This window comes from Intrasporangium oryzae NRRL B-24470 (assembly GCF_000576595.1).
In the GTDB taxonomy this organism is placed as follows: Bacteria; Actinomycetota; Actinomycetes; order Actinomycetales; family Dermatophilaceae; genus Intrasporangium_C; species Intrasporangium_C oryzae.
This window is the reverse complement of record NZ_AWSA01000007.1, coordinates 1-57,247: the sequence shown is the minus strand read 5'-3', so window position 1 is coordinate 57,247 and position 57,247 is coordinate 1. Positions and strand designations below refer to the sequence as shown.

The window sequence follows — 57,247 nt, the reverse complement described above, 5'->3', positions numbered from 1 at the left end:
CCCAGAAGGCCCAGAGCTGCCCCGGAGCGCCGTTGCCGTTGAAGAACGCGACAGCCGTGGAGCGGGCCGGGTTGATCGAGGCGTTGCTGAAGGGGATGGCGACGAGGTGGGCGAGGAGCAGGCCGAAACCGATGGCGAGCGGGGCGAAGCCCTTCGGGGCGTCGTCCTTCGTCGCCCCGAGGATGATGTAGACGAAGAAGGCGGTGACGAGCGCCTCCAGGGTGAGCACCGCGCCGAGGCCGAAGCCGCCGGGGGAGTGCGCGCCGTATCCGTTGGCCGCGAGGTTGCCGGTCGTCGACAGTCCCCGCGACGCGACGAGCCCGGCGAGGGCGCCACCAGCGAGGAGACCACCGACGACCTGCGCGCCGACGTAGGCCGGGACGTCCTTCCAGTCGAACCGGCGCGCCACGGCGATCCCGATGGTCACGGCGGGGTTGAAGTGCGCCCCGGACACGTGGCCCATGGCGTAGGCCATCGTCGTGACGGCGAGGCCGAACGCGATGGCGACCCCAAGGTGGCCGATGCCGAGCTGCACCGGCGAGCCGTCCGCAAGGGCCTGGACGATGAACTTGCCGTCGAAGATCGCCGATCCGCAGCCGATGAAGACCAGCCAGAAGGTGCCGAGCGCCTCCACGGCCAGCCGGGAGCTCATCTTGGGGATGTACATCCGTGTCCTCCAGCGCGGTGTCGAGAACGTGCACGCCGGGTGGACCCCGGCCCCTTCGCAGCGTAGTGGAAAGGCGCAGGCGAGCACGGGTGCGCGGGAACGACCCTGCCCGGCGTCCGGCCCCGAAGCCGACCCGCCGACGCGGGCCCCACCCGGGGAACCCAGCCGGGGACTCAGCCGCGGATGCCGCCCGAGAGGTATGCCGTGAGCGACGGGCGCCAGTCGCCGATCGGCTCGATTCCTGCCGCCACGAGCGAGTCGTGCGACAGGACGCTCGACGCCGGACGCGGAGCCGGGCGGGGGAACGCGTCCGTCGTCGTCGGCTGCACCCGCTCGGGGTCCAGCCCGGCCTCCTCGAAGACCGCCCGCGCGAAGCCGAACCACGTCGTGCTCCCCGCCGACGTCCCGTGGTAGGTCCCGGCGGGAGCCCCGGCCTCGACGATCCGCACGATGAGGTCGGACAGGTCCCGGGTCCAGGTCGGGGCGCCGACCTGGTCGTCCACGACGGAGAGCGTCTCCCGCTCGCCCGCGAGGCGCAGCATCGTCGCGACGAAGTTCGGTCCGCCCGCGCCGTAGAGCCACGACGTGCGCACGACCCACGAGTCGGGGCAGAGCGCTCGTGCGGCCCACTCGCCGGCCGCCTTGGTCCGGCCGTAGGCCGAGCGGGGCGCGACCGGGTGGTCAGCGGCATACGGCACCTCGTCGGTCCCGTCGAAGACGTAGTCCGTCGAGATCTGGACGAGACGTGCACCGGTGCGCGCGGCCGCATGGGCGACGTTGGCGGCGCCGACGGCGTTGACCGCGAAGGCTGCGGCCTCGTGCGTCTCGGCGTCGTCGACGGCGGTCCAGGCGGCGCCGTTGACGACGAGGTCGTGCCCGGAGACGCCGGCGACGCACTCCGCGGCATCGGTCACGTCGAGGTCGCCGCGGTCCATCGCCGTGACGGCGTGCCCCGCGGCCCGCAGCGCGGGGACGAGGTCGTGAGCGAGCATCCCGCCCGCTCCCGTGACGAGGACGCGCAGCGTGCTCACCGGCCGAGGCGGGCGTACGTCCGCTCGGCGGCCACCTTCGCCTCGCGCCACCACGCCTCATTGGCGCGGTACCAGTCGACCGTCGCGGCGAGGCCGGCCCGGATGTCGTCGTAGCGCGGGCGCCAGTCGGTCTCGGCCCGCAGCTTCGAGGAGTCGATCGCGTAGCGGAGGTCGTGGCCGGGACGATCGTCGACGTGGTCGAACCAGTCGGCCGGCCTGCCCGTCAGCTCGAGGAGCATCGCGACGATCTCGAGGTTGTTGCGCTCGCCGTCGGCGCCGATGAGGTAGGTCTCGCCGAGGCGGCCCTGCTCGAGGATCGCGATGACGGCGTCGTTGTGGTCGTCGACGTGGATCCAGTCGCGGACGTTGAGGCCCGAGCCGTAGACCTTCGGCCTGATGCCCTCGAGGATGTTCGTGATCTGGCGCGGGATGAACTTCTCGACGTGCTGGCGCGGACCGTAGTTGTTGGAGCAGTTGGACACCGTGGCCCGGATCCCGAACGAACGGATCCACGCGCGGACGAGCATGTCGGCACCGGCCTTCGTCGCCGAGTAGGGGCTCGACGGGTTGACGGGCGTCTGCTCGGTGAAACGCTCCGCGTCGTCGAGCTCGAGGTCGCCGTAGACCTCGTCGGTCGAGATGTGGTGGAGCCGCGTGCCGTGCCTGCGGACCGCCTCGAGGATGGTGAACGTGCCGACGACGTTGCTCTCGACGAAGGGCCACGGGCTGTCGAGGCTGTTGTCGTTGTGCGACTCGGCCGCGAAGTGCACGACGACGTCCGCCTCAGCGACGAGCGGGTCGACGACCGCAGCGTCGGCGATGGACCCCACGACGAGGCGGACGTCACCCGGCCCGTCGCCGACGACCGGAGCGAGCGACGCCGGGTTGGCGGCATACGACATCGAGTCGAGGACCGTCACGGTCCAGTCGGGGCGCACCTCGCGGACGCGCAGCACGAAGTTGGACCCGATGAACCCGGCTCCGCCGGTGACGAGAAGGTGCATGGACAGAGAGTATGGCGCCCGGCCGGCTCCCCGACCGCATCGGCCGCCGGGTGACGGCACCCGTTGCAGGGGTATGCCGCCCGGCCCCCTGCCGCGTGCATCCGCCTTCGCCGGCGGTAGCCTCACCCCACGACCGAGGAAGGGACCCGCCACCGATGCCGCTCATCACGGTCCTCATGCCGGTGCGCAACGGGACATCGACCCTGGGCGCCGCGCTCCGCTCCACCCTGGCCGCGCTGCCCCGCGACGCGGAGATCGCCCTCATGGACGACGGCTCGACCGAGGACGTGCCGGGTGTTCTCGACGCCCTCGGCTCCGCCCGGGTCCACTACCACCGCACGGAGCAGAGTCACGGTCCCGGTGCCGCGACCCGCGCGCTGATGGACCGCACCGACAGCGAGTACGTCTTCCGGATGGACCAGGACGACATCTCGTTCCCCGGCAGGTTCACTCTCCAGCTGCGCCAGCTGCGGGGGACCGACCTCATCGTGGGGCCCGCCGTCACCTTCACGACGCGGCCCGTGCGGCTGCGCCCCGAGCTCCCGCTGCCCATCACGGCGGAGGCCATGCCCCTGCACCTGCTCGTCCACAACCCGCTCTGCCACCCGACGATGGGGGCCCGGCGGAGCACGCTGGAGCGGATCGGGGGGTGGCGGGCCGTCCGCGCAGAGGACTACGACCTGTGGCTGCGGGCGCTCACTGCCGGCCTGCGGCTCACGCGGGGCGGTGTCCCGGTCCTCGGCTACCGCCGCCACGGGGGGCAGGTTTCCGCCGAGCCCACCTACGCTCGCACCGCGTTGTCGGAGCCGGCGCTCCGCCAGGCGTACACCGACTTCGTGCGGGCCCGCTTCGACGTCGAACCCGTGTGGCTCGACCGTCTCTGGGGCACCAGCGCGGACGCCGACGGGGACGCCTGCCCGGGCGATGGTCCGGCCGGCGGGGGCCTCGACGTGCTCCGGGCGCTCGTGGACGCCCGGGCCGCCCGGCTCGGCCCGGTCCAGCGGCTCGTCCTCTCGCGCACGACCCGGTTGCTCGCGGGGCGTTGAGGCCCGAGCGCACCCGGATCCTCGGCGGGCGGCCGCGTCAGGGGTCCTCCCAGGGCGCCGACCTGCGGCATCGAGGACGGGAGCCCTCCGGACCGTCGCTAGGCTGTGCCACCATGAAGGGAATCATCCTGGCGGGTGGCACGGGCAGCCGGCTCCATCCGATCACGCGGGGCATCAGCAAGCAGCTCATCCCCGTGTACGACAAGCCGATGGTCTACTACCCGCTGTCGACGCTCATGATGGCCGGAGTTCGCGACGTGCTCGTCATCACGACGCCTCACGACGCGGACCAGTTCGAGCGCCTCCTCGGCGACGGGAGCCAGTGGGGCATCTCGATCACCTACGCCGTCCAGGAGCGACCTGAGGGACTGGCCCAGGCCTTCATCATCGGCGCCGACTTCATCGGGACCGACACGGTCGCGCTCGTCCTCGGCGACAACATCTTCTTCGGACCCGGCCTCGGCATCTCCCTGAGGGAGAACGCCGACGTCGTCGGGGGACACGTCTTCGCCCACCGCGTCGCCGACCCGTCGGCCTACGGCGTCGTCGAGTTCGACCGGGAGGGCAACGTCCTCTCGATCGAGGAGAAGCCGGACGAGCCCAAGTCCAACTACGCCGTCCCCGGCCTCTACTTCTACGACAACGACGTCATCGAGATCGCTCGGGGCCTCACCCCAAGCCCGCGCGGGGAGCTCGAGATCACCGCGGTCAACGACGCCTACCTGCGCCGGGGGACCTTGACGGTCAGCCTCCTGCCGCGCGGCACGGCCTGGTTCGACACTGGGACCTTCGACGGGCTGATGGCCGCCAGCCAGTACGTCTACGTCGTCGAGGCCCGCCAGGGTCAGAAGATCGGGTGTGTCGAGGAGGTGGCCTGGCGCCAGGGCTGGCTCGACGACGAGGGCCTGCAGCGGCACGCCGTGGAGCAGGAGAAGAGCGGCTACGGCAGCTACCTCACCACGCTGCTCACCGAGCGGCGGGGCCGGGCCTGATGGAGATCCGGCCCCTGTCCGTCCCGGGCGCCTTCGAGATCACGCCACGGCAGTTCCCCGACGACCGTGGCGTCTTCCTCGAGATGTTCCGAGGCGACCGCCTAGCCGAGGTCATCGGCCACCGCCTCGAGGTGGTCCAGGCCAACGTCTCCGTCTCGTCCCGGGGCACGCTTCGCGGCATCCACTTCGCGGACGTCCCGGTCGGCCAGGCGAAGTACGTCACGGCCTTCAGCGGTTCCTTCGTCGACTACGTCATCGACCTGCGGGTCGGGTCCCCGACCTTCGGCCAGTGGGACTCCGTGGTCCTCGACGCGGTCGACCGCCGCGCGGTCTACCTCTCCGAAGGGCTCGGGCACGCCGTCTACTCCCTCGAGGAGGGGACGACGGCCCAGTACCTCTGCTCAGCGGCATACAACCCCCAGGCCGAGCACGGCGTCCACCCGCTCGACCCCGAGGTCGGACTGGTTTTCCCCGACGGGACCGAGCCGCTCCTCTCGCCGAAGGACTTGACGGCTCCCAGCCTTCGGGAGGCGGCTGAGCGCGGGCTGCTTCCCTCGTACGATGTGTGCGTCGACTGGTACCAGGGGCTGCGGGGCTCCAGAGGAGGACTCACGCACCAATGACTAAGCGCGTTGCCACGATCGGCCTGCTCGCCTTCCTCGCCCTCGACATCGTCCTCGTCGTGCTTGCCCTCCGGCCGCCTCGCACGACGGACGCCGCGCCGACGGTCCCGACGCCCGTGACGACCTCGTCGACGAGCGTCGGCGCGACGCCCACGACGGGAGATACGACCTCGACGGGGTCCACCTCGACGACCGGAACGGGCAGCGCCGGGTCCCGGCCGGCACCCCTCACCGTCATCGTCAACGGCCTCGACGCGACCGTCGCGTGGAAGGCGACGACGGGCACGTGCGGGTCCGGCGGCGCCACCCTCGCCGTGACGAAGAACGGTGGGGCCCGTTGGAGCGTGGTCAAGGCCCCGACCGAGGCCATCTCACGGGTCCAGCCTCTCGACACCCAACGTGCGTTCGTCGTGGGAGCGAGCACGGCCTGCCGACTGCGGCAGTACTCCACGACCGACCTCGGCAGCTCGTGGACCGGCCCGAGCGCGGTCAGCGGCGGATGGGCACGCCGCCTCGACCAGCCCAGCACCGTCGTCACGCCGGCCCAGGACGCCGCGCAGCCGTGCGGCGGCAAGGCCGTGGTCGACCTCTCGCGGACGTCGGCCCAACAGGCCCAGGCCCTCTGCGTCAACGGCGACATCGTCGAGACCGGAGACGGCGGCCAGACGTGGGTGAGCGCCGGGAAGGCGTCCGAGGCCGTTGCCCTCGCCAACCGCTCCGCCTCGGGCCGGGTCACCACCTACGTCGCCCGGGTCGTGCCGTCGTGCGACGGGGTCCAGATCGCCCGCGTCGCCGACGGCAAGGACCCGGTCCAGCTCGCCTGCGTCGCCACGACGGTTCCCGCGACGCCCGGGCGCATCGCGATCTCGACGCCGGACGAAGGCGGCTGGCTCGTGGTCGGTGACGAGACGTTCACGGGGACGCGCGACCTCAAGGCGTGGACGAAGGCCTGAAGACAGGCGCCGTCCGTCCGCCCCCTGGCCGGGTCCTACTTGTAGGACGCGAGGGTGTCGTCGCGGATCGCCTCGCCGAGGGCGGCCATCCTGGCATTGTCGACGATGTCGATCGACTGCCCGTCCGCGCTCGTGCCGAAGCCGGCGAACGGCGCCGTGATGAAGCGGATGTCGTCACCGCGCAGGCCACGCATGGCGAAGGCCTCCGAGCGCATCGTGCCGACGTCGAGCTTCTGGTCGACCGTGAGGTTGCCCGTCGCGGCGTCGACGAAGTCCCTGAGGCGGAGCGGGTCCGTCAGGGTGTCCTTGCTCAGGGTCTTGAGCATGAGCGCCTTGATGAAGGCGAGCTGGCGCCGTCCGCGGGAGATGTCGCCCTCGCTCAGCATCTTGCGCTGGCGGACGAACACCAGGGCGGTCTCGCCGTCCATGTGCTGGATGCCCTGGGTGAAGACCTTGCCGTCGCCCTGCGAGGCCTCCTCGACCTCCACGTCGACGCCGCCGACGGCATCGGTCATGCGCTTGAAGCCCTCGAAGCCGAGCATCGCCACGTGGTCGATCTGGATGCCGAGCATGTTCTGCATCGTCTGGACGAGCAGCGGTGCGCCGCCCCAGGCGTACGAGGCGTTGAGTTTGGCCGTGCCGTGGCCGGGGATCGGGACCCAGAGGTCGCGCGGGAAGTGGATGAGGGTCACCTGGCTGTGGTCGTCCGGGATGTGGACGATGACCATCACGTCCGAGCGGGCGCCCTCGCGGCCGGGGCCTGCGTCGTTGCCGATGATGAGGTAGTTCGTCCCGTTGCCGGCCGGCTGGGGGACCGCCTGCCCGGAGGCGTCCACCGGACCCTTCGCGTCGGGTAGGAGCAGCTCCTGCTTGACGTTGTTGGTGACGATGTGGTTGAGCCACGCCAGGTAGCCGCCCACGGCGAGGACCGGGACGAGGAGGAGCACGAGGGCCGCGACGAGAACCTTGCGGTTGCGCTTCTTCTCCTTGCGATCGGAGCGGCGCGTCGTCGTGGGCTCGTCGTCGGCCGGATCCGGTGAGAGGGGATCGACGTCGTTCGGCTCGGGCTCGAAGAGGTCGGTCGGGCTCTGTCGGGTCTTGTCCACGGCGACAGTGTAGGTGTCCGAGGCCTGCCGCACGCGCGCTTACACTTTCCGCCATGGATCGAGCACAAGGCATGCGTCAGGGCGCTGAGATCCCCCTCGCCATCGGTGCGACCATCCTGCTGGCGGCCTACGTATGGGTCCTCATGCGCGCGACGACCCCCGTCGTGACGGTGCTCGCCTTCCTCGCCGACGGCCATCCCAAGGTGTATGCCGGGTTCCTCGCGGTCCTCGTCGGCCTCCCCGGCCTCTTCCTCGCCGTCCCCCGGGCCCTGACCCCGCCGCCTCCCCGGGTCACGCCGTCCACGGCCGTCGGACGACCGCTTCCCACGCGGCCGCGTTCGTTCGTGCGAACCGACGTCCTCGCCGCCGTCGCGGTGCTCTTCGCGCAGGTTCCCCTCCCGCCGCCGTGGCAGCCCGTGGGCAAGGCGGCCACCATCGCCAACATCACGAGGTCCGCCGAGCTCGTCGAGCTCAGTGCGCGTTTCGGCACCTACTCTCTCGTCGTCCTCGTCGTCGGAGTCTTCGCCGCGGTGATGGCCAAGGTCTACAACCACGCGGCCGGATACCGCGTCATCGCGATCATCCTCGCCGTCGGCGCGCCGGTCGTGGCGTGGTTCCTCGCGATCCGCGTCCTCGGATAGCCCCGCCCGGGAGGCCGCCCCGGAGGCCTTCCGGTGGAGGGCCTCTTCACGATGCAGCCACCCCGCGTGTGTCCCATCGGGTGATCGCTACCCTGTGCCCGTGATCCTTCGGACGGACGACCGGCTCGCGGTGACGTCCGCGGCTCTCGGGACGGCTCTGGCCACGTGCTACGCGCTCGCCGGCCCGCCGGGTCAGCCCTACGACGAGCCGGCCCACTGGTCGACCGTCCTCTTCTATGCACTGCGGCACCGGATGCCCGAGCTCGGCGAGCCGGGATCGACGTACGAGTCGCAGATGGGCCCGGCCTACTACAGCCCGGCCGGCCTGCTCGTCGAGGTGCTCGGCGTGCCGGGCGACCGGCTCGGTCTCTACGGTCTGCGCCTCGTGGGGGTGCTGCTCGTGCCGCTCCTCGCCTGGCTGACACACCGTCTCGCCCTCGCGGTGCATCCCGACCGGGGCGTCGCTGGCTTCGCCGTCGCGGCCGTCTCGCTGAGCCCGCTCCTGCTGGCCATCGGCGGCTCGATCCAGAACGACTACCTCGCGATCGTCCTCGCGACGGTCGCCCTCCTGCAGGGTGCCCGGGTGCTGCGACGGCCGGAGTCCCCCGCGTGGCGCCACCTCGTCGTCGGGGTCCTCATCGGTCTCGCCGTCCTCGCCAAGGTCGTCGCCGTCTCGCTGCTCGCGGCCCTGCTCCTCACCTATGCCGTCCAACGCGGGGTCTCGCTCCGCCGTCGAGCGGGGTGGGCCGCCGCAGCCGTGGCGGGGACGGCCCTCTCGTGCGGCTGGTGGTTCGTGCGCAACCTCGCCGTCTACGGAGACCTCACGGGGGCGGCGCGGATGGCCGAGAGTGGCTACCACTTCCCGCCGATGCGGTTCTCCAGCCTCGGCGAGGTGCAGTCGTGGGTCTCCTCGCTCATCTCCTACGTCTTCGTGCCGGTCGAGTACTACCGCAACGTCTTCAGCACTCCGGCGCCGCTGCGGCTCGTGGCCGGGGTCGTCACCCTGGCCGCGCTGGGCGTCCTCGCCGCCTACGTCGTCCGCACGGTCGGCGCGGGACGGCTCGGGCCGGCGCTGCTCGACCGGCCGGACCGGGTCCTGCTCGTCAGCGCCGTGGTCATGGCGATCGCGTTCTACCTGGCCTACAGCGTCCTCGTCTGGTTCATCGCCGCCCGGCTGGCCTTCCTCACCGCGTCGGCCGCCGCCATCCTCTTCGGGGTCGCCTCCAGGGACCGGGCCGGCGACGTCGTGCGGGTGGGGGTCCTCGGCCTCTACGTCGCGGCCTCGGTCTGGCTCGTGCTCCGTGCGTCGTCGGTGCCCGCCCAGCCGTACTGGATCTTCCCGGGCTAGCGGCCGCCGGGCGCCTTGAGGTCCGCCGCGAGGAGCTGCTCCACCTCGTCGTGGAGCCTGGCGTGGAACCGAGGCTCGGAGAAGCGGTCCGCGTGGGCGCGGATCGCGTCGGCGTCCCACTGTCGCCCGGTGTTGCGCTCGACGGCAGCGCGGATGTCGGCCGCGACCGGCCGCTCGAAGAACGTGCCGGTGACGTCCTCGGCGATCGTGTCGAGGTAGCCCCCGGCCCGGAGCGCGAGCGTCGGCCGGCCGAACGCCGCCCCCTCGAGCGGGGTGAGACCGAAGTCCTCGATGCTCGGGGCGACGAGGGCCCGCGCGTGCGCGTAGACCCAGCGCAGGCGCGCGTCGGACAGGCCGGTGAGCAGCCGCGCGTTGTCGGGCAGGCCGGCTCGCAGCTCCTCCTCCAGGGGGCCGCGCCCGACGACGACGAGCCGCTCGGGCAGGCCGCGGAAGGCCTCGACGACCTGGTCGACGTTCTTGTAGGGCAGCAGGCGCGAGACGACGAGGTGGTAGCCGCCCTCGCCCCACTCGGCGAGCTCCTCCACCGGCTCCTGGTGGCCCGAGGGGTCGATCCCGAACGGGGGCGCGACGACGTCCGCCTCGATGCCGTAGGCGTCGCGGACGTGCCCCCGCACGACGGTCGAGTTGACGAGGTAGCGGTCGGCCGTCGCGGCCGCCCTGCGGTCCCAGCGGCGCAGCCACGGCTGGAGCGCGAGCAGGGCCCGCCCTCGCGCCGACGCCGTCGCCGGACCTCCGAGGTAGGTCTCCGTCTGGTAGAGCCAGCGGGCGGGTGCGTGGCAGTAGACGAGCTTGCGTCCGGTCGTCGGTATGCCGTGCGCCCACCCGCTGCTCGAGGCGACGACGACGTCGGCGTCGGCACGCAGGCGCGACACGGCATACGGCAGGAAGGGCAGCGCCGCGCGGTGGTCTCGGCGAAGGAGCGGGACCCGGTTGAGCGGCGAGGTAACGATCCGCGCGTCGCGGAACTCGGGGAAGGTCCCGTCCGGCTCGTACAGCGTCGTGTGGATCGTCGCGTCGGGGAAGGCGCGGAGCAGGGCGAGGACGACGCGCTCGGCGCCGCCACGCTGGGTGAGGTAGTCGTGGGCGATCGCGACCCGGGGTCGGCTCACGGCGTCGCCACCTCCTCCCACACGGCCATGACCGTGCCGGCCGTGCGTTCGATGTCGAAGCGTTCGGTGGCGGAGTGCCAGGCCGCTGCGGCCCGGGCCCGGGCCTCCTCGGGGTTGCTCAGCGCCTGCGTGACCGCCTCGGCGAGGGCGGCCGGGTCGCCCGGTGGCACGAGCCAGCCGAGCGGCGGGCCGCCGTCGTCGAGGATCTCCGTCACGCCCCCGCCACGGGTGGCGACGACGGGGACGCCCCGCGCCATGGCCTCGGTGACGACCTGGCCGAACGGCTCGGGCACCGCCGCCGCGTGAACGCAGACGGCCAGAGCGTCGAGCTCGTCGGCGACCTCGGAGACGAACCCCGTGAACGTGAGCCGGTCGTCGAGGCCGAGCCGGCGGACCTCGTCGGCGACCTCAGCGGCATACGCCTCGGCGCCGAAGGACGGCTCCCCGACGACGCGGAACCGCGCGGCAGGGACCGACGCGGCCACGGCCGCCGCGGCCCGGACGAAGGTGAGCTGGTCCTTCGTCGGGCTGATCCGCCCCACGATGCCGACGACGGGCGGCCCCTCGGGCTGCGCCTGTCGCGGAGCCGGCGCGACCTGCTCGGGCGTGAGACCGGGATGGGCCACCGAGAGCCGCCTGACGCCCGGGAGGGTGGCCGCCGTGGCCGCCGAGTTGGCGATGACGTGCCGGGGGAGCCGGCGGGCAGCGCGACGGACGAGGCCGACGAGGGGCGCGGGCAGGTAGTCGGGCGCGATCCGGTCGTGGACGTGCCAGACGAGCGGCCGCCGGGCGAGCCCGGCGGCGGGCACGCCGAGGAGGTCCGCCTTGAGCGACGTCGTGTGGACGAGGTCGACGTCGAGCGCGCGCAGCCGACGGGCCAGGCGGGCCACGAAGGGCAGCGACCGGGCGGCCGAGACGATCCCCTGGAGCCCGCCGGCCGTATGCCGGTCGACCCCCGTCACGTCGCGGCCGAGCGGGAGCACCTCGACCGCGTGGCCCGCGTCGCGCAGGCGGCCGGCCAGGGGGCCGTCGGAGAAGAGGACGACGACGACCTCGAAGCGCCTCCGGTCGACGTGGTCGAGCAGCCGAATGAGCGCGAGCTCGGCCCCACCGAGCTCCGCCGTGTGGTCGAGGACCGCGACACGCACGGGGCGGCCGTCGGCAGCCGACGGAGGCGTCACGAGAACCGTCCGCTCGGCTGCGGGCACGGATCGGCCACCCAGTCGATGAGCGGCCGGCTGACGCCGTGCCACGAGAGATCGACGAGCGCCGACCGCCTCACCGCCGCGGCGGCTGCGCGGGCCGGCTCGGGTCGTGCGACGACCTCGGCGATGCAGCGAGTCCACTCGGCGGGATCGTCGCTGACGAGCGTGGCCAAGTCCGACCGCAAGGGCGCCCCATCGCCCGTCGCGACGACGGGGACGCCCGTCACGAGCGCCTCGGCATACTTGACCGGGGCACCCACGCCCTCACGGACCGGCACCCCGACGACCCACGCATCGGACAGGAAGCGGGAGAGGTCCTCGACTCGGCCGACGAACGAGAGTCGAGGGTCGACCGACGTGGCCTGGGTGCCGGCTCCCGCCACGTCGCATCGCAGGCCCGGGATGGCGGAGAGCCGCGGCCAGACTTCTCTGAGGAACCACTCGAGTCCGGCTCGGTTGGGGCCCCATCCCCAGTTGCCGAAGAGCTTGATCGTGGGCTGGGCGCTCGGCGCGGGTCCTGCGATCCACTCGCGCGGGTCGACGCCGTGGGGGAGCACGACGAGCGCCGCCCTCCGCTCATGCTGAGCCCGCGACCCCGACGCCAGCTCGTCGAGCTCGCGCGCGGAGCAGACCGCGACGGCGGCGGATCGCCGCATGATCTCGTCCTCGACCTTCGCCCAGCCGTGGGCCTCCCGGCCGCGGGACTGGCGACCGTGCCACGAGCTGAGCACGTTGTGCATGTCCACGAGAACCGGGGCGTCCTGCCTGAGCAGCTCACGTCGCCACGTTCTCCAGGACTCGGTATGAGCGATGACGACCCGGTCGAACGACCGGCGGAAGAGGGCTCTGGTCATGCCGTCGGGCCGGCGGTCCGGGAGGTACCGGCGCCCCGGAGAGGTGAGCCGGACGACCTCGGCCAGCCGCCTGACGCTCTCGTCACTCTGCGGTCCGTCGAGGGTGGCAACGGTGACGTCATGACCGGTTTCGACCAGTTCGCGGATCTGGAAGTACTGGCGCCGCTGGCCACCTTGACCACGGAGATCGGGAGTCTCGTTGCTCAACCAGAGAATCCTCTGCACGCCGCCCCCAAACCTTCGTGATCCCGAGCGCTGTCACTCTAGCCCGAGCGTGACCGGCCCGAGACACGGCGTGCGGTAGTGTCCGGTCCGCTGAATGACGATCTGGGAGAGCGCATGCGTTACGACTCGCCGACTCGCCGCCGGCTGCGCGCGGTGTCACGGCTGGCCCGCTCGATGGCGCATCGCAGCTCGTTTCCGACCGCGCGGATCGTCCGGGCCTACTGGTGGGACGGGCACGCGAACTTCGGCGACGCCCTCACGCCGTGGCTGCTCCGTCCGCGGGGGGTCGTCCCCGTTCTCGTCCCGCCCGAGCGGGCCCAGGTCGTGGGCGTCGGCAGCATCCTCGAGCACCTGCCCCGGGACTTCTCCGGGCTCGTCTGGGGCACGGGACTCATCGCCGACCATCGCCTCGAGCTGCCCAACGCCCGGTTCCTCGCCGTCCGCGGGCACTGGACCAGGGAGCGGCTCGGCCTCACCGGGGGCATGGCCGTCGGCGACCCGGCGCTGCTCGCGGCCACCGTCCTCCCACGCCCGGTCGTCTGCTGGCCGCTCGGGATCATCCCGCACGCCGACCACCACGGCGACCCGGTGCTGCGCAGCTTCCTGGCCCGACACCCCGGGACGGTCCGGTTCATCGACGTCCGTCGCGGTCCCGACCACGTCGTGCGGGAGATCGCGTCCTGCGCGGCCGTTCTCAGCACCTCCCTCCACGGCCTCGTCATCGCCGACTCGTACGACATCCCGGCGGCGTGGGCGACGCTGACCCCTCCGCTCATCGGCGACACCTTCAAGTTCCATGACCACGAGTCGGTCGTGACGCCGGGCCGCTCGCGGCGCGTCGAGCTGCGAGCGGATGCCACGGTCGGCGACATCGTCGCCCTCACCGCCCGGGCCGACCGCGACCGGGTGTCGGAGAGCGTCGAGCGTCTCGCCGCCGCCGTGGATGCCTTCCCCGCATCACGCGACCTGCCCCTGCTCGCCGGGAGACGTCGATGACCGATCCCGGCGAGCAGGAGGCGACGGCTCCGGTCGACCGAGCGGGGCTGCAGGACGGTGCCGTCCGGGGTGCGGCCTGGACCGTCATCCACACGCTCATCTCGCTTCCCCTGGCCTTCGTCGTCAACCTCGTCGTGGCGCGGACGCTCGGCATCAGCGACTACGGCCGGCTCGCGTTCCTCAGCTCCGTCATGGACGTGGCCGGTGGGATCATCACCCTGGGCTTCGGCACCGCCCTGATCCAGTTCGGCTCGAGATACCACGCGTCCGGCCGCGGCGACGAGCTGCGCCACCTCCTGTCCGCCGCCCAGGGCTTCAGACTCCTCGTGGCGGCTCCGCTGCTCTCGCTGGTGGTCTTCCTCGTCGCCGACGTCGATCCTCAGATGCTCGTCCTGGCGATCGTCTTCGGAATCCTCGTGCCGTCGGCGTTCGACGGCGCCTCCGCGTGCCTCTGGATCGAGAACAAGTCCGCCGCAGGCGCCAAGATCGCGCTCATCTCGTCGCTCGCGTCCTCGGCCGCCGTCCTGGCGGTCGTGTTCACGATCGGGACGCCCGACGCGGTGTGGGCCACCCGCCTCGTCGTGGGTGGCGCGTCCGTCGCTCTCGGACTGATCCCGATCTCGCCCAGCTACCGGCGTGCCGTCCTGCAGCCTCGTCTGCCGCGCGGGCTCCCGCCCGGGTTCTGGCGCTTCACCATCCCGACCGCCATCGCCGGGGTCATCGGCGGGCTCGTCGTGTCGCGGAGCGAGATCTTCTTCATGACCTGGCTCGCGACACCGGCCGCAGTCGGGGCCTTCGCCCTCGCCTATGGCCTGGCATCGCACATCTTCGCGCCCGCCCAGGCGTTCATCGGCCCGCTCGTGCCCGCGATCTCGAGCCTGCGCGAGATCGACGCCGGGTCGTTGGCATCGGCCTTCCGCCGGACGCTGCGGGCCGGCTCCACCTTCGTGGGCGTGATCACTGCGGGCGCCGTGGCGGCGCTGGCACTGCTCGTCCCCGTGCTCTACGGGCATCAGTACGTCAGCGCGGCCCCCTTGGTCGTGGCGCTCGGCATCTCGAGCGGCCTGCTCGTCGTCGCGACTCCGGTCACCGCGTTCGTGACCTCGCGGCTGTCGGCCGGTGAGCTCCTCCGGGCGAACATCATCGCCCTCGTCGTCGACGTGGTGCTCGCGGTCACGCTCATCCCCTTCATCGATGTGTGGGGCGCGGTGATCGCCAACGTCGGCTCGGCCGCCACCCGACTCCTCATCCTCATGCGGCGTGAGATCGAGCTGCTCGACCTGACCTGGCGCGATGTCGCCGGGCAGTCCCTGCCGGCAGTGCTGGGCGCCCTCGTCTGCGTCGCCTCGTGGTTCATTGCACGCACGCTCGGCTTCGGGCTCCTGCCCGCCGTCGTCGCGGCCCTCGTGGGTGCGGTCGGGATGCTCGCCCTCCTGCGCCTCACGCGGTCCGGTCTCACACCCGGGGACTCGGCATCGATCACGCGAACCTTCGGGGCGCGCATCCAGCGGTTCGGTCGCCCGCTTCTCTCCCTCGTCACGCAGCGGCGCGAAGAGGGCTGATCAGGCCCGATCGACGGACGCGCCGAGGACCGTGTCGTAGATGCCTTCGTAGTCGCGTGCGACGCGGTCCCAGGTGTATGCCGTCACCGACCGTCGTCCTGCCTCGCTGAGCCCCTGGCCGCGACCCGGGTCGGAGAGGACCTCGCGGATCGCGCGCGTGAGCGCAGGAACATCGGTCGGGTCGACGAGGAGCCCGTCGACGCCGTCATGGACGAAGTCCCGCGCGCCCCCCCTCGACGTCATGACGAGCGGGGTCCCACCGCGCCACGCCTCGAGGGCGACGATCCCGAAGGCCTCCCGGCGGCTCGGCACGGCGAGGACGTCGGCCTGCGCCATCGCACCGGCGACCTCGGCCCGCGACAGCCGCCCGGGAAAGTGGACCCGCTCGGAGAGACCGAGATCCGCCGCGAGCGTCTGGAGCGCCTGACGCTGGCTGCCCTCGCCGCCGACGACGACGTGGGTCGTCGCCGGCAGGTCGGCCGCCGCGCGCAGGAGCAGGTCGAAACCCTTGTTGTGCTCGACGCGCCCGACGCCGAGGACGACGTGGGGCGCGCCGTCACGGGCGGTGCTGCCCGTCCCGACCGGCGTCCCAACGGCGGCCCCCCTCGGCCACCAGTCGGGACGCACCGGCCGGACGACCTCGTCGAGCTCGATCCCGTTGGGCACGACCAGCCCGTCTGCGAGGCCGAACCGGTCACGCAGGTCGTCGAGCACGTAGCTCGAGCACCCCGTCACCGCCGCCGCGCGCGTCAGCGCATGCCGCAGGCCGGCCCGGAGGAGGTCGCTCTCGGCGAAGACGTCGTGGTCGTCGCCGAAGGTCTCCCCGTGCGAGCTGACCACGAGCGGCGTGCGGGTCAGGTGGTGGAGGGCGAGCGCGTAGAGCCCGTTGGGACCGAAGCACTGCACGTGGAGCACGTCGGGCCGGAACTCGCGGTAGGCGCGGAACCAGGCCGCCCACGCCCGAGGGGAGCGGGCGGCATACGACACGAGCGCCCGAGGCGTCCGCGCGGGCAGGGGCGTCGGCAGGTAGCGGACCTCGATCCCGTCGACGGACCGCGTGCCGAGGTGCTCGCCGCGGTCGACGGTCCAGACGACGACCTCGTGCCCGGCTCGCTGCAGCTCCCGGGCGACGTGACGCACGTGCTCCTCCACCCCGCCAGGGTGGGGGCGGTAGGACGACGAGACGAGGGCGATGCGTCGTGCGGCTGCCACGGTGGCCCTCCTCCTCTCGATGTCCTGCCGGTGTCCTGCCGGTGTCCTCTCGTGCGCCCCCTAGGATGCCAGCAGCCCCCCGAGCCCACGACGGAAGGTGCCATGCCGCGCTTGACGATCACCGGTGCCGCGACCGCTGTGCCCATGGGCGCCCAGGTGTACGAGGAGCAGGTCGCCTCGCGCGCCGCCGCGGCGCTCGCGGCCCACGGCTCGTGGTCCGTGGACCGGCTCGTCGTCCGGTCCCTGCGCTCGCCCCTTCCCGGCAACCGACGCCTGCCGATGGGCTGGCTGGCGGGAGCGTCGACCCGCAGCCGTCGTGCCGTGGGACGAGCCCTCTACCCGCGCGGGGGAGTCGTCCACCGGATGGGCCTCGAGCTGCCGCCCTCTCCGCACCTCGACGTCATCACGCTCCACGACGTCGTCGCGTGGAAGTTCCCCGACGAGTCCGCACCCGTCCCCGCGGCTGCGCAGGAGGCGAGGCGGGCCGCGGCGGTCATCTGCGTCTCGGCGTTCAGCGCCGGGGAGGCTGTCGACCTGCTCGGCATCGACCCGCCGCACGTCGTCCACAACGGCGTCGACCCCCGCTACCTCGACGCCGTCCCGCTGGGCTCCGAGGAGCTCGAGGCGCTCGGGATCACCGGCCCCTATGTCCTCACCGCGGGAGGTGTGTCGCGTCGCAAGAACCTCGAGGGCCTCGCCGAGGCGTGGCCGCGGATCCGCTCCGCCCGCCCCGATGTCACCCTCGTCCTCGCGGGGCCCGAGCATCCGAAGCGGACCGCGCTCTTCGGCGGGCTCCCCGGGGTGCGCCTGGTCGGACGGGTGCCCGACGCGACCATCGCCGGCCTGTATGCCGCTGCCTCGGCGGTGCTCGTCCCCTCCCTCTACGAGGGGTTCGGCCTCCCCGCCCTCGAGGCCATGGCGGCCGGCGTGCCCGTGGTGGCCGCCCGCACCAGCTCGCTGCCCGAGGTCGTCGGCGACGGCGGGATGCTCGTCGAGCCGACGGTGGAGCAGATCGTCGAGGGCACGCTGTGGGCCCTCTCGGACGACTTTGCGGTGCGGGAGATGGCCGCACGCGGACGCACCCGGGCCGCCGAGTTCACGTGGGAGCGCGCCGCGGCTGGGCACGCCGCAGTCTGGGCGTCGCTCGTCTGAGCCCGCGGTCGCGGTAGGAGGGCGCGGTCTGAGGCCGCGGACGTGGTGTGGCCCGAAGGGGCCGGCGGTCATCCGTCGGGAACGCGCTGGCGCTCCCGGTCGCGCCGGGAGACCGTGGGGCGGTGGGGCCGGGGGTCGAGCAGCGCCCAGCCGCAGAGGGCCGCCCCGGCGACCAGGAGGAACGACCCGGTGACGTCGGCCGGCCGGTGGGCGTACCACGCGACGTTCCCGAGACCCGCCAGCGCCGCCACGCCCGCAAGCAGCGCGATGTGCCACCGCTCGAGGCGGACGGGCCAGACCGCCAGCAGGCCGACGAGGAGCGAGAAGACCGCGGCCGCGTGGACGGACGGGAACGTGTTGTGGGCATAGCCGCCCACGCCCAACGACGGGCGGACGACTCCCGCGTCCCGCATCCACAGCGTCACCGGGGCGACGACGACAGGCAGGGCGAGCGCGAGCACCGCGCCCCGCCGGCGACGCCGGAGCAGGGCCGTGACGGCGAGGGCCGCGGTCAGCGGGGCGAGCACGACGATGGCCCACCGGCGGGCGAACTCGTCGAGCGCGAGGCGCAGGCCCGGCGGGAGCGTGTTGAGCACGACCCCGAAGAGCAGCTCGTCGAGGCGCTGGCCCGGTCGCGTCCGCACTGCCACGACGAGGACGACGAGGAAGGCCACCAGGCAGGCGAGGCCGAGGACGGCCAGGGCGGGTCGGCTCGGCCTGGGGAGTCGCTCGACCGGTCTCACGTCACCCGGCGCAGGACCCCGGCGACCGTGTCGACGCTCTCGCGGATCGCCTCGAAGGCCTCCTCGTAGACATCGGCCTCGTGGCCGTACGGGTCGCGGATGTCGTCAGCAGCCGGGTCGGTGAGGGGTCCTCGGTGCTGGACCGCGGCCGAGACGAGCGCAGCCAGGGGCTCCTGGCCGTCGGCGTCGGGGAGGTCGTGCTCGGAGGCCGCGGCGAGGCGGGCGAACTCGCGCAGCGTGAAGGTACGGCGGGTCGCCGCCGGGAACACCTCGAGGACGGCCCGGCGGTGCCGGCGGGTCATCCCGAGGACGAGGTCGGCGTCCCGGAGCAGCGCGGGGCTGACCTGCCGGGCCGCGAACTCGCCGGAGTAGGCCCCGTGACTCTCGAGCAGGTGGGCCATGGGCAGGCTGATCGGCTCACCGACCATCGCGCGCACGCCAACGCTCGAGACGACGAGCGTGCTCGGGTCACCCCAGCTGAGCGCGGCGAGACGCTCCGCGGCGGGTGACCGGCAGATGTTGCCCGTGCACACCATGACCACCGAGAAGCGGCCGAGATCATCGGGCATGCCCCACCCCCGTTCGTTCCTGTCCCAGCGTCAGCATCACCGCCGAGCCGCGTGGTGTCAAAGGCCGCTCATGGCGGTGGACCCGTCACCGCGGCGTCGCGGCACCCTGCGCGGGCGTGGCGGGCCGGCATACGTCTCAGGCGCTCTTGCGCCCCAGCCGGATGGAGGACTTTCGGGTGCCCCGGCGGGAGACCGGCTGGGTGTGGAGCGCCGCGGTCTGGCCGTAGCCGTAGGTGCCGTACTTGTAGGAGCTGTCGGCCCCGCCCGTCGCGAGGTTGAGGGCGAAGCCGGAGACGGCGACGTCGACCGTGTCGAGGGCGTGCAGGGCGTTCTCGAGGTCCTTGCGGCGCGTGCGGTCCGCGGCGACCACCATGACGAGGCCGCGGGTGAGCCGGTTGAGTAGGACCGCGTCGATGACCGGGTTGATCGGCGGGCTGTCGACGAGGATGAAGTCGAAGTCCTGGGAGAGCTTCTGGAAGAGCTGCGACATCGCCTCCGAGCCGAGCAGCTCACTCGGGTTGGGCGGGATCTGCCCGGCGGCGAGGACGTAGAGGCTCGTGTCGCGCCACTGCTGGATGACGTCACCCGGCTCGGCCCGCCCGAGCAGGATCGTCGTCAGCCCGACGCTCCCCTCGAGCCCCATCGACTTGGCGACGGAGGGGTTGCGCAGGTCGCCGTCGAGCAGGAGCACCCGCGAGCCGGCATCGGCCATCGCGAGGGCGAGGTTGACCGTCGTCGTCGTCTTGCCCTCGCCCGGGTTGGAGGAGGTCACGACGAACGAGTGGCCCTGGGTCGTGACGTCGACGAAGAGCAGGTTGGTGCGCAGCCGCCGGATCGCCTCGGCGTGGTGGCTGTGCGGCGCGGTCTCGAGAGAGAGGACCGACCCGGGGGTGTTGCGCACGAGGGGGAGCGTCCCGAGGATCGGCCGGTCGGAGAGCTTCTTGACGTCGTCCTCGCCCCGGATCTTCGTATCGGACACGTGGCGCAGCAGGGCGAGACCGATGCCGGCCGCGAGTCCGGCCAGGAGGCCGAGGGCAAGGTTGCGCTTGGCGTTGGGGCTCTTCGGGGAGCCGGGCACCACGGCGGCCGAGATGGCCTTCGACTCGACGGCCTGGCCGGAGTTGGCCAGCAGGGGGGAGAACTGCTGGGCGGCCTCGGCGAGGACGGGGCCGGCAGTGTTGGCGATCAGCGCCGCCTGCTCGGGGTTGGAGCTCGTGGCTCGGATCTCGAGGACGTTGGTCAGCTCGGAGATGGTGGCGCTGACGTCGACCCCGGCACCGGGCGGCAGCCCGAGCCGCTGGCGGAGCGGCACGAGCACCGTCTCCGAGGTGAGGACCTCGACAAAGGTGTTGAGGTCCTGGCGCGTGATGGACACGGCGTAGTCGCTCTGGTCGCCCTTGGCCGTCGCGGGCTTCTGGGTCGACAGGTAGACCTTGGCCACGGCCTCGTAGACGGGCGTGGTCGCCATCGTCGACAGGGCGGTGCCGGCGAGCACGACGAGAAGACTCGCGGCAACGAGTCTCCAGCGCGCACGTAGCACACTCAGGAACTCACGGAACGTCACTTGCCCCCCTCGGGCGACCAGACAATACAGTGGCCCATCCTCGCATATGATCGCTCCGGCGCCCGTGCCGATGAGTGCGACTGGTGGGTGCCCCGAGATCCGGGTGGGGATGCCAGTGCGTGTGCTGAGGGTGTCGCACAGCGCTGTCGTCGACGCGTGGCGCGAGCGGGAGCGCGGTCTGAGGGGGCTCGGCCACACGGTGAGCCTGCTTTCGGCGCGACGCTGGAACGAGGGCGGCGCCCCCGTTGCGCTCGAGCCTCGCGCGGGCGAGGACGTCGTCGGCGTCCGCACCTGGGGCAGCCACCCCGCGCTGTTCGTCTACGACCCGAGGCCCCTGTGGCGCGCGCTGCGCGACGAGTGGGACGTCCTCGACATCCACGAGGAGCCGTTCGCGCTGAGCACGGCGGAGATCCTCGTGCTCCGGGCCCTCGCCGGCTGCCGCGCCCCCTACGTCCTCTACTCCGCCCAGAACATCGACAAGCGCTACCCGGTCCCGTTCCGGTGGATCGAGTCCTGGGCCCTTCGCCGGGCCGCCGGAGCGAGCGTGTGCAACGCGGAGGCGGGCCGGATCGTCGAGGCCAAGGGCCTGCCCACGACCGCCTCCGTCATCCCCCTCGGCACCGACCTGGGCGTCTTCCACCCCGGGGCGGCGTCTGCACCGCCCCCCTCGGTCGCCGCCCCCGGCGCCGTGCACGTCGCGTATGCCGGCCGGCTCGAGCCGCACAAGGGCGTGGCGGTCCTGCTCGACGCCGTCGCGGGGGATCCCCGTCTGCACCTGTCGATCGCAGGTGCGGGTCCGCTCGAGCCCGAGCTGCGCCGGCAGGCGCAGACCGGTGATGTTACGGAGCGCGTCCGCTTCCTCGGTTCGCTCGCAGGGGAGGACCTCGCCGACCTCTACCGCTCGGCCGACGTCCTCGCGGTGCCGTCGCTGACGACCCCCTCATGGGTCGAGCAGTTCGGCCGGGTGGCCGTCGAGGCCATGGCCTGTGGAACTCCGGTCGTGGCCAGCGACTCGGGCGCGCTGCCCGACGTCGTCGGCGACGCCGGCCTCCTCGTCCCGCCGGGGGACCCGGTGGCGCTGCGCGACGCGCTGCTCCGCGTCGGCCTTCGACCCGAGCTCGCTGCGAGTCTGCGCGCCGCAGGGCTGCGCCGGGCCGCCGCAACGGGCTGGCCGTCCATCGCCCGCGCCTACGAGGAGCTCTACCGACGTGCGGCCGGGCCCCGAACGGCGGGTCAGACCGACGCCTCGTCGCAGGCGGGCTCGGCCCGACCGGTCGAGATCATCGTCGTGGCCTACCACGCGCCCGACCTGCTCCGCCGCTGTCTCGAGCCGCTCACGGGCGAGGCCGTCACCGTCGTCGACAACTCGTCGTCGCAGCAGGTCCGTCAGGTCTGCGCCGAGCTCGGGGTCGACTACGTCGACCCCGGACGCAACGGCGGCTTCGCCGCAGGCGTCAACGAGGGTCTGCGGCATCGCCGCCACGCACACTCCGACGTGCTCCTGCTCAACCCCGACGCCGTCATCGAGCCGAGCGGCATACGCGAGCTGCAGCGGGCGCTCCGCGCCCAGCCCGACCTCGCGAGCGTCGGTCCGGCCCAGGTCGACGGCGAGGGCGAGACGAGCCGGGTGGGCTGGCCCTTCCCCTCACCCGCTGGGGTCTGGGCCGACGCCGTCGGTCTCGGACGGCTGCGGACGCACACCGACTACGTCATCGGCTCGATCCTCCTGCTGAGGGCCGAGGCGCTCGACCAGGTCGGGGGTCTCGACGAGAGGTTCTTCCTCTACGCGGAGGAGACCGACTGGGCTCGGCGTGCGGCAACGCTCGGCTGGCGCCACGAGGTCGTCCGCACCGTCGTCGCCCGGCACCTCGGCAGCGCGACGAGCACGAGCGCGGGCCTCAGAGAGGCGCAGTTCCACGCCTCTCAGGAGCGCTACCTGCGCAAGCACCACGGCGCGTTCGGGTGGGCAGTGGCCCGCGCGGGCCACGTCGCGGGGTCGGCGGTGCGCTCCACCCTGCCGGGTGACCGGGGTCGCGGAGCGCGCGAACGCCTGCGCATCTTCGTCGCCGGCCCGACCCGCGTCGAGGCCGAGCGACGGCGCTCGGTGCTCGTCCCCACCGCGGGAGGGCCGTCGTGACCAGGACCGAGACGTTCCGTCGCGTGGTGTGGGTGGCCGCGGCCGTCGTGGCGGCCGTGTTCCTCTACGCCGTCGGGCAACAGGCCGCCGAGCGTCCCCTCATCGCCGTGGTCGCGGCCGTCGCGATCCTCGCCCTCGGCATCATCGCGGCCGAGCCGACGGCACTGGCCGTCCTCGCGCTGCCGATCATCCTCGTCACGGCACGCGTCGGGGGCGGCGGCGTCGACCTGACGGTCTCCGACGCGATGCTCGCCGCCGCTCTCTTCCCCGCGATCCTCGTGGCCATCGGGGGGATCAGTCGCGAGATGCGGACCGTCCTCTGGCTCGCGAGCCTGTACCAGCTCGCCTCCCTGTTCACCGTCGTCCAGAACCCCTATGTCGCCAACGTCGTCGAGTGGTTCCACGCGGGCGTCCTGGTGATCGGGGCGCTGCTCGTGGGGTGGGCGGTCGGCCGGCGCGGCGTCGCCCCCATCGGTCTGACGCTCCTGCTGCTCGCGGGCCTGCTCATCTCGGTCTCGACGATCGTGCAGGCCGCCTTCCAGTACGCCCACGGCGAGTTCGGCCCGGTCTACACGAGCTTCCCCTGGGGCATGCACAAGAACGCGGTCGGGTCGCTCACCGCGATCCTCGCCGTCGTCGCCTACGTCCACCCGCCGTGGATGAGGTGGCGGCGTGGCTGGGCCCTGCTCGCCTTCTGGGTACTCGTCGTCGCCCTCCTGACCACCCAGTCCCGACAGGGCTGGCTGGGCCTCGGCGCCGCGATCTTCGTCATCGTGATGCGGCGTTCCCACGGCGTCCGGCGACGGTCGAGGGCGATCCTGCTCGCCGTCATCCCGATCTTCCTGGGCGTGACCGTCATGGTGCGAGACCAGGTGCGCTCGGGCAACGAGTTCAACTCCCTCTTCACGCGGGTGACCTGGCTCCAGGACGCCTTGAACGTCTGGTCGACCGAGCCGTGGGTCGGGGTCGGGCTGCGCTGGTGGTACACCGACCGCTTCCCGGTCGCCTTCCAGCCCCCGAACGCCGAGATCGAGACGATGACCTCGACGGGCATCATCGGGTTGGCCGCCTTCCTCGTGCTCATGATCGGCAGCTGGGTCGTCGCCCGGCGTCTCGACCCGGTCTACGGGCTGGTCGCCGAGGCCGTGCTCGTCGCCCGGATGGTGCAGAGCCAGTTCGACCTCTTCTGGGTCAGCATGGCCGTCTCCCTGCCGTTCGCCATTCTCGGGATCTGCCTCGGGGCGGCGGCTCGTCACGACGCCACGGTGGCCGAGGAGTCCCGTGCCGCCCGCCTGACCGAAGGCGCCGCACCGCACTCGTCCGACGACTCGGTGAGCACCGCCGGTCCGGATCCGGGAGCGGCCCAGTCCGCCCCCCGGGTGCGGAGCCTTCGCGTCCTTCCGCCGCCGTACCCCTCGCCGCACCCCTCGCACTACCCGGCGCCGTCCCGGGCCGGGGGGCCGACGGCATGAGGATCGTGCACGCGGTGTGCACCGATGCCTTCGCCGGAGTCGAGCGCCTCACCGCCCGGCTCGCCGCGGCCCAGCAGGATGCCGGTCACGAGGTCGTCGTCGTCGGAGGCCACCCGGCCTCGATGCGGCGCGAGCTCGGGGAGGGCGGGGCCCGGCACGTGGCAGCGGACTCGGTCGCCGCGGTGGCGAGAGCCCTCGACAGGCTTGTCGGCGCCGACGTCATCAACGTCCACATGACCGCCGCCGAGGTGGCGGCTGCCTTCGCGGTCCGGGTCCGGTCCGTGCCGGTCGTGAGCACCCGCCACTTCGCGGGTACCAGGGGCAGCTCCTCCAGGCCCGCCCGGTGGCTCACCGCGGCCACGGCGCGGCACATCCGGGCCCAGATCGCGGTGAGCTCGTACGTCGCGGGCCACGTCGAGGGCTCCAGCACCGTCGTCCACACCGGCGTGCCGCGGCAGGCCGAAGGACGCGGCGCCGGCGCCCGCGAGCCGCGGGTGCTCGTCGCCCAGCGGCTCGAGGCCGAGAAGGCGACGGACGTCGCGATCCGGGCCTTCGCGGCATCCGGGCTCGCGCGTCACGGCTGGAGACTCCAGGTGGCCGGGTCGGGCGCCCTGCGGCCATCGCTCGAGCGGCTCGCCGCCGACTGCGAAGTAGGCGAGGCCGTCGACTTCCTCGGCCACCGGTCCGACGTCGACGCCCTCATGGAGCAGGCCGCCGTCGTCGTCGCCCCGTGCGACCGGGAGGCGCTCGGGCTCACCGTCGTCGAGGCGATGGCCCACGGGCTCCCCGTCGTCGCCTCGGCCGCCGGCGGTCACCTCGAGACCGTGGGTGCCACTCCCGGCGCGGCACTCTTCCCCGCCGGCGACCACGTGGCTGCGGGAAGCATCCTGCGCGACCTCGCGCTGGACGAAGGGCGCAGGGAGGCCTACGGCCGGGCGCTGCGCGAGGTCCAGCGGGCCCTTTTCACCATCGACACCCAGGTCGTTGGCACCGACGCGGTCTACCGGAGCGTGATGTGACCGATCTGGTCGTGATCTCCCTCGAGCCGTGGGACGAGGTGTGGCGCCGCAACCAGCACCTGCTCGCCGGGCTGTTGCGCACCGACCCCGCTCTCCGCGTCCTCTTCGTCGAGCCCGCCACCGACCCGCTCCACGCCCTCACCCGGCGCGCGCGGCCGACTCCGGGCCGGGGACTGCGCCGGGGGCCGCGCCTCGCCGGGGTCGAGGACGAGCGCCTGTGGCTCTTCCAGGGGACAAAGCTCCTCCCTCGACGGCTCGACGCGCGCAGCGACGAACGCCTCGCTGCGAGCGTCGTCCGCGCCGCGACGAGCCTCGGGTTCGACGATCCGGTCCTCTGGGTCAACGACCCGATCGGGGCGTCCGTGCTTCGCCTGACGGGCTGGCGGGCCCTCTACGACATCACCGACGACTGGACCCTCGCCGACCGGGCCGAGGCGGAGACGCAACGCCTTGTCCGTGACGAGGCGACGCTGCTCGAGGAGTGCGCCGAGGTCGTCGTCTGCTCGGAGGAGCTCCGGCGCACCAAGGGCGCACACCGTCCGGTCACCCTGATCCACAACGCGGTCGACGTCGAGGCCTACCGACGGCCGCGGCCGAGGCCCGCAGACCTGCCCGAGGGCGCGGTCGCCGTCTACGTCGGCACGGTCCACCGTGACCGGATCGACGTGCCCCTCTGCATCGACACGGCCACGGCGCTCGGCGAGGCGGGACGGCTCGTTCTCGTCGGCCCCGCCCCGCTGGACCCCGGCGACCGGGCCCGGCTCGGCGAGGCCGGCGTGGTCCTGCTCGGCCCCCGCCCCCGCGACTCGGTGCCGGCCTACCTCCAGCACGCCGACGTCCTCGTCGTGCCCCACCTCGTCACGCCGTTCACCGACAGCCTCGACCCGATCAAGCTCTACGAGTACGCGGCGGTCGGCCGCCCCGTCGTCAGCACCGCCGTGGCCGGGTTCCGCGACAGTGGCGACCCGTTCGTGGTCGTCGCCGCCCGGGAGGAGTTCCCCGCAGCCGTCCGCGCGAAGATCCCGTCGACCACTCCCTTCCCGGAGGGCGCCGACCGGCCGGTGCCGACGTGGGCCGACCGGGTGGAGCAGATGGCCGAGGTGCTCGGGCGGCTCAGCCGCCCATGACCACGCCCTGGGGTGCACGGATGCCCGTGTGACGCCCGGGTCCTGAGCGCCGCCTGGCGCCCGGCACAATGTCGGCCATGCGTGTCATCACGGCCAACGTCAACGGCATCCGGGCCGCCGTCCGCAGGGGAGCGCTGCCCTGGCTCGTCGCGCAGGACCCCGACGTGCTCTGCCTCCAGGAGGTCCGGGCGACCGACACCGACCTGCTCAAGGCGCTCGCCGAGGCGGGGTTCGGAGACTGGTCCGTCGCGCACACCGAGGGGTCGGCCAAGGGGCGCGCCGGGGTCGCCGTCGCGACCCGGCTGCCGCGCACGGCACATCGCGTCGGGATCGACGGCCGCTTCGACGACCAGGGCCGTTGGGTCGAGGTCGACGTCGACACGGAGCTCGGCCCGCTGACGATCGTCTCGACGTACGTCCACACCGGGGAGGCCGACACTGAGCGCCAGGTCGAGAAGTACGCCTTCCTCGACGCGATGACGACTCGCATGGAGCGCGCCTCTGCAGCCGGTGGTCTCATGCTCGTCACTGGCGACCTCAACGTCGCCCACCGGGAGGCCGACCTCAAGAACTGGAAGGGCAACCTCAGGAAGGCCGGCTTCCTCGAGGCCGAGCGCGCCTACTTCGACCGCTGGTTCGCGGCCGACGCCTGGGTGGACGTCCACCGCCGGCTCGCCGGTGAGGGCCCCGGCCCCTACACGTGGTGGTCGTGGCGCGGCAAGGCCTTCGACAACGACGCCGGCTGGCGGATCGACTACCAGCTCGCCACCGGGGGTCTCGCAGCCCGCGCGACCGCCGCGACGGTCGGCCGGCCCGCCACGTATGCCGAGCGGTGGAGCGACCACGCGCCCGTCGTCGTCGACTTCGACCTCTGAGCGAGGGTCGCCACGCGCCGGCGGGACGGTCGCGTCCGGACACGCACCGACCGGCCTCGACGGGTCCTGGACCCGCCCCGGACGCGCCCTGACACGGGACGGGTTGGGGCGGCATACGGCTCATGGGACAGAATGCATCCCATGTCTTCGACGCACGCCCCTCGCAGCCTGTCCGGAATGCAGCCGACGAGCGACTCGCTCCACCTCGGCAACTACATCGGGGCGCTCGTCGAGTGGGTGCGGCTGCAGGAGACGCACGACGCCTTCTACTTCGTGGCCGACCTCCACGCGCTGACGACCGGACCGGAGCCCGAGGTCCTGCGTGAGCGGACCCGCCTCACGGCGGCGCAGTTCATCGCCGGTGGCGTCGACCCCGCGCGGTCCGTCCTCTTCGTGCAGAGCCACATCGCACAGCACACCGAGCTCAACTGGATCCTCAGCTGCCTGACCGGTTTCGGCGAGGCGAGCCGGATGACGCAGTTCAAGGACAAGTCGGCCAAGGGGACCAACACCAACGTCGGCCTCTTCACCTACCCCGTCCTCCAGGCCGCCGACATCCTCATCTACGACGCCAACGTCGTCCCGGTCGGTGAGGACCAGCGCCAGCACCTCGAGCTCTCCCGCGACCTCGCGGGGCGGTTCAACGCGCGGTTCGGCGACACGCTCGTCGTCCCGGAGCCGCACATCATGAAGGCGACGGCGAAGATCCAGGACCTGCAGGACCCGACCTCCAAGATGAGCAAGTCGGCAGCGACCGATGCCGGGCTCGTCAGCCTCCTCGACGAGCCGAGCCGCATCGTCAAGAAGATCAAGTCGGCTGTCACCGACACCGAGCGCGACATCCGCTTCGACGAGGAGGACAAGCCGGGCGTCTCCAACCTCCTGTCGATCCACTCGGCCCTCTCCGGCAGCTCGATCGCCGAGCTCGAGATCGCGTACGCGGGCAAGGGCTACGGCGACCTCAAGAAGGACGTCGCCGAGGTCGTGGTCGAGACGATCACGCCGTTCCGCGACCGCACCCTCGCGCTGATGAAGGACCGGGGCGAGCTCGACCGGATCCTTGCCGACGGCGCCGAGCGGGCCCGCGAGGTCGCCGAGGCGACGGTGCGCCGGGTCTACGACAAGGTCGGTCTGCTGCCTGCACCGACGCGCCGCTGACGAGCTCTCCCGGCGATTCGATACGGTCGGCTACGTGAAGACCGTTCGGCCAACGACGATCGGCGTCTCGATCCCGATCCCGTCTCCGCACGGCGAGTTCCTCCAGGAGCGCCGCGCGCAGTTCGGTGACCCCTCCGCGTGGCAGATCCCGGCGCACATCACGTTGCTCCCGCCGACCGTGGTCGACGATGAGGCGTATGCCGCATTCCGCCTTCACTGCCGGAGCGTGGCCGACGTCCACGCGGGGTTCGAGGTCCTCCTGCGCGGCACGGGGACCTTCCGGCCGCTGTCCGACGTCGTCTTCATCCAGGTGGCCCAGGGCGTCTCGGCGTGCGAGAGCCTCGAGCGCTCCCTCCGGTCGGGGCCCGTCAAGCGCGACCTGGACTTCTACTACCACCCTCACGTGACGGTCGCCCACAACGTGTCGCAGAGTGCTCTCGACCGGGCCTTCGACGAGCTCGCCGACTACGCCGTCAGCTTCCCGGTCGACGCCTTCCACCTCTACGAGCTCGGCGACGACCTCGTCTGGCGCCCGATCCACGAGTTCCCGCTCGGGGCCGGCTGACCCATGGCCTCGCTCGCAGGCGCCGTCGCGTGGGCGAGGGAGACCCGCGCGTGGAGCGCCTGGCAGCGATACACCGGGGCCAACGGCAACCTCCTCAGCGCCGGGGTCGCCTACTACAGCTTCTTCTCGATCTTCCCCGCCGCCACCCTCGCGTTCACGATCTTCGGCTTCGTCCTGCGCGGGCGCCCCGAGCTGCTCGCATCGGTCGTCAGCTGGTTCGAGACGATGTTCCCGGGGATGGTCAAGACCCCCGAGCACCCTGACGGAATCATCAGCGTCACCACCCCTGCGGCCCTGACCCTGACCCTGACCGGAGTCGTCGCGCTCCTCGTCCTGCTGTGGGCCGGCCTGGGGTGGGTCGGAGCCCTGCGCACCGGGATCCGCGGCATCTTCGGGCTTGGCGCATGGCCCGGCACCTTCGTCGCCGGCAAGGCACGTGACTTGGCCGTGCTCTTCGTGCTGGGCTTCGCGATCCTCGTCTCGGCAGTACTGAGCACGTTGCTCGGTGCGGTCACCGGGTCCGTCGCGTCCTGGGTCGGCCTGGCGGGCGAGGGGCCGCTCGTCGCGGTGCTCGGCCTGTTCGTCGCGGTCCTCGTGGACACGGCCATCATGGTCGTGCTCCTTCGGATCCTGTCCGGCGTCCCGCTCCCGTGGGCCAATGTGCGCGACGGCGCGATCGTCGGCGCGGTCCTGCTCACGGTCCTCAAGTACTTCGGCGCTCAGCTCATCGCACGCTCGACCAGCAACCCCCTCCTCGGCGCGGTCGCCGTCTCGGTCGGTCTCCTCGTGTGGCTCAACCTCATCGCGCGGGTGGTGCTGCTCTCGGCAGCCTGGTCGGCCGACAAGGTCGCCCTGGCCCGCACCGAAGTTCGGCCCGGCCCCGACGCGCTCGAGCCGGCCGGGGAGTCGGCAGGGGAGTCGGCCGGGGAGCGACTGACCCGGGTCGGGGACCGTGCCGCGTCGCCGGGAGGCGTGGCCGACGTGGGCCGGGTGTCGCCAGCGGCGGGCACGACGGACGGTGCGCCGCTGGACCGGGTCGCGCTGTCCAGCGGGCGCAGGACCTTCGCCGCCGGGGCGATGGTCGGCGCCGCCGCGGCCGCCCTGCTCGCGTCCCGCAGGAAGGGTCGCCGTCGGGCCGGCGGCCAGCCGCCGGAGCCACCCGCTCCGGCTCGCTAGGCTGTCCGCGTGATCGTCCACCTGCCCACCCCGCACGATCACTTCTCACCCCGCACCGGGTCCGCCACGATGACCGTCATCGACGGTCTCGCCCGCGGGGCCCACCGGGGCCGGCACACCGTGCTCGTCGCCCGTGGGACGTTCACCGAGCGGTACGACTCGGCCGACGTGGTCGAGTACGACGCAGGCCCCTACGTCGACGGCCGCCGCGCGAAGGTCGACGCGATCGCGGCGCGCACCGGGCTCGGACGACCCTTCCAGAACCGCTCCTACGGGCGTGCGATGGACGCCCTGCCCGAGGGGGATCACACGCTTCTGCTGCACAACGCGCCCTACACGGGTGCGCTCGCTCCGCGCAGGTCCTACCCCGTGCTCTACGCCCACAACGAGGTCCTTCCGGGCCCGCGGCCGGCCGTCGCCCGGGCTCTGTCCGGCTTCGCCGGCGTCGTCGCGGTGAGCACGTGGCTCGCCGACCGGCTGGAGCAGCGGGCGCCACGCGCCCTCCGTGAGCGGATCGTCCCGGTCGTCAACGGCGTCGACACCTCAGCCTTCCGCCCGGGCCCGTGGGAGCGGGGCGAGCGCCTCCGTGTCCTCTTCCTCGGTCGCATCGTCCCGGCGAAGGGCGCAGACCTGCTCCTGTCCGCGTGCGCGCGGCTCGCCTCTCCCGACGTCGAGGTCCGCATCGTCGGCAGCTCCGGGTTCTCGTCGGCCGACGCACTCACGCCCTACGAGGCAAGCCTCCGCACACAGGCCGAGTCGCTCCCGCACCCGGTCGAGTTCGTCCCCTTCGTCGACCGGTATGCCGTTGCCGCCCACTACGCGTGGGCCGATGTGGTCGTCCTTCCTGCTCGCTGGCACGACCCGTGCCCGCTCACGCTCCTCGAGTCGATGGCGAGCGGGGCCGCGACGGTCATCAGTGACTCGGGCGGGATGCCGGAGGCGGCCGGCGGCTCGGCGCTCGTCGTGCCGCGCGAGGACCCTGAACGTCTCGCGGAGGCCCTCAGCGCCCTTCTGGGGAGCGAGAGCCTGCTGGCCCAGCTGCGGCAGCGGGCCCGGGAGCGCGCCGTCGAGCTCGACTGGTCGAACCGATCCGCCGAGCTCGAGGAGGTCCTCACCCGGCTGGGTGCTCCGGTCGGCTGAGCCCCGGCTCGGGACGTCCGCGCGCCGAGCCCCGCCGCCGGCGCCCTGCCCGGATCGCGACGAGCCCGAGCAGCGCTCCGAGCACGGCGACGAGGACCACCCAGCCAGCGGTCGTGGACGGCACTCCGACCGCCGAACCCACCGCGGCGGCGAGCGGTGCCTGCGCCCCGGCCGCCTGCCTCGCGGGCGTCGGGGTTCCGGTCGGGCTCTGGACCACCGCAGGCACGGGGGCGGCGGCCTCTCCGGGATCGACGAGGCGCCCCACCGGTGTCACCTGGTCGGCATGGGCGAAACCCCAGTCGAGCAGGGCGGCGGTCGGCTTCCACGAACCGGTGATGCTGCCCATCTCGGCGACGATGAGGGTGCGGCCGCCTCGCGTGGCGGCGCCGATGAAGGTGTGCTGCGCCCGGTCGGTGCGACCCGGCTTGATCCCGATCGCACCCGGGTAGTGAAGCAGCAGCTCGTTGATCGTGGAGACGTGGAAGGCGGGCCACGTCTTGCCCCGTCGGTCCTCGCCCCCCGGGAAGACGGCGTCCCGTTTCGCGATCGTGGCTCGGAACGCCGGCAGTCGCATGGCGTCGCGCCCGATGAGCGCGAGGTCGTAGGCGCTCGAGCGCTGGTCGCCCTCGTCGAGCCCGCTCGGGTCGACCGTGAGGGTGTCGTGCGCGCCGATCTCGGCCGCCTTCTCGTTCATGAGTGCCACGGTCCGGTCATAGCCGCCCGCGGCATCGGCGAGGGCGTAGACGGCGTCGTTGGCCGAGAACATGAGCATCGCGTCGAAGAGGCTCGAGACCGGATATGGGTTGCCGGCGAGCATGCCGACGCGCGAGCCTGCGGCGTTCTGGGCCGCCTCGCTCGCCGTCACGACGCGGCGTGGGTCGAGCAGGGGCATCAGGGTCAGCGCGGTGAGCGTCTTGAGGGTGCTGGCGGGTCGCAGCCACGCGTGCGGAGACTTGGCTGCGAGGACCTCACCCGTGTCGAGGTCGGCCACGACGTACGAGACGTCGTAGACCTCGGGCGGAGGCGGGACGGACGGGGGGCGGTCGACGACGACCCCGACCCCGGCGAGGCGGGCGCCGCCGACGACCGTCTGCGGGTCCCACGCCGGGTGGGGGAACGGCACGGGCGGCACGGCGCGGCAGATCACGCGGGGCCGAGCGGTGCTCGTGCTCGCCGCCGGTGTCGAGCCGGACGGGCCGGGCGAGGCCGGGCTCGGCGAAGCCTCGTCGGTGGGGAAGACGCGCGGCTTCAGCGTCACGCCCGGCGGGATGGTCGCCGGGGCCTGCCACGGCGCGCAGGCTGGTGCAGTCCCCAGGAGGGCAGGCGGCAGGGCGCTCGACCCGGCGGCCACCGCACGGGGCGGGACGGCATACGCCGTCGTCATCGTCGTCGTGAGGGAGACGGCTGCGAGCAGCGCCCCGGCGGCGAGGAGCGTCCCGGGACGGCGGCGAAAGGGCTCGACATGCGGCATCGCCGCACAGACTAACCCGCCCCCTCACGAGGAGGAGGCGGGTTGGTCCGGGGCCGGCGTGGCCGGAGGTCACTCGCCGTGCATCAGCGCGCGGCGCAGGTCCTTGTTGAGCTGGTTGATCACGTCGAGCGGGATCTCCTTGGGGCACGCGTCGGCGCAGGCGCCGACGTTGGTGCAGCCGCCGAAGCCCTCGTGGTCGTGCGTGCTCACCATCGACACGACGCGGGCGTCGCGCTCGGGCTGGCCCTGGGGGAGCTCACCGAGGTGGGTGATCTTCGCACCCATGAAGAGCATTCCCGACGCGTTGGGGCACGCCGCGACGCAGGCGCCGCAGCCGATGCACGCAGCCGCCATGAAGGACCGGTCGGCCTTGGGCTTGGGCACCGGCACCGAGTGGGCTTCGGGCGCCGAACCGGTGTTGGCGCTGATGAAGCCCCCCGCCTGGATGATGCGGTCGAAGGACGAGCGGTCGACGACGAGGTCCTTGATGACCGGGAACGCGTCGGCGCGCCACGGCTCGACGGTGATCTCGTCGCCGTCCTTGAACGAGCGCATGTGCAGCTGGCAGGTCGTCGTGACCTCGGGGCCGTGGGCCTGGCCCGAGATCATGAGCCCGCACATGCCGCAGATGCCCTCCCGGCAGTCGGAGTCGAAGGCGATCGGCTCCTCGCCCCGGGCGTTGAGCTGCTCGTTGAGGACGTCGAGCATCTCGAGGAAGGACATGTCCTCGGAGATGTCGGTGACCGGGTAGGTGACCATCTCGCCCTGGGCCCGGGGGCCCGCCTGGCGCCAGATCTTGAGGGTGAGGTTCACTTGTAGCTCCGCTGCTTCATCTCGACGAATTCGTAGACCAGGTCTTCCTTGTGCAGGACGGGCGCGCCGCTGTCGCCGCCCCACTCCCACGCCGCGACGTAGGCGTACTCGTCGTCGTGACGCAGCGCCTCGCCGTCCTCCGTCTGGGACTCGGCCCGGAAGTGGCCGCCGCAGGACTCGCGGCGGTGCAGCGCGTCGATGCACATGAGCTCACCGAGCTCGAGGAAGTCGGCGACGCGGCCTGCCTTCTCGAGGCTCTGGTTGAGCGTGTCGGCGGCGCCGAGCACCTTGACGTTGCGCCAGAACTCGTCGCGCAGCCCACGGATGAGGTCGATCGCCTTGAGCAGCCCCTCCTCGGAGCGCTCCATGCCGCAGTACTCCCACATGATGTTGCCGAGCTCCTTGTGGAAGGAGTCGACCGAGCGGTCGCCGTTGATCGAGAGGAACTTGGCGACGCGGGCGTCGACGGCTGCCTTGGCCTCGACGACCGACGGGTGCGACTCCTCGAGCGCCTCGAACGGGCCCTTGGCGAGGTAGTCGCGGATCGTGTTCGGCAGGACGAAGTAGCCGTCGGCGAGTCCCTGCATCAGGGCCGACGCGCCGAGTCGGTTGGCACCGTGGTCGGAGAAGTTCGCCTCGCCGGCGACGAAGAGGCCCGGGATGCTCGACTGGAGGTCGTAGTCGACCCAGAGGCCACCCATCGTGTAGTGGACCGCCGGGTAGATGCGCATCGGCACCTCGTACGGGTTCTCGCCCGTGATGCGCTGGTACATGTCGAGGAGGTTGCCGTACTTCTCCGCGACGGCCTCGGCGCTCATGCGCTTGAGGGCGTCGGTGAAGTCGAGGTAGACACCCCGGCGGAAGTCTCCGACCTTCGGACCGACGCCGCGGCCTTCGTCGCAGACGTTCTTGGCCTGGCGGGAGGCGATGTCGCGGGGGACGAGGTTGCCGAAGCTCGGGTAGATCCGCTCCAGGTAGTAGTCGCGGTCCTCCTCGGGGATCTCCCGCGGGTCCTTCTCGCAGTCCTCGGCCTTCTTCGGAACCCAGATGCGTCCGTCGTTGCGCAGCGACTCGGACATGAGCGTGAGCTTGCTCTGGTGCTCGCCGGAGACGGGGATGCAGGTCGGGTGGATCTGGGTGTAGCAGGGGTTGCCGAAGTAGGCGCCCTTGCGGTGCGCCCGCCACGTCGCGGTGACGTTGCTGCCCATCGCGTTGGTCGAGAGGTAGAAGACGTTGCCGTAGCCGCCGCTCGCGAGGACGACCGCGTCGGCGAGGTGCGTCTCGACCTCACCGGTCACGAGGTCGCGGGCGATGATGCCGCGCGCCTTGCCGTCGACGACGACGAGCTCGAGCATCTCGTGGCGGGCGAACATCTCGACCGTCCCGGCGGCGACCTGGCGCTCGAGGGCCTGGTAGGCGCCGATGAGCAGCTGCTGGCCCGTCTGGCCACGCGCGTAGAAGGTGCGCGAGACCTGGACGCCGCCGAAGGAGCGGTTGTCGAGCAGGCCGCCGTACTCACGGGCGAACGGGACGCCCTGGGCGACGCACTGGTCGATGATGTTGGCGCTCACCTCGGCGAGGCGGTAGACGTTCGACTCGCGCGAGCGGTAGTCGCCGCCCTTGACGGTGTCGTAGAAGAGGCGGAAGACGGAGTCGCCGTCCTCCTTGTAGTTCTTCGCGGCGTTGATGCCGCCCTGCGCGGCGATCGAGTGGGCCCGGCGCGGGGAGTCCTGGTAGCAGAACGACTTCACGTGGTAGCCGGCCTCGCCGAGCGTGGCTGCGGCGGCGCCACCGGCGAGGCCGGTGCCGACGATGATGACCGACAGCTTGCGCCGGTTGGCCGGGTTGACGAGGGCCGCCTCGAACTTGCGCTTGGACCAGCGCTGCTCGATGGGGCCCGCGGGCGCCTTGGTGTCGACGATCGGCTCGCCCTCGGTGTAGAGGCCGTGGATGAGTTCGGTGCGTTCGGTGGTCGGTGCGGTCATGGCTCAGTTCCCCTTGACGAATCCGAACAGGATGGCGAGTGGCGGCAGCGCGAAGCCGATGCTGGTGACGAGCGCGATGACCGTCGCGGTCGCCTTGGCATTGCGGCGCGACCGGACACCGCCGGCCCAGCCGAGCGTCTGCGTGGCGCTCCACACGCCGTGGTAGAGGTGCAGGCCGAGGGCGACGAGCGCGAGCAGGTAGATGAGGACGACCCACCACACCTGGAAGCTCGAGATGACGAGCTTGCCGGGGCTGTCACCGACGGCGTCGGGGCCGACGTTGAACTTGAGGATCGTGAACTGGAGCAGGTGCCACACCAGGAAGAGCAGGAGGGCGACACCGCCCCACCGCATCCACTTCGTCTTCAGCGTGCGCTTCGCGGCCTGCTTGGCCACGTAGCGCGTCTTCCGGGCTCCCTGGGCCTTGCTCCACAGGTAGAACGCGGACCACGCGTGGGCGACGAGCGCGACCACGAGCAGCGCACGGAAGAGCCAGAGGAAGCCGCCGAACGGCAGGATCGGCGTGAGGATCGTGCGCAGGTGGTACGCGTACTCGTCGAACGCCTCCACTCCCGCGAAGATCTTGAGGTTGCCGTACATGTGCAGGAGGACGTAGAAGACGAAGAGCGCGCCGGACAGTGCCATGAGCAGCTTCATGAACACGGTGGTGCGGCGTGCCGAGATCTGTCCCGTCCTTGGGAGAGTATTCGTGGCCACCTTGGCACCTTATCTGTGCACGGGGAGTGACCTCGTTCCTACTCCCCGGTACGCGCACGACTGTGACTTTTTCCACGAGCACGTATGCCGCCGGGACCCTCGGCGGCGCACCGTGCCCTCGACCTAGGGTTGCGTCATGACGCCCTCCGCCTCCTCGCCCCTCGCCTCGGCGCTCGACTGGGCGATGGACAAGTCCCTCGTCCTCGGCTTCACCCGGGTGGGCCCGGCGGTGCGCCGCCGGTGGTGGCCGTCGGACCCGGCGCCCGACGCCCTGGCGGGTCGGCACGTGCTCGTGACGGGGGCGAGCGGCGGCCTGGGTCTCGCGACGGCGCGGGGACTGGCCCGGCTCGGGGCGACGGTCCACATCACGGGTCGCGACCCGTCCCGGCTCGAGACCGCCCGTACCCGGCTGCTCGAGGCCGTGCCCGGTGCGAGCGTCGAGGAGGAGGTCTCCGACGTCAGCGACCTCGACGGCGTGCGCGCCTTCGCTGCCGACTTCTCCCGTCGGGTCCCGCACCTGCACGCCCTGGTCCACAACGCGGGGGTGATGCCGGCGAGCCGGACGACCACCCGCGAGGGCCACGAGCTGGCTCTCGCGACGCACGTCCTCGGCCCGCACGTGCTGACCTACGGCCTCGCCGATGCCTTGTCGGGTGGAGGGCGCGTCGTCCTCGTCACGTCGGGAGGCGCCTACGGGCAGCGCCTCGACGTCGAGGACCCGGAGTACTCCCGTTCCGACTACTCCGGGGTGACGGCATACGCCCGGACGAAGCGGATGCAGATCGTCCTCGCCGAGTGCTGGGCGCGTGACCTCGGGCGGCGCGACATCCGCGTCAGCTCGATGCACCCGGGCTGGGCCGACACCCCTGGTGTGACCGAGTCGCTCCCTCGCTTCGCGTCGGTCATGGGTCCGCTCCTTCGCGACGCCGACTCCGGCGCCGACACGGCCGTCTGGCTCGCGGCCACCGCCGAGCCGACCGGGTCAGGTGGACTGTGGCACGACCGGCGCCGGCGCCCGACGCACTACGCGCCGGTGGGCGTCGAGACCCCCGAGGAGGTCGCGCGCTTCTGGGCGTTCGTCCGCGAGGCGACCGGCGTCCCCGCTGCGGGGTGACCCGAGGCCGGTGTCGGCCGCGGCTGGGGGAGCCGCATCCCGACCTCGGGCGGCGCGGTCACCGCAGCAGCCGGCACGTCGGCAGCATCGAGGACAGGCATCCCTGTGCTGCCGCCGCAGGCGTCCTGGGGCGCCCTCCCAGGCTGCGCGATCCCCTGACTCGGCGGCTAGGCTCCTCGGCGTGAAGATCACCGTCGTCGGCCTCGGCTATGTGGGCCTGTCCAATGCCGTCATCCTCGCCCAGCGGAGCGAGGTGGTCGCGCTCGACATCGACGCCCACCGGGTCGAGCTCGTCAACGACGGCCGCTCGCCGATCGTCGACCCCGAGCTCGAGGAGTGGCTCGACCGGGGCGGCCTCGACCTCCGCGCGACGACCGACCCCGCCGACGCGTATGCCGGGGCGGACTTCGTCGTCATCGCGACGCCGACCGACTACGACCCCGACACGAACTTCTTCGACACCTCGTCGGTCGAGTCGGTGATCCACGACGCGCTCGAGCACGCTCCCGACGCGACGATCGTCGTCAAGTCGACCGTGCCGGTCGGGTTCACGGCGCGGATGCGCGCGGCCCACCCCGGCGGGCACGTCGTCTTCTCGCCCGAGTTCCTCCGCGAGGGTCGGGCGCTCTGGGACAACCTGCACCCGAGCCGCATCGTCATCGGCGACACGAGTGCCGAGGCGAAGCAGTTCGCCGAGCTCCTCGTCGACGGCTCCGATGACGACGACACCCCCGTCCTCTTCACCGAGCCGGCCGAGGCCGAGGCCATCAAGCTCTTCGCCAACACCTACCTCGCCATGCGCGTCGCCTACTTCAACGAGCTCGACACGTATGCCGCGATGCACGGTCTCGACACGCGCTCGATCATCGAGGGGGTCGGCCTCGACCCGCGCATCGGGTCGCACTACAACAACCCGTCCTTCGGCTACGGCGGGTACTGCCTCCCCAAGGACACCAAGCAGCTGCTCGCCAACTACAACGAGGTGCCCCAGAACCTCATCCACGCGATCGTCGACTCCAACACAACGCGCAAGGACTTCATCGCCGCCGACATCCTGCGCCGCGAGCCGAAGGTGGTCGGGATGTACCGCCTCGTGATGAAGGCCGGCTCCGACAACTTCAGGAGCTCGAGCATCCAGGGCATCATGAAGCGGATCAAGGCCAGGGGCGTCGAGGTCGTCGTCTACGAGCCGACGCTCGAGGTCGACGAGTTCTTCCACTCCCGGGTGGTGCGCGACCTCGACGAGTTCAAGGGTCTCGCCGACGTCATCGTCGCCAACCGGCACGCCCACGACCTAGAGGACGTCGCCGACCGGGTCTACACGCGCGACATCTACGGCCACGACGACTGAGCGACGGCCCCGTGCGGGGCCGCCCAGAGGTCAGAGCAGGTCGGTGCGCTGCCGCGCCGTCAGCTCGGCGATGACCTGCTTGACGTCCTGGGCCCGCTCGCGGGCCAGGACGAGCACGGCGTCGGGCGTGTCGACCACGACGACGTCATCGACCCCGACGAGGGCCACGACCCGTCCGCTCGTCGAGACGAGCCCGGTCGAGCCGATCGCGACGACGTCGCCGACCTCACCGAGGACCTTGAGCCCGGGCGTCCCGTCGGCGGCGTCGATGAGACCACCGAGGGAGGCGAAGTCGCCGATGTCGTCCCAGCCGAGCGCCGCCGGCACGACGGCGACCAGCCCCGCCGCGGCCGCCGGCTCGGCGACGGCGTGGTCGATGGCGATCTTGGTCAGGGTCGGCCACAGGTCGACCATGCGCCCGGGGTCGTCGGCGATGGCACGCAGGCTCTCGACCATCTCGGGATGCTCCGTCGCGAGCAGGTCGAGCAGCCTCGTCGCGCCGACGACGAACATGCCTGCGTTCCAGCGGTACTCGCCCGTGCTGAGGTAGTGGGCAGCAGTCGCGGAGTCCGGCTTCTCGACGAACTCGTCGACGCGCCGGGCGCTCGGCGCGTCGGAGACCTCGAGGGCCTTGCCGAGACGGATGTAGCCGAAGCCGGTGGCCGGGTGCGTCGGCTCGATGCCGATCGTGACGAGCTCACCGCCACGGGCGACCGCGACGGCTTCGGCGATCGCGCGCCGGAAGGCGTCCGTGTCGGCAACGACGTGGTCGGCCGCGAACGAGCCGAGGACCGCGGTCGGGTCGCGCCGCTCGATGATTGCCGCGGCAAGCCCGATCGCGGGCATCGAGTCGCGGGGCGACGGCTCGGCGACCACGGCGTCGTGGGGGAGTGCGGGCAGCTGGCGGCGCACGGCCTCCTCGTGTGCGGCGCCGGTGACGACGAGCATCCGGTCGCCGACGAGCGGCTCGAGGCGTGACCACGTCGCCCGCAGGAGCGACTGGCCAGACCCGGTCAGGTCGTGGAGGAACTTCGGGGAGTGCTGCCGTGACAGCGGCCAGAGCCGCGTGCCGGCCCCGCCCGCGGGGATGACCGCCCAGAGCCCGTCGATCTGCTCACCCTCACTCATGGACCAGACGGTACCGACATCGGTGTCGACCTCAGGCAGCCGGCCGTCACGCGGCGGGCACGTCGCGGCGGCGCAGGCCCGCGAGGCCGATGACGACGAGTGCGACTGCGGTGAGCGTGAGGAGCGTCAGGGTGACCGCGTCGGCGGACCCGCCCGGCAACCGCGCCAGGTGGTGGAACGGCGAAATGGACGCGACCCAGTGGGGCAGGTTCATCAGCTCGGCGAGCTCGCCGACGACGAAGAACGCGATGAGGACGGGCCAGGCGAGGCCGGTGAAGCGCGGGACGTAGCCGACCAGGACGAGCGCCGCGCCGATGCACACCCACACGGCCGGCAGGGTCGCGGCGCCGGCGCCGACCAGGCTGGCGATGGAGGCCCCGACGTCCCCCGTCCGCTGCCCGTCGACGGCACCGGCGACGAGGCCGAGCACGAGCATGACGAGGGTCGTTGCCGCGACAGCGACCAGCACGTGGCCGAGTGCCCACGGCGTGCGTCGGACCGGAGTCGCGAGGACGGACTCGGCCCGCCCCGCCGTCTCCTCGGTCCGGATCCGCGTGACGAGGGCGATCCCGAGGGCCGCCGCGGCGATCGCGGCGACCTGGATCTCGGTGGCGAAGAAGGTGTCGACGATGGTGCCGGCGCTGCCGCCCAGTCGCCGGAGCATGGCGGCGGTCTCGGGGGAGTCGACGAAGTCGACGACGTTTCCCGCGATCGACCCGATGACCACCGCGAGCACCCCGTAGGCGATGAGCCAGCCGACGACCGTGCCGCGGGCGAGCCGGGCTGTGAGGGCGCCGGCACTGCGCAGGGTCCCGCGGGCGGCCCCCGGACGGCTCGGCAGCAGGCCGGCGCCGAGGTCGCGACGCTCGAGGAGGGTGAAGGCGAGCAGGACGAGACCGGCATACGCGATGATGCCGAGCGCGACGAGGCCGACCCGGTTCGCGCCGTAGGGCGCCACCTTCTCGCCCCAACCCAGCGGCGAGAGCCAGGTGAGGAAACGGACCGGGCTGTCGTCGGGAGCCGTGTCGCCGAGGGCGCGCAGGAGGAAGGCCACTCCGAGGGCCCCGATCGAGAGCCCGGCGGTGCCGCGTGCCGTCTCGGCGAGCTGAGCCGCCACAGCCGTGACCCCGACCCAGGTCAGCCCGACGATGGTCCAGGCGACACCGAGCGCGACCGAACCGGAGCTGTCGAGCCCGACGCCGATGGCCACCGCCGCGGTGACGAGCGCCGTGAGGAGGACGGCGATCGTCCCGAGCAGCACCGCCGCGGCGAGCGGCGCACGCCGCCCGATCGCGCCCGCCCCGAGCAGCTCGAGTCGACCCGACTCCTCCTCGGTGCGGGTGTGGCGGCGCACGACGATGTAGGCGAGCAGGCAGAGGAAGACGGCGCCCATGAGGATCGTCTTGAAGGTGGCGAACGCGTCGAGGCTGAGGCTCGTGAAGGGACCGTAGAGCGCGACGATCGCGGGGTTGTCGACGACCGACCGCATCGCGCCGAGCGCGGAGCCCGAGTCGGGGTAGAGGTCGATGGTCGCCTTGGCGGCCATCGCGACGACGAGCGCGATGGCGAGGACGCTGGCGGGGATGAGGACCCGGTCGCGCCGTGCCGCGAGCCGGAGCAGGGAGCCCGTGCCGGTGAAGCCGGTCATCGTCCCGTCGCCGCCTCGGGGCTGGCCGGCGTCGCCGTGCGGTACTGGTCCATGAAGAGCTCCTCGAGCGTCGGTGGCGCGCTCGTCAGGTTGCGGATGCCGTGGGCGCCGAGCCACTCGAGCAGCCCACCCAGGTGGTGGGTCTCGACCGAGCAGGCGACCTGCCCGTCCTCCGAGCGCACGTCCGAGACGCCGGGCAGGGCTGCGAGGTCGGGCAGCGACGCCGCGCGCTCGAGCAACGCCGTGACCTTGGTGCGCGAGAGGTGTCGCAGCTGGGCGAGGGTGCCCGACTCGACGTTGCGGCCGGCACGGATGATGCTGACCCGGTCGCAGACCGACTCCACCTCGCTGAGGATGTGACTCGAGAGCAGCACGGTCCCCCCGGCGGCCCGGAACTCGCGCACGGCGTCCTTGAAGACCGCCTCCATGAGGGGGTCGAGCCCGCTCGTCGGTTCGTCGAGGACGAGCAGCTCGACGTCGGAGCTGAGTGCGGCGACGAGGGCGACCTTCTGGCGGTTGCCCTTGGAGTAGGAGCGGCTCTTCTTCGTCGGGTCGAGGTCGAAGCGCTCGAGCATGTCGGCCCGACGCCGCTCGTCGAGGCCGCCCCGGAGGGCCCCGAGCAGGTCGATGACCTCGCCCCCCGTCAGGTTGGGCCAGAGCGCCACGTCCCCCGGGACGTAGGCGAGCCGGCGGTGGAGGGTCTCGACCTCGCGCCAGGGGTCGCCGCCGAGGAGGGTCGCGGTGCCGCCGTCGCTGCGCATGAGGCCGAGGAGGATCCGGATCGTCGTCGACTTGCCGGCGCCGTTCGGGCCGAGGAAGCCGTGGATCTCCCCGGTCGAGACCTCGAGGTCGAGCCCGTCGAGGGCGACGGTGTGGCCGAACGTCTTACGGAGGTCACTGACCTCGATCGCGGTCGTCATCCTCTGACCATACACATGATTCATGGTTTACTGAATGTCATGACGCGTCGAGGTTGTCATGCCGGGGGTTCAGCCATCAGACCCCACGAGGAGAGCCCGTGAACGCAGCCCAGCCGGAGCGCATCGAACGCGACGAGCGCGCCGTCGCGGCCTACGTCGAACGGCTCGGCGACTCGCTCACCGACGCCGGCATGCCCCGTCTCGCCTCCCGCGTCTTCGCCCAGCTGCTCGCCGACGACGACGGCCGCATGACCGCCTCCGAGCTGAGCGAGGCCCTCGAGGTGAGTCCGGCCGCCGTCTCGGGCGCGGTCCGCTACCTCACGCAGGTGTGGATGATCGGCAAGGAGCGCGAGCGCGGGTCCCGGCGCGACATCTACGTCGTGCAGACCGACGCGTGGCACAACGCCATGCTGAGCCGCGACCGCGTCCTCGCCCAGCTCGAGGCCGGCGTGCGGACCGGCGTCGAGGCCGTCGGCGGGGTCGCCACCCCGGCCGGGCGGCGCCTGCAGCTGACGCTCGACTTCCTCGAGTTCCTCGCCGAGAAGATGTCGACCCTCGCGGAGGAGTGGGAGCCGCGCAAGGTCGCCCTCATGGCTTCCTGGCCCGACGACGACTGAGACGCGGCGGCCGGCGCCGGCACCCGGGCACCGAGCCCGCCCCACGGCATACGAAGCAGGTGTGGGGACCCCGACGTGAGATGGGCAACGTTGTGCGATGGCCCCATGGGCCCGTGGTGCCCGCGCCGATACGCTCGGGACCATGGCTGACAGCACTGGCGCGCGCTCCGAGTCCGACCTGCCCATCGAGCCCGTCTACGACGCGTCGTCGCTCGCCGGCTTCGACCCCGACGACAAGCTCGGCGCCCCCGGCTCGTACCCCTTCACCCGGGGCGTGTACCCGTCGATGTACACCGGCCGGCCGTGGACGATGCGCCAGTACGCCGGTTTCGGCACCGCCAAGGAGTCCAACCAGCGCTACCACCAGCTCGTCCAGGCGGGCACTGGCGGCCTCTCGGTTGCCTTCGACCTGCCGACTCAGATGGGCTACGACTCCGACGAGCCGATCGCCCACGGCGAGGTCGGCAAGGTCGGGGTCGCCATCGACAGCCTCGATGACATGCGCACCCTCTTCGACGGCCTGCCGCTCGACCGCATCTCGACGTCGATGACGATCAACGCCCCCGGGTCGACGCTGCTCCTGCTCTACCAGCTCGTCGCCGAGGAGCAGGGTGTCTCGGGCGACCAGCTGACCGGCACGATCCAGAACGACGTGCTGAAGGAGTACATCGCCCGCGGCACCTACATCTACCCGCCGCGCGAGTCGCTCCGCCTCATCGCCGACATCTTCGCCTACTGCCAGAAGGAGCTCCCGCGCTGGAACACGATCTCCATCTCCGGCTACCACATGGCCGAGGCGGGGGCGACGCCCGTGCAGGAGATCGCCTTCACGATCGCCAACGCGATGGAGTACGTCCGCGCCGCCCAGGCCGCTGGGCTGCACGTCGACGACTTCGCGCCGCGCCTCTCCTTCTTCTTCGTCGCCCGCACGACCCTCATCGAGGAGGTCGCGAAGTTCCGCGCCGCCCGTCGCATCTGGGCCCGGATCATGAAGGAGCAGTTCGGAGCCCAGAACCCCAAGTCGATGATGCTGCGCTTCCACACGCAGACCGCCGGTGTCCAGCTCACCGCGCAGCAGCCCGAGGTCAACCTCGTCCGGGTCGCCCTCCAGGGTCTCGGGGCGGTGCTCGGCGGCACCCAGTCGCTCCACACCAACTCCTTCGACGAGGCCATTGCGCTGCCGACCGAGAAGGCGGCGCGCCTCGCGCTGCGCACCCAGCAGGTCATCGCCTACGAGACCGACGTGACCAAGACCGTCGACCCCTTCGCCGGCTCCTACGTCATCGAGTCGATGACCGACGACATCGAGCGGGCCGCGCTCGACCTCATCCAGCAGGTCGAGGACAAGGGCGGCGCCGTCGCCGCGATCGAGCAGGGCTTCCAGAAGTCCGAGATCGAGCGCTCCGCCTACCGCCTCCAGCTCGAGATCGACGAGGGCGAGCGCGTCGTCGTCGGCGTCAACAAGTACACGATCGAGCAGGAGGAGAAGTACGAGCCCCTGCGCGTCGACCCGACGATCGAGGCCGACCAGTGCGCGCGCCTCGAGGCCCTGCGCGCCGAGCGCGACAACGATGCTGTGGAGGCGGCGCTCGCCCGGCTCCAGGAGGCGGCGCGTGGCACCGACAACGTCCTCTACCCGATGAAGGAGGCGCTCGCCGCCCGCGCCACGGGTGGCGAGGTCGCGCACGCGCTCCGCAAGGTCTGGGGCACCTACCAGCCGCGCGAGACCTTCTGAACCGGGCCAACCGGCCGGAACCAACCCAGCTTCAGGCCTTGGGGAGCCTGGCGCGGCGTTTCGTTCCGGCCAGTTGACCCGAGCGGGTGCGCCACAGGCCCTGCTCGCGCCGCAGTGCGACGGCCGCCGTGATGGACTCGAGAACCACGTCGGGCTCGAACATCACCTGCTCCCAGGTGAAGCGGAGGACGAGCCACCCCCTAACGATGAGCCCGTTGTACCTGCGGCAGTCGCGGTCGAAGTCCCTGCGCCTGGTGTGGAACTCATGGCTGTCGGCCTCGAGGACGATCCGCAGGTCCTCGTCCGCCACGTCGACGCGAGCCATGAGTTCGCCGCAGCTGATGCGGGTCTGCGCCGTCGGCACCAGACCCGGGACCTGCAAGGCGATGGCCCGCAGCACGGACTCGAACGGGTTGGCCGCTCGGTGATCCGAGGCCTGCGCGAGGCGCATCACGCGAGAGCGCTGTCGTGGGGGCAGCCACTCCGCGCGCGCCATGACATCGGCGACTCGCAGGCCGGCCCGCCGCGCCGAGTCGAAGACCGCCAGCGCCTCGTCGAAGGGCAGATCGGTACAGCAGTCGATGACCGTGCGAACCGGGCTCGTCACCCAGCCCCTGACGTCGTCGGCGTCCAGGTCGCGCCAGTGGAGGACGACTCCGTCAGAGGCGCCCGACGGGAGGCTCCGCTTGCGTCGTACGGTGACGTGCGGCAGTTCCGGCGCGGACTTGACCTTCCACCCGTGGTGGAGTGCAGCCGTCGTGTGCGAAGCGGCGCCACCGAGACGGTGCGCCGAGGCGCGGCCGGTCTCGACGGTGGGCAGGACGAAGTGGCCCCGCGCCGTCCGCACCACGGCGCCGGCCTCCAGCGCTGCGTCGACGTGGCGCCAGTGCACGGTCGCCAGCCGAAGCTGCTGCCTCGTTGCCACGCCTCCGAGCCTGGCCAGCGCCTTCGCTGCCTTCACCCCGACAGTGTGTCGTCGCGTCCGGCGCGGCAACCGGCCCCATCCACAGGGGCCACGTGGCCGGAACGACTCACGATCGACGGGGTTTCGAGGGCCCGAACCGATGTCGTTCCGGCCAGCGGCCCCGGCCGTATGCCGCTCAGCGCGGTCGCGCTCCCACGCGCACACACGCGGTGCTGCCGGCCTCGATGCCCGCGCGCAGCGCCGCGATCCGGCTGCGACCGCTCAGCCAGACGGACAGCAGGCCCGCGTTGAAGGCGTCGCCGGCTCCGGTCGAGTCGACGTGCTCGATCACGGGCGCGCCTGCCGACTCGTCGAACCCCCGGCCGACCCACCGGGCTCCGTTGGCGCCGTAGGTCGCGACGACCTCGTGGGCCGAGTCGAGCATGGCCGCAAGGCCGCCCAGTGCCTCGGCCTCGCGCTCGTTGGGCAGGAGCAGGTCGACCCCCGCGATCCACTCGAGGAAGCGGTCGGCCCCCTCACGGGCGATGAGGGCGGCAGCCTGCGGATCGACCGACGTGCTCCAGCCGAGCTCGCGGGCCTGGCGCAGGGCCTCCAGGCCGCCGGCCCGGGACCCTTCGTCGTAGAGCACGTAGCCGCTCAGGTGCAGGTGCGGCGTGATGTCGGGGTCGTGGCCCAGGCCGGCCAGGTCGACGTCCTCGGGGCAGAAGGCCTTGTTGGCGCCGCGGTCGGCCAGCATCGTGCGCTCGCCGTGCTCGTCGAGCAGGACGACGACGACGCACGTCGGCAGGTGCGGGTCGGCGGCGAAGGCACAGCGGACCCGCTTCGACTCGAGTTCCGCGCGCGCGGCCTGACCGGCGGCGTCGTCACCGACTCGGGCGAGCAGCGTCACCGGCACGCTGGCCCAGGCGAGCCACGAGGCCGAGTTCCCGCCCGCTCCTCCCGAGGCCATCGTCACGGCGCTCGGGGTGTCGGAGGCCCAGCTGATCGGGCCGTGGGGCCTCGTGATCACGTCGAGACCGACATCGCCGACGACGACGACCGGGCGGGTGGTCACGAGAGCCTCGCGATCTCGGCGGCGACCTGCCCGGCGAGCCGGGCGTTGGACAGGACGAGCTCGACGTTGGCCCGGAGGGACTCGCCCCCGGAGTTCTCGTGGAAGTACTCGAGGAGGCGCGGCGTCACGTCCTTGCCGTGGACGCCCTCGCGCGCGAGCAGGGCCAGGCCCTCCGCAACGAGCCGGTCGTGCAGCTCGCGGTCGACCTGGCGGTCGGCAGGCAACGGGTTGGCGAGGACGACGCCCGCCCGGTCGGTCCCGAGCCGGTCGCGCACGACGACGACCCGGGCCGCCTCCTCGGGCGACTCGACGCGCCACGGCACCTCGTGGCCCGAGTCGGACAGGTAGAAGCCCGGGAAGGCGTCGGTCCGGTAGCCGAGCACGGGGACCGACAGCGTCTCGAGCGTCTCGAGGGTCCCGGGCACGTCGAGGATCGACTTGACCCCGGCGCAGACGACGAGCACCGGCGTCGACGCGATGACGCCGAGGTCGGCCGACACGTCGAAGGTCTCCGAGGCGCCCCGGTGCACGCCGCCGAGGCCGCCCGTCGCGAAGACGCGGATCCCGGCCAGGTGGGCGAGCGCCGACGTCGAGGCGACGGTCGTGGCGCCCGTTCGCCCCAGGGCGGCGGCGACACCCACGTCGCGGACGGACAGCTTGGCCACCTCGGGGTCGGTGCAGATCCGCTCGACCTCCGCCGCGCCGAGCCCGACGTGGACGACGCCGTCGAGCAGCGCGATCGTCGCCGGGACCGAGCCGCTCTCCCGGACCGCCCGCTCGATCTGCCCTGCGATGGCGATGTTGTCGGGGTGCGGCAGCCCGTGGGCGAGGATCGTGCTCTCGAGCGCGACGACGCCGTGCCCGGCCTCGAGGGCCTCGCGGACCTCGTCGTGGACGACGAGCGGACGGCCGGTCACGGTCGGGGAGACAGCGGTGCGCGTCATGCCGAATACATACCCTAGGTCCGCGCGCCGCGGGGGCAGGGGGTGCAGGCCCGCATCCCCGGCAGCGCGTAGATGAAGCAGCACGACACCCGCCGCGGCGGGCCTCCCACCGTCTCGCCCGCCGCGCCGCGGGCACCCCGCACGGCCGTGGCCCAGACGTCGTCGACGACGCCCCAGCGCTGCCGCGAGCTCATCTTGACCTCGGGGGCATAGGCCTCGACAACCTCCGAGACGATCGAGTCGTATGCCGCCCGCGCCCTCGCGCTCCGGCGCTCGCCCGAGGGGTCGACCTCCACGGGGGCGCGGTCCGGGTCGACGACGACCCGCTGCGGATGGAGCCCGAGCGCGAGTTCGAAACCGAGCCCCTCGGGGTCGGGCAGGAGAACCCAGGGGCCGAGCCCGGCGGCATACGCGATGGGGGTGGCTGCGACCTCGCACCACCACTGGAGGACGAAGGCGGCCGGGACGTGGGGCGCGACCCTCGTCGCGTGCCGGCGCTCCATCTGGGAGCGCAGCGCGGTCCGCCAGGGCGCGAGGGGGTCGTGCCCGGCACGGACGTGCGCGAGCACCTCGGCGCACGAGACCGTCGCCGGGGTCGCACGGGTGGCGACCGTGACGAAGGGCAGCGCCTGGTCGACCCGGTGCAGGACGTCCTCGATGCCCGACCTCTCCACCTCGTCTCCTCTCCCGTGGGTGGCCCGCTCTTCCCGGGTGTCGTGGCCACGACGGCCCGCCGACATCCTCTCGCTAGACTCCGATACTCGTGACACCCTCCCTCCCGTTCGACGCCATCGCCCGCTCCGTCTCCGGACACGTGGACGAGCTCGTGGCGCTCCGGCGGGACCTCCACGCACACCCCGAGCTCGGGCGCGGTGAGGTGCGCACGACCGACCTGCTTGCCGCGCGGCTCGAAGCCGCCGGTATCGCCGTCCGCCGCCTGCGCGGCACGGGGCTGGTCGCCGACATCGGCGCCGCCGAACCTGCGCACACGATCGCCCTGCGCGCCGACATCGACGCGCTGCCGATCCGCGAGCAGACCGGGCTCGAGTTCGCGTCGAGGACCGACGGGATCAGCCACTCGTGCGGCCACGACGTCCACACGACGGCCCTCGTGGGGGCGGCGCTCGCCCTGAAGTCGATCGAGGAGCTGCTCCGCGCGACGGGCACCCGGGCCCGGCTCGTCTTCCAGCCGGCCGAGGAGGTCATGCCCGGAGGCGCCGAGGACGTCGTCGCCCAGGACGGCCTCGCCGACGTGGAGCGGATCTTCGCCCTGCACTGCGACCCCACCCTCGACGTCGGCGAGGTCGGCCTGCGCGTCGGCCCGATCACGGCGGCCGCCGACCAGGTCGAGGTCACCCTGAGCGGCCGCGGCGGCCACACGTCGCGCCCCCACCTGACACAGGACCTCACCTATGCCCTCGCGAAGGTCGTCACCGACGTCCCCGCGGTCCTGTCGCGACGCCTCGACCCCCGCGCCGGTGCGGCCCTCGTCTGGGGCTCGGTCCACTCCGGCGGCGCCCACAACGTCATCCCGTCCTCCGGCAAGGCCACCGGCACCCTGCGCATGCTCGACGCGGGGATCTGGGAGGGCGTCGAGCGCCTTCTCGAGGGCGTCGTCCACGAGGTCGTCCGCCCGTATGCCGTCACCGCGGAGGTCTCGATCGTCAAGGGGGTCCCTCCTGTCGTCAACGACGCGAGCTGCATCGATGCGCTCGCGTCGGCCGTGACCGGAGCGGGAGCCCACGTGGCGTCGACGCCGCAGTCCCTCGGCGGCGAGGACTTCGCCTGGTACCTCACCCACGTCCCGGGCGCGATGGCCCGCCTCGGCACCCGGACCGTCGGCGGTCCGACGTTCGACCTGCACCGCGGTGACCTCGTCATCGACGAGGGAGCGATCGCGATCGGAGCCCGCACCTTGGCCGGCTGCGTCATCGCGTCGGCCGCCCAGTGGGCCTCGGAGCAGGGGCTCGGACCTGCTCCGAGTCTCAGCGCGGTCGCGGATCGGTAACACTTCCTGTGCGAACGGCGAACCCACGCAGATCCTGCTGTAGCGGGGTCTAGAGTGCGATGCCAGTGGGCCGATGTCGTCGTCGGCCCCTCGGAATTTAAGGAGCACTCCTTTGCGTCACGCAACCAAGGTCGCGGCCGTCGTCGCGGCTGCTGCGCTCGGTCTCGCGGCCTGCAGCAGCAACGACACGTCCGGGTCGAGCAGCACCTCCGCCGGCGGTTCGAGCAGCGCCGCTGCCGGTAAGAAGATCGTCGTCGGCATCGCCTACGGCGTCGGTGGCCGAGGGGACCAGTCCTTCAACGCCTCCGCCGCAGTCGGGCTCGACAAGGCCAAGGCCGACCTCGGCATCACGTACAAGGAGGCCACGCAGGTCAACGGCGAGAGCGAGGCCGCGACCGAGGAGCGCCTCCAGCAGTTCGTCGACGCCGGCGCGACCCACGTCATCGGTGTCGGCTTCGCCTACGCGAAGGCCATCGGCGCGGTCGCCAAGGCCAACCCCGAGGTCCACTTCGCCATCATCGACGACGCGTCCGCCGACTCGGCCGGCCCCAACGTCGCCCAGCTGACCTTCGCCGAGGAGCAGGGCTCGTTCCTCGTCGGCGCCGCGGCCGCCCTCAAGAGCAAGACCAACACGGTCGGCTTCGTCGGCGGTGTCGCGACCGACCTCATCAAGAAGTTCGAGGCGGGCTACATCGCGGGCGCCAAGGCCGCCAACCCCTCGATCGTCGTCAAGAGCCAGTACCTCTCGCAGCCGCCGGACTTCTCCGGCTTCAACGACCCGGCCAAGGGCAAGACGGCCGCCGAGGGCCTTTACCAGGGTGGCGCCGACGTCGTCTACCACGCCGCCGGTGGCTCGGGCAGCGGTGTCTTCACCGCCGCCAAGGCCGCGGGCAAGCTCGCGATCGGTGTCGACTCCGACCAGGCCCTGACGGCCACGCCCGACGTGCGTGACGTCATCCTCACGTCGATGATCAAGAAGGTCGACGTCGCGGTCTACGACTTCCTCAAGTCCGGCTCCGAGGGCAAGGACATCACGGGCAACAAGGTCTACGACCTCAAGGCCGGCGGTGTCGACTACGCGACCACCGGTGGCAAGGTCGACGACATCAAGGCCAAGCTCGACGACTACAAGGCGAAGATCATCTCGGGCCAGATCACGGTCCCGACCAAGCCGTGATCGACACGCACCACGTTTAATCCCTGAGTGGGCAGACACGGCCCGTGCGGCGCGGTAGCGTCGTCGCGGGCCGTGTTCGTCCCCGGCAGCATCGGCCGTATCGTGAGCGCCGCGCGGTCACGGCACGACCGGCACCTGCCTGCACCACCTGCTGCCCGGAGCCCGGCCTCCGGGCCCGGACGAGGAGTTGTCGCCATCACTGCACCCGCGCCTGAGCGACCGGCCACCCTGGGGGGAGCCGAGTACGCGGTCGAGCTGGAAGGCATCACGAAGCGCTTCCCCGGCGTCGTGGCCAACAAGGACATCGTCTTCTCGGTGAAGAGAGGCACCGTCCACGCCATCGTCGGTGAGAACGGCGCCGGCAAGTCGACGCTGATGAAGATCCTCTACGGCGTGCAGCGCCCCGACGAGGGCACCATCCGCGTCGACGGCAAGGAGGTCCACCTCCACTCGCCGTCCGACGCCATCGCCGAGGGCATCGGCATGGTGTTCCAGCACTTCCAGCTCGCCGACAACTTCACCGTCCTCGAGAACGTCGTGCTCGGCGCCGAGAGCCTGCACGGCATCGGCGACGGCGCCCGACGGGAGATCAAGCGCCTGTCCGACGACTACGGCCTCGACGTCGACCCCGACGCCCTCGTGGCCGACCTCGGGGTGGGCGCCCGCCAGCGCATCGAGATCCTCAAGGTCCTCTACCGAGGGGCCAAGATCATCATCCTCGACGAGCCGACCGCCGTCCTCGTCCCGCAGGAGGTCGACGAGCTCTTCGACAACCTCCGCGAGCTCAAGTCCGAGGGCCTCACCGTCCTGTTCATCTCGCACAAGCTCGACGAGGTCCTGTCCGTCGCCGACTCGATCACCGTCATCCGCCGCGGCACGACGATCGACACCGTCGACCCCAAGTCGGTCAACGCCCGCCAGCTGGCCGAGCTCATGGTCGGCGCCGAGCTGCCGACGCCGCAGACCGAGGAGTCGACCGTCACGGACCGGGTGGTCCTGCGGACCGAGGACATCGTCCTCGGTAGCGCCGCTGAGGGCCGCAACGTCCTCGACGGCATCTCGCTGACGATCCATGCCGGTGAGGTCCTCGGCATCGCCGGCGTCGAGGGCAACGGCCAGGCCGAGCTCGTCGAGGTGATCATGGGGATGCGCGAGCCCACGGCCGGGCGCGTCTATCTCGGCGACACCGACATCTCCGACTGGCAGACCCGCGAGATCCGCGAGGCGGGCGTCGCCTACATCCCCGAGGACCGCCAGCGCCACGCCCTCCTGCTCGAGGCGCCGCTCTGGGAGAACCGCATCCTCGGACACCAGACCGAGACGCCCAACGTCAAGGGGTTCATCATCGACGCGGCCGGAGCCAAGGCCGACACCGAGCGGATCGTCAAGGAGTACGACGTCCGCACCCCGTCGATCAACGTCAAGGCCGGCTCGCTCTCGGGCGGCAACCAGCAGAAGCTCATCGTCGGGCGCGAGATGAGCCACGAGCCGAAGGTGCTCGTCGCCGCCCACCCGACGCGCGGCGTCGACGTCGGTGCGCAGGCGAGCATCTGGGACATCATCCGGCAGGCGCGCCGTGACGGTCTCGCCGTCCTGCTCATCTCCGCCGACCTCGAGGAGCTGATCGGCCTGTCCGACACGATCGAGGTCATCCTCCGCGGGCGCCTCACCGGCACCTTCGACCCCGACACAGTGACCGCAGAGGACCTCGGAGCGGCGATGACCGGTGCGTCCGCCGACCCGACCGACCACGACGGAGCGGGGGAGTCCCGATGAGCACCTTCAGCCCCCGCAAGGCGCTCCTCGCGATCGCAGCGCCCGCCCTGGCGCTCATCGTCGCGTTCGTCGTCACCTCGGTGATCCTCCTCGCGTTCGGCGACCCCGTCGTCGAGGTCTGGCAGACCATCCTGTCGGCGCCCAAGCCGCGCCAGTTCGTCCAGATCGTCAACGGCGCCACCGTCTACTACCTCTCGGCCGTGGCCGTCGCCGTCGGCTTCCGGATGAACCTCTTCAACATCGGGGTCGACGGCCAGTACCGCGTCGCCGCCTTCGCGGGCGCCCTCTTCGCCGGGCAGGCGTGGTTCCCGGGCCCGGTCAACGTCATCCTCACGATCATCGTCGCGATGATCGCCGGAGGCCTGTGGGCGAGCATCGCCGCCTACCTCAAGGTCAAGCGCGGCATCTCCGAGGTCATCAGCACGATCATGCTCAACGCCATCGCGACCGGTGTCGTCCAGTGGCTGCTGCTCAAGGTCGCGGTCAAGCAACCGGGCAGCAACACGATCACGACCAAGCCGATCCCCGAGTCCTCGCAGCTCGACGGCCTGTCGCTCATCCCCGGCGCGGCCAACAAGGTCTACACGCTGCTCCTGCTCGCCATCCTCGTCGGCTCCGCCTACTGGTTCATCATCGGCAAGACGCGGTTCGGCTTCGACCTGCGCGCCACCGGGCGGTCCGAGACCGCCGCCGTCGCGAGCGGCGTCAAGGTGCCGCGCATGGTCGTCACGACGATGGTCGCCTCGGGAGCCCTGGCCGGTCTCATCGGTATGCCGCTGCTCTTCGGGCAGGACCACAACTACGGCACGACCTTCCAGGCGGGTCTCGGCTTCGCCGGCATCGGCATCGCCCTGCTCGGGCGCAACCACCCGGTCGGCATTGCCTTCGCGGCCCTGCTCTGGTCGTTCCTCGACGTCCAGAGCAACGCCCTGCAGATCCGCGCAGGGGTCGCCTCGGAGGTCGTCTTCATCATCCAGGGCGTCATCCTCTTCGCCGTCGTCATCGCCTACGAGCTGATCCGCCGGGCCGACGTCCGCCTCGAGCAGCAGCGCGTGGCGAGAGAGCTCTCAGCGGTGTCACCTGACGCCCCGTCCGTGGAAGGAGCACGCGCATGAGCGCCGCCGATCTCAAGGTCGGGAGCGAGAGGGTGGTGGCCGCACCGCGTCGGCTCCGTCTGAGCCCGTTGCAGTGGGTCGGGGTCGGGCTCGGCGGCGTGTTCGTGCTCTCGGTGCTCCGCGTCGTGACCGGCGCCCAGGACGTCGACTCGTCCGGGCTGCTCATCGCCGCCTTCGGCCTCGCCGTGCCCATCGCCCTGGCCGGTCTCGGTGGCCTCTGGTCCGAGCGAGCCGGCGTGGTCAACATCGGCCTCGAGGGCATGATGATCCTCGGCACGTGGGGTGCGGGGTTCCTCGGCTACCACCTCGGGCCGTGGATGGGGCTCGTCGGCGCGGTCATCGGTGGCATGCTCGGCGCCTTGATCCACGCCATCGCGACGGTGACCTTCGGGGTCGACCACATCGTCTCCGGTGTCGCCCTCAACATCGTGGCGCTCGGCTTCGCGAAGTACCTCTCGGTCCGGTTCTTCAGCACCCTTCCCGGCGGTGGTCCGACCCAGTCGCCGCCGCTCGACGAGCTGCCGACGTTCAGCATCCCGGGCCTGTCCGACGCGCTCTACGAGATCGAGCAGAAGCACATCTTCTTCATCTCCGACCTCGCCGGAGTGCTGCGCGCCTTCTGCACCGACGTCTCGGTCGTGACGATCCTCGCGGTCCTGCTCTTCATCGCGACGTTCTACATCCTCTGGCGCTCTGCGTTCGGTCTTCGCCTGCGTTCGGTGGGCGAGTCGCCCGTGGCGGCCGAGTCCCTCGGCGTCAACGTCCTGCGCTACAAGTTCGTCGCCGTCCTCATCTCCGGCGGGCTCGCCGGTCTCGGCGGCGGCTTCCTCGCCCTCGTCGCGGCCAACCTCTTCCGTGACGGCCAGACCGGTGGCCGCGGCTACATCGGCCTCGCGGCGATGATCTTCGGCAACTGGCGGCCGGGTGGGCTCCTCGCCGGCTCGGTTCTCTTCGGCTACACCGACGCCGCACAGCTGCGCGGCGGCGGGACGACTGTCCACGCCTTCCTCCTGCTCCTCGCCGTCCTGCTCATCGGGATCGGTGTCTGGCAGGTCGTCCGGCGGGGCCGCCTCGCGCAGGGCGTCGTGGCCGTGATCGTCGGCTCCCTCGTCGGCACGTGGTACGCCCTGACCGACATCGTGCCGCCCGAGCTCTCGAGCACGACCCCCTACGTCACGACCCTGCTCGTGCTCGCGTTCGCTTCCCAACGGCTGCGGATGCCCGCCGCCGACGGCCAGATCTACCGCAAGGGGGAGGGCCACTAGTGTCCGCCGCCGACGCCGAGGGACGGTATGCCGCTGAGCCCGGTGAGCGGCATACCGTCGACTGGGAGGCGCTCCGGCTCCGGGCGGTCGAGCTCATGGAGCGTGCGTACGCGCCCTACTCGCACTTCCCGGTGGGCGTCGCGGGCCTCGTCGACGACGGCAGGGTCGTCGCGGGGTGCAACGTCGAGAACGCCGCCTATGGCGTCGGGCTGTGCGCCGAGTGCGGCATGGTGTCCGAGCTGCACGCGACGGGCGGCGGACGACTCGTCGCCGTCTTCTGCGTCGGCGGCGACGGGAAGTCGCTCATGCCGTGCGGCCGGTGCCGACAGCTCCTCTGGGAGAACGGCGGGCCGTCGTGCCTGCTCATGACGCCCGAAGGCGTCCTCACCATGGCCGACGTCCTCCCGCAGGCCTTCGGTTCGGCCGACCTCGACCACGCCGAGCGCTGAACCCTCCCGCGTATGCCGCGGGGCTGGGACATGATGGTCCGGTGAGCGAAGCCTTCGATGCCGTCGACGTCATTTCCGCCAAGCGAGACCGCCACGAGCTGTCCGACGCCCAGATCGACTGGGTGATCGACGCGTACACCCGGGGGGTCGTCGCCGAGGAGCAGATGTCCGCCCTCGCGATGGCGATCTACCTCAACGGGATGAACGCCCGCGAGATCGCGCGGTGGGCCGACGCGATGATCCGGTCGGGGGAGCGGCTCGACTTCTCGGGGTTGTCACGCCCCACGAGTGACAAGCACTCGACGGGTGGCGTCGGCGACAAGATCACCCTCCCGCTCGCGCCGATCGTGGCGGCGTGCGGGGTGGCCGTGCCGCAGCTGTCGGGCCGGGGGCTGGGACACACCGGCGGGACCCTCGACAAGCTCGAGTCGATCCCGGGCTGGCGGGCGTCCCTGACCAACGAGGAGATGCTCGCCCAGCTCGAGGATGTCGGCGCCGTGATCTGTGCCGCTGGGTCGGGGCTCGCTCCGGCCGACAAGAAGCTCTACGCCCTGCGCGACGTGACCGGGACCGTGTCGTGCGTCCCGCTCATCGCGACCTCCATCATGAGCAAGAAGATCGCCGAGGGCACCGGCTCCCTCGTGCTCGACGTCAAGGTCGGCTCCGGGGCCTTCATGAAGGAGCTCGACCAGGCGCGTGAGCTGGCCCAGACGATGGTGCGGCTCGGGACCGATGCGGGGGTGCACACCGTGGCCCTGCTGACCAACATGCAGACGCCGCTCGGGCTCACCGCGGGCAACGCCCTCGAGGTGCGCGAGTCGGTCGAGGTGCTCGAGGGCGGCGGCCCGCCGGACGTCGTCGAGCTCACCCTTGCTCTCGCCCGCGAGATGGTGGCCGGCGCGGGCCGTGACGACGTCGACCCCGCGGACGTCCTCGCCGACGGACGCGCGATGGACGTGTGGCGGCGGATGATCCGGGCCCAGGGCGGCGACCCGGACGCACCGCTGCCGGTGGCGAAGGAGACCCACCACGTCCTCGCGCCCGCCGACGGGGTTCTCGTCGAGCTCGACGCCCTCGCGGTGGGAGTCGCCGCGTGGCGGCTCGGCGCCGGACGGGCCCGCAAGGAGGACCCGGTCCAGGCGGGGGCGGGCGTGGAGATCCACTCCAAGCCCGGCGCGACGGTCCGCGGCGGGGAGCCGCTGCTCACGCTGCACACCGATACGCCGGAGCGGTTCGACCGAGCGCTCGAGGCCCTCGAGGGCGGCTTCACCATTGCTCCCGAGGGGTCGAGACCCGCCCTTCCTCCCATCGTCATCGAGCGGGTCTCCTGACGTCGCGGTCGTCGGTCACGCCCAGGCGGTGATGTGGGCCGGCGTCATGTCGTCGGCCGGCGCGACGGCGAGACGGCGGGACGGCGAGACGGGGGCCGGCGGGACGGCGAGACGGGGGCCGGCGGGGCTCGGAGAGGTGACTCGGGAGGGGAGGGGAAGTGCCGCGGGATGCCCGATTCGGCCTGGTCGCCCGGTCCGGGCTACTGTTCTCTTCGTCAGCCCGACAGGGAAGCGGACGCCACTGCTCGCGAGTGAATCGCAAGCGAAGTAGGCCGGCCCGGGGCTGGATCCCACCGGACTTGCCACCACTGCGTGGCGGCAGGTATCCTGTGGGTCCCCGCTGACACCGGTGGGTTCAAGTTCGGTCGCTCTGAGAGCGGGTCACGGATTTTGACTGGTGGTGGCTGGCGGG

51 protein-coding genes (1 of these 51 cut by a window edge) are annotated in these 57,247 nt (G+C 72.0%); 29 read left to right on the top strand and 22 right to left on the bottom strand.

Translation table 11 applies throughout. From position 1 onward, the window contains the following. The 3 genes from aqpZ to rfbB all read right to left on the bottom strand — a co-directional run. Positions 1-667: the 5' portion of an aquaporin Z gene (aqpZ, locus tag N865_RS04495; protein ID WP_034802022.1), read on the bottom strand. 146 nt of this gene lie to the left of the window's left edge; the window shows 667 of its 813 coding nt (coding positions 1-667); it begins with the start codon at positions 665-667; its stop codon lies beyond the left edge, outside the window. Between the two features lie 173 nt (positions 668-840). Then, positions 841-1,689 carry a dTDP-4-dehydrorhamnose reductase gene (gene rfbD, locus N865_RS04490; RefSeq protein WP_034802130.1) on the bottom strand — a complete coding sequence of 283 codons (849 nt, stop codon included), beginning with the start codon at positions 1,687-1,689 and terminating at the stop codon, positions 841-843. A 5-nt stretch (positions 1,690-1,694) separates the two neighbouring features. Continuing rightward, the gene (rfbB, locus tag N865_RS04485; protein WP_034802020.1) at positions 1,695-2,702 is read right to left on the bottom strand and encodes a dTDP-glucose 4,6-dehydratase; all 1,008 of its coding nucleotides are present in this window, start codon (positions 2,700-2,702) and stop codon (positions 1,695-1,697) included. Between the two features lie 155 nt (positions 2,703-2,857). Here rfbB and N865_RS04480 point away from each other — a divergent pair, with 155 nt between their 5' ends. The 4 genes from N865_RS04480 (at position 2,858) to N865_RS04465 (ending at position 6,316) form a co-directional block, all read left to right on the top strand. After that, positions 2,858-3,748, top strand: a complete 891-nt coding sequence (locus N865_RS04480) for a glycosyltransferase family 2 protein (RefSeq protein WP_051510139.1) — start codon at positions 2,858-2,860, stop codon at positions 3,746-3,748. A gap of 113 nt (positions 3,749-3,861) precedes the next feature. Next, positions 3,862-4,740, top strand: coding sequence for a glucose-1-phosphate thymidylyltransferase RfbA (gene rfbA / locus N865_RS04475; RefSeq protein WP_034802018.1), 879 nt, complete (start codon positions 3,862-3,864; stop codon positions 4,738-4,740). Beyond that, entirely contained in the window at positions 4,740-5,363 is a 624-nt protein-coding gene (locus N865_RS04470) for a dTDP-4-dehydrorhamnose 3,5-epimerase family protein (RefSeq protein ID WP_034802016.1), read from the top strand. The genes rfbA and N865_RS04470 overlap by 1 nt, the downstream gene beginning before the upstream one ends. Next, positions 5,360-6,316 carry a hypothetical protein gene (locus N865_RS04465; protein WP_034802014.1) on the top strand — a complete coding sequence of 319 codons (957 nt, stop codon included), beginning with the start codon at positions 5,360-5,362 and terminating at the stop codon, positions 6,314-6,316. The genes N865_RS04470 and N865_RS04465 overlap by 4 nt, the downstream gene beginning before the upstream one ends. Before the next feature lie 35 nt (positions 6,317-6,351). On the opposite strand, the gene N865_RS04460 is transcribed toward N865_RS04465, so the two are convergent. Further along, positions 6,352-7,422, bottom strand: coding sequence for an LCP family protein (locus tag N865_RS04460; protein WP_084327950.1), 1,071 nt, complete (start codon positions 7,420-7,422; stop codon positions 6,352-6,354). Positions 7,423-7,475: 53 nt separating this feature from the next. Between N865_RS04460 and N865_RS04455 the strand changes: the two genes are divergently transcribed. Together N865_RS04455 and N865_RS04450 are read left to right on the top strand one after the other, a co-directional pair. Continuing rightward, positions 7,476-8,063, top strand: a complete 588-nt coding sequence (locus N865_RS04455) for a hypothetical protein (RefSeq protein WP_034802011.1) — start codon at positions 7,476-7,478, stop codon at positions 8,061-8,063. Between the two features lie 100 nt (positions 8,064-8,163). Further along, entirely contained in the window at positions 8,164-9,411 is a 1,248-nt protein-coding gene (locus N865_RS04450) for a DUF2142 domain-containing protein (RefSeq protein ID WP_157557557.1), read from the top strand. On the opposite strand, the gene N865_RS04445 is transcribed toward N865_RS04450, so the two are convergent. Genes N865_RS04445 through N865_RS22590 form a run of 3 tightly spaced genes read right to left on the bottom strand, consistent with a single transcriptional unit; the run spans position 9,408 to position 12,807 of the window. Then, positions 9,408-10,541 (bottom strand): glycosyltransferase, encoded by a 1,134-nt coding sequence (locus N865_RS04445; protein WP_034802006.1) that lies wholly within the window; start codon positions 10,539-10,541, stop codon positions 9,408-9,410. The two genes, N865_RS04450 and N865_RS04445, sit on opposite strands and share 4 nt — an antisense overlap. Continuing rightward, on the bottom strand, positions 10,538-11,749 hold the full coding sequence (locus N865_RS04440) for a glycosyltransferase family 4 protein (RefSeq protein ID WP_051510137.1): 1,212 nt from the start codon (positions 11,747-11,749) through the stop codon (positions 10,538-10,540). Before N865_RS04440 ends, N865_RS04445 begins: the two co-directional genes overlap by 4 nt. Continuing rightward, positions 11,719-12,807 carry a glycosyltransferase family 4 protein gene (locus N865_RS22590; RefSeq protein ID WP_034802003.1) on the bottom strand — a complete coding sequence of 363 codons (1,089 nt, stop codon included), beginning with the start codon at positions 12,805-12,807 and terminating at the stop codon, positions 11,719-11,721. The genes N865_RS04440 and N865_RS22590 overlap by 31 nt, the downstream gene beginning before the upstream one ends. Positions 12,808-12,939: 132 nt before the next feature. Between N865_RS22590 and N865_RS04430 the strand changes: the two genes are divergently transcribed. Further along, positions 12,940-13,821 (top strand): polysaccharide pyruvyl transferase family protein, encoded by an 882-nt coding sequence (locus N865_RS04430; RefSeq protein ID WP_034802001.1) that lies wholly within the window; start codon positions 12,940-12,942, stop codon positions 13,819-13,821. Further along, positions 13,818-15,383, top strand: coding sequence for an oligosaccharide flippase family protein (locus N865_RS04425; RefSeq protein ID WP_034801998.1), 1,566 nt, complete (start codon positions 13,818-13,820; stop codon positions 15,381-15,383). Before N865_RS04430 ends, N865_RS04425 begins: the two co-directional genes overlap by 4 nt. Here N865_RS04425 and N865_RS21595 read toward each other — a convergent pair whose 3' ends face one another. Then, positions 15,384-16,595 carry a glycosyltransferase family 4 protein gene (locus tag N865_RS21595; RefSeq protein ID WP_051510135.1) on the bottom strand — a complete coding sequence of 404 codons (1,212 nt, stop codon included), beginning with the start codon at positions 16,593-16,595 and terminating at the stop codon, positions 15,384-15,386. Positions 16,596-16,697: 102 nt separating this feature from the next. Here N865_RS21595 and N865_RS04415 point away from each other — a divergent pair, with 102 nt between their 5' ends. Further along, positions 16,698-17,747 carry a glycosyltransferase family 4 protein gene (locus N865_RS04415; RefSeq protein ID WP_034801995.1) on the top strand — a complete coding sequence of 350 codons (1,050 nt, stop codon included), beginning with the start codon at positions 16,698-16,700 and terminating at the stop codon, positions 17,745-17,747. A 68-nt stretch (positions 17,748-17,815) separates the two neighbouring features. On the opposite strand, the gene N865_RS04410 is transcribed toward N865_RS04415, so the two are convergent. The 3 genes from N865_RS04410 to N865_RS23700 all read right to left on the bottom strand — a co-directional run bounded on the left by N865_RS04410 (position 17,816) and on the right by N865_RS23700 (position 20,623). Further along, a complete protein-coding gene (locus N865_RS04410; RefSeq protein ID WP_034801992.1) occupies positions 17,816-18,490 on the bottom strand; it encodes a phosphatase PAP2 family protein in 675 nt (224 codons plus the stop codon). Continuing rightward, complete coding sequence (locus N865_RS04405) at positions 18,487-19,059, bottom strand: arsenate reductase/protein-tyrosine-phosphatase family protein (RefSeq protein ID WP_034801989.1); 573 nt, start codon at positions 19,057-19,059, stop codon at positions 18,487-18,489. The genes N865_RS04410 and N865_RS04405 overlap by 4 nt, the downstream gene beginning before the upstream one ends. A 136-nt stretch (positions 19,060-19,195) precedes the next feature. Continuing rightward, positions 19,196-20,623: a polysaccharide biosynthesis tyrosine autokinase gene (locus N865_RS23700; RefSeq protein WP_051510133.1), complete on the bottom strand. Its 1,428-nt coding sequence runs from the start codon at positions 20,621-20,623 to the stop codon at positions 19,196-19,198. A 130-nt stretch (positions 20,624-20,753) separates the two neighbouring features. Here N865_RS23700 and N865_RS04395 point away from each other — a divergent pair, with 130 nt between their 5' ends. The 9 genes from N865_RS04395 to N865_RS04355 all read left to right on the top strand — a co-directional run bounded on the left by N865_RS04395 (position 20,754) and on the right by N865_RS04355 (position 31,292). Next, positions 20,754-22,760, top strand: coding sequence for a glycosyltransferase (locus tag N865_RS04395; protein WP_084327936.1), 2,007 nt, complete (start codon positions 20,754-20,756; stop codon positions 22,758-22,760). Further along, positions 22,757-24,232 (top strand): O-antigen ligase family protein, encoded by a 1,476-nt coding sequence (locus tag N865_RS04390; protein ID WP_051510128.1) that lies wholly within the window; start codon positions 22,757-22,759, stop codon positions 24,230-24,232. Before N865_RS04395 ends, N865_RS04390 begins: the two co-directional genes overlap by 4 nt. Continuing rightward, positions 24,229-25,251 carry a glycosyltransferase family 4 protein gene (locus N865_RS04385; protein ID WP_034801987.1) on the top strand — a complete coding sequence of 341 codons (1,023 nt, stop codon included), beginning with the start codon at positions 24,229-24,231 and terminating at the stop codon, positions 25,249-25,251. The genes N865_RS04390 and N865_RS04385 overlap by 4 nt, the downstream gene beginning before the upstream one ends. Then, a complete protein-coding gene (locus N865_RS04380) occupies positions 25,248-26,378 on the top strand; it encodes a glycosyltransferase (protein ID WP_034801984.1) in 1,131 nt (376 codons plus the stop codon). The genes N865_RS04385 and N865_RS04380 overlap by 4 nt, the downstream gene beginning before the upstream one ends. Before the next feature lie 77 nt (positions 26,379-26,455). Beyond that, entirely contained in the window at positions 26,456-27,253 is a 798-nt protein-coding gene (locus N865_RS04375) for an exodeoxyribonuclease III (protein ID WP_034802111.1), read from the top strand. 141 nt (positions 27,254-27,394) lie between these two features. Further along, the gene (trpS, locus tag N865_RS04370; protein WP_034801981.1) at positions 27,395-28,411 is read left to right on the top strand and encodes a tryptophan--tRNA ligase; all 1,017 of its coding nucleotides are present in this window, start codon (positions 27,395-27,397) and stop codon (positions 28,409-28,411) included. 34 nt (positions 28,412-28,445) lie between these two features. Beyond that, positions 28,446-28,976 (top strand): 2'-5' RNA ligase family protein, encoded by a 531-nt coding sequence (locus N865_RS04365; protein WP_034801979.1) that lies wholly within the window; start codon positions 28,446-28,448, stop codon positions 28,974-28,976. 3 nt (positions 28,977-28,979) lie between these two features. Beyond that, positions 28,980-30,152: a YihY/virulence factor BrkB family protein gene (locus tag N865_RS04360; protein WP_051510126.1), complete on the top strand. Its 1,173-nt coding sequence runs from the start codon at positions 28,980-28,982 to the stop codon at positions 30,150-30,152. A gap of 9 nt (positions 30,153-30,161) precedes the next feature. Beyond that, complete coding sequence (locus N865_RS04355) at positions 30,162-31,292, top strand: glycosyltransferase family 4 protein (protein ID WP_034801976.1); 1,131 nt, start codon at positions 30,162-30,164, stop codon at positions 31,290-31,292. Here N865_RS04355 and N865_RS21590 read toward each other — a convergent pair. From N865_RS21590 to N865_RS04335, 4 genes are all read right to left on the bottom strand, one after another. After that, on the bottom strand, positions 31,264-32,763 hold the full coding sequence (locus N865_RS21590) for a D-alanyl-D-alanine carboxypeptidase family protein (protein ID WP_051510124.1): 1,500 nt from the start codon (positions 32,761-32,763) through the stop codon (positions 31,264-31,266). The two genes, N865_RS04355 and N865_RS21590, sit on opposite strands and share 29 nt — an antisense overlap. A 69-nt stretch (positions 32,764-32,832) precedes the next feature. Further along, complete coding sequence (locus N865_RS04345; RefSeq protein WP_034801974.1) at positions 32,833-33,576, bottom strand: succinate dehydrogenase/fumarate reductase iron-sulfur subunit; 744 nt, start codon at positions 33,574-33,576, stop codon at positions 32,833-32,835. Next, positions 33,573-35,561 (bottom strand): fumarate reductase/succinate dehydrogenase flavoprotein subunit, encoded by a 1,989-nt coding sequence (locus tag N865_RS04340; RefSeq protein WP_034801971.1) that lies wholly within the window; start codon positions 35,559-35,561, stop codon positions 33,573-33,575. Before N865_RS04340 ends, N865_RS04345 begins: the two co-directional genes overlap by 4 nt. Before the next feature lie 3 nt (positions 35,562-35,564). Next, complete coding sequence (locus N865_RS04335) at positions 35,565-36,218, bottom strand: succinate dehydrogenase cytochrome b subunit (RefSeq protein ID WP_169735696.1); 654 nt, start codon at positions 36,216-36,218, stop codon at positions 35,565-35,567. A 196-nt stretch (positions 36,219-36,414) separates the two neighbouring features. On the opposite strand from N865_RS04335, the gene N865_RS04330 reads away from it, so the two are divergent. Further along, entirely contained in the window at positions 36,415-37,392 is a 978-nt protein-coding gene (locus N865_RS04330) for an SDR family NAD(P)-dependent oxidoreductase (RefSeq protein WP_034801966.1), read from the top strand. 181 nt (positions 37,393-37,573) lie between these two features. Continuing rightward, entirely contained in the window at positions 37,574-38,743 is a 1,170-nt protein-coding gene (locus tag N865_RS04325; protein ID WP_034801964.1) for a nucleotide sugar dehydrogenase, read from the top strand. Positions 38,744-38,773: 30 nt separating this feature from the next. Here the strand turns inward: N865_RS04325 and N865_RS04320 are convergent, their stop codons facing one another. Genes N865_RS04320 through N865_RS04310 form a run of 3 tightly spaced genes read right to left on the bottom strand, consistent with a single transcriptional unit; the run spans position 38,774 to position 42,439 of the window. Then, a complete protein-coding gene (locus tag N865_RS04320) occupies positions 38,774-39,871 on the bottom strand; it encodes a mannose-1-phosphate guanylyltransferase (RefSeq protein ID WP_034801962.1) in 1,098 nt (365 codons plus the stop codon). 46 nt (positions 39,872-39,917) lie between these two features. Beyond that, a complete protein-coding gene (locus tag N865_RS04315) occupies positions 39,918-41,519 on the bottom strand; it encodes an ABC transporter permease (protein ID WP_034801960.1) in 1,602 nt (533 codons plus the stop codon). Then, entirely contained in the window at positions 41,516-42,439 is a 924-nt protein-coding gene (locus N865_RS04310; RefSeq protein ID WP_034801957.1) for an ABC transporter ATP-binding protein, read from the bottom strand. The genes N865_RS04315 and N865_RS04310 overlap by 4 nt, the downstream gene beginning before the upstream one ends. A 98-nt stretch (positions 42,440-42,537) precedes the next feature. Here N865_RS04310 and N865_RS04305 point away from each other — a divergent pair, with 98 nt between their 5' ends. Beyond that, positions 42,538-43,056 carry a GbsR/MarR family transcriptional regulator gene (locus tag N865_RS04305; RefSeq protein ID WP_034801956.1) on the top strand — a complete coding sequence of 173 codons (519 nt, stop codon included), beginning with the start codon at positions 42,538-42,540 and terminating at the stop codon, positions 43,054-43,056. A 142-nt stretch (positions 43,057-43,198) separates the two neighbouring features. Beyond that, on the top strand, positions 43,199-44,791 hold the full coding sequence (locus N865_RS04300) for an acyl-CoA mutase large subunit family protein (RefSeq protein ID WP_034801953.1): 1,593 nt from the start codon (positions 43,199-43,201) through the stop codon (positions 44,789-44,791). Between the two features lie 31 nt (positions 44,792-44,822). On the opposite strand, the gene N865_RS04295 is transcribed toward N865_RS04300, so the two are convergent. From N865_RS04295 to N865_RS04280, 4 genes are all read right to left on the bottom strand, one after another. Then, positions 44,823-45,752, bottom strand: coding sequence for a DUF559 domain-containing protein (locus N865_RS04295; protein ID WP_051510122.1), 930 nt, complete (start codon positions 45,750-45,752; stop codon positions 44,823-44,825). A 139-nt stretch (positions 45,753-45,891) separates the two neighbouring features. Beyond that, positions 45,892-46,770, bottom strand: a complete 879-nt coding sequence (locus N865_RS04290; RefSeq protein WP_034801951.1) for a carbohydrate kinase family protein — start codon at positions 46,768-46,770, stop codon at positions 45,892-45,894. After that, positions 46,767-47,714 carry a pseudouridine-5'-phosphate glycosidase gene (locus tag N865_RS04285; RefSeq protein ID WP_051510119.1) on the bottom strand — a complete coding sequence of 316 codons (948 nt, stop codon included), beginning with the start codon at positions 47,712-47,714 and terminating at the stop codon, positions 46,767-46,769. Before N865_RS04285 ends, N865_RS04290 begins: the two co-directional genes overlap by 4 nt. Positions 47,715-47,728: 14 nt before the next feature. Beyond that, positions 47,729-48,388 (bottom strand): (2Fe-2S)-binding protein, encoded by a 660-nt coding sequence (locus N865_RS04280; RefSeq protein WP_034801948.1) that lies wholly within the window; start codon positions 48,386-48,388, stop codon positions 47,729-47,731. An 89-nt stretch (positions 48,389-48,477) separates the two neighbouring features. Between N865_RS04280 and N865_RS04275 the strand changes: the two genes are divergently transcribed. The 7 genes from N865_RS04275 (at position 48,478) to N865_RS04245 (ending at position 56,835) form a co-directional block, all read left to right on the top strand. Then, a complete protein-coding gene (locus N865_RS04275) occupies positions 48,478-49,722 on the top strand; it encodes an amidohydrolase (protein WP_051510117.1) in 1,245 nt (414 codons plus the stop codon). 112 nt (positions 49,723-49,834) lie between these two features. After that, positions 49,835-50,899 carry a BMP family lipoprotein gene (locus tag N865_RS04270; protein ID WP_034801942.1) on the top strand — a complete coding sequence of 355 codons (1,065 nt, stop codon included), beginning with the start codon at positions 49,835-49,837 and terminating at the stop codon, positions 50,897-50,899. A gap of 288 nt (positions 50,900-51,187) precedes the next feature. Continuing rightward, positions 51,188-52,675 (top strand): ABC transporter ATP-binding protein, encoded by a 1,488-nt coding sequence (locus N865_RS04265; protein ID WP_034801941.1) that lies wholly within the window; start codon positions 51,188-51,190, stop codon positions 52,673-52,675. Next, positions 52,672-53,790: an ABC transporter permease gene (locus N865_RS04260; protein WP_034801937.1), complete on the top strand. Its 1,119-nt coding sequence runs from the start codon at positions 52,672-52,674 to the stop codon at positions 53,788-53,790. The genes N865_RS04265 and N865_RS04260 overlap by 4 nt, the downstream gene beginning before the upstream one ends. Continuing rightward, entirely contained in the window at positions 53,787-55,055 is a 1,269-nt protein-coding gene (locus tag N865_RS04255; protein WP_034801935.1) for an ABC transporter permease, read from the top strand. Before N865_RS04260 ends, N865_RS04255 begins: the two co-directional genes overlap by 4 nt. After that, complete coding sequence (locus N865_RS22150) at positions 55,055-55,504, top strand: cytidine deaminase (RefSeq protein WP_034801934.1); 450 nt, start codon at positions 55,055-55,057, stop codon at positions 55,502-55,504. Before N865_RS04255 ends, N865_RS22150 begins: the two co-directional genes overlap by 1 nt. Positions 55,505-55,545: 41 nt before the next feature. After that, a complete protein-coding gene (locus N865_RS04245) occupies positions 55,546-56,835 on the top strand; it encodes a thymidine phosphorylase (protein WP_034801932.1) in 1,290 nt (429 codons plus the stop codon). The last annotated feature ends 412 nt before the right edge of the window (positions 56,836-57,247 follow it).

Bases quoted from the DNA above. Each gene is read 5' to 3' on its own strand.
- rfbB (WP_034802020.1), bottom strand. From the start codon at position 2,702: ATGCACCTTCTCGTCACCGGCGGAGCCGGGTTCATCGGGTCCAACTTC.
- N865_RS04260 (WP_034801937.1), top strand. From the start codon at position 52,672: ATGAGCACCTTCAGCCCCCGCAAGGCGCTCCTCGCGATCGCAGCGCCC.
- N865_RS04430 (WP_034802001.1), top strand. From the start codon at position 12,940: ATGCGTTACGACTCGCCGACTCGCCGCCGGCTGCGCGCGGTGTCACGG.
- N865_RS04480 (WP_051510139.1), top strand. From the start codon at position 2,858: ATGCCGCTCATCACGGTCCTCATGCCGGTGCGCAACGGGACATCGACC.
- rfbA (WP_034802018.1), top strand. From the start codon at position 3,862: ATGAAGGGAATCATCCTGGCGGGTGGCACGGGCAGCCGGCTCCATCCG.
- N865_RS04415 (WP_034801995.1), top strand. From the start codon at position 16,698: ATGCCGCGCTTGACGATCACCGGTGCCGCGACCGCTGTGCCCATGGGC.
- N865_RS21590 (WP_051510124.1), bottom strand. From the start codon at position 32,763: ATGCCGCATGTCGAGCCCTTTCGCCGCCGTCCCGGGACGCTCCTCGCC.
- N865_RS04455 (WP_034802011.1), top strand. From the start codon at position 7,476: ATGGATCGAGCACAAGGCATGCGTCAGGGCGCTGAGATCCCCCTCGCC.
- N865_RS04470 (WP_034802016.1), top strand. From the start codon at position 4,740: ATGGAGATCCGGCCCCTGTCCGTCCCGGGCGCCTTCGAGATCACGCCA.
- N865_RS04330 (WP_034801966.1), top strand. From the start codon at position 36,415: ATGACGCCCTCCGCCTCCTCGCCCCTCGCCTCGGCGCTCGACTGGGCG.
- N865_RS04285 (WP_051510119.1), bottom strand. From the start codon at position 47,714: ATGACGCGCACCGCTGTCTCCCCGACCGTGACCGGCCGTCCGCTCGTC.
- N865_RS04320 (WP_034801962.1), bottom strand. From the start codon at position 39,871: ATGAGTGAGGGTGAGCAGATCGACGGGCTCTGGGCGGTCATCCCCGCG.
- N865_RS04300 (WP_034801953.1), top strand. From the start codon at position 43,199: ATGGCTGACAGCACTGGCGCGCGCTCCGAGTCCGACCTGCCCATCGAG.
- N865_RS04465 (WP_034802014.1), top strand. From the start codon at position 5,360: ATGACTAAGCGCGTTGCCACGATCGGCCTGCTCGCCTTCCTCGCCCTC.
- N865_RS04315 (WP_034801960.1), bottom strand. From the start codon at position 41,519: ATGACCGGCTTCACCGGCACGGGCTCCCTGCTCCGGCTCGCGGCACGG.
- N865_RS04340 (WP_034801971.1), bottom strand. From the start codon at position 35,561: ATGACCGCACCGACCACCGAACGCACCGAACTCATCCACGGCCTCTAC.
- N865_RS04310 (WP_034801957.1), bottom strand. From the start codon at position 42,439: ATGACGACCGCGATCGAGGTCAGTGACCTCCGTAAGACGTTCGGCCAC.
- N865_RS04360 (WP_051510126.1), top strand. From the start codon at position 28,980: ATGGCCTCGCTCGCAGGCGCCGTCGCGTGGGCGAGGGAGACCCGCGCG.
- N865_RS04425 (WP_034801998.1), top strand. From the start codon at position 13,818: ATGACCGATCCCGGCGAGCAGGAGGCGACGGCTCCGGTCGACCGAGCG.
- N865_RS04385 (WP_034801987.1), top strand. From the start codon at position 24,229: ATGAGGATCGTGCACGCGGTGTGCACCGATGCCTTCGCCGGAGTCGAG.
- N865_RS04375 (WP_034802111.1), top strand. From the start codon at position 26,456: ATGCGTGTCATCACGGCCAACGTCAACGGCATCCGGGCCGCCGTCCGC.
- N865_RS04405 (WP_034801989.1), bottom strand. From the start codon at position 19,059: ATGCCCGATGATCTCGGCCGCTTCTCGGTGGTCATGGTGTGCACGGGC.
- trpS (WP_034801981.1), top strand. From the start codon at position 27,395: ATGTCTTCGACGCACGCCCCTCGCAGCCTGTCCGGAATGCAGCCGACG.
- N865_RS04335 (WP_169735696.1), bottom strand. From the start codon at position 36,218: ATGAAGCTGCTCATGGCACTGTCCGGCGCGCTCTTCGTCTTCTACGTC.
- N865_RS04255 (WP_034801935.1), top strand. From the start codon at position 53,787: ATGAGCGCCGCCGATCTCAAGGTCGGGAGCGAGAGGGTGGTGGCCGCA.